54 protein-coding genes, 1 tRNA gene and 4 riboswitches (1 of these 59 running past the window's edge) are annotated in these 57671 nt (G+C 32.9%); of the genes, 16 read left to right on the top strand and 39 right to left on the bottom strand.

All coding sequences use genetic code 11. The features are described from left to right. The 9 genes from K337_RS0104605 to amrA form a co-directional block, all read right to left on the bottom strand. A protein-coding gene (locus K337_RS0104605) for an ABC transporter substrate-binding protein (protein WP_028855561.1) crosses the window boundary here: on the bottom strand, positions 1-326 show its beginning. Its footprint begins 739 nt before the window's first position; only the first 326 of its 1065 coding nucleotides appear in the window; it begins with the start codon at positions 324-326; its stop codon lies beyond the left edge, outside the window. A gap of 39 nt (positions 327-365) precedes the next feature. Next, on the bottom strand, positions 366-1136 hold the full coding sequence (locus tag K337_RS0104600) for an ABC transporter ATP-binding protein (protein WP_028855560.1): 771 nt from the start codon (positions 1134-1136) through the stop codon (positions 366-368). Then, positions 1130-2143, bottom strand: coding sequence for a FecCD family ABC transporter permease (locus K337_RS0104595; RefSeq protein WP_028855559.1), 1014 nt, complete (start codon positions 2141-2143; stop codon positions 1130-1132). Before K337_RS0104595 ends, K337_RS0104600 begins: the two co-directional genes overlap by 7 nt. A 2-nt stretch (positions 2144-2145) precedes the next feature. Next, positions 2146-3075 carry an ABC transporter substrate-binding protein gene (locus K337_RS17695; RefSeq protein WP_051251612.1) on the bottom strand — a complete coding sequence of 310 codons (930 nt, stop codon included), beginning with the start codon at positions 3073-3075 and terminating at the stop codon, positions 2146-2148. Next, the gene (locus K337_RS17690) at positions 3065-3910 is read right to left on the bottom strand and encodes a sirohydrochlorin cobaltochelatase (protein ID WP_051251611.1); all 846 of its coding nucleotides are present in this window, start codon (positions 3908-3910) and stop codon (positions 3065-3067) included. The genes K337_RS17695 and K337_RS17690 overlap by 11 nt, the downstream gene beginning before the upstream one ends. A gap of 117 nt (positions 3911-4027) precedes the next feature. Next, positions 4028-4208, bottom strand: a riboswitch (cobalamin riboswitch). A gap of 155 nt (positions 4209-4363) precedes the next feature. After that, positions 4364-4576, bottom strand: a complete 213-nt coding sequence (locus tag K337_RS0104580; RefSeq protein WP_028855558.1) for a CooT family nickel-binding protein — start codon at positions 4574-4576, stop codon at positions 4364-4366. 434 nt (positions 4577-5010) lie between these two features. Beyond that, positions 5011-5823, bottom strand: coding sequence for an AmmeMemoRadiSam system protein B (gene amrB / locus K337_RS17685; protein ID WP_051251610.1), 813 nt, complete (start codon positions 5821-5823; stop codon positions 5011-5013). Further along, positions 5792-6805 (bottom strand): AmmeMemoRadiSam system radical SAM enzyme, encoded by a 1014-nt coding sequence (gene amrS / locus K337_RS17680; RefSeq protein ID WP_051251609.1) that lies wholly within the window; start codon positions 6803-6805, stop codon positions 5792-5794. The genes amrB and amrS overlap by 32 nt, the downstream gene beginning before the upstream one ends. A 4-nt stretch (positions 6806-6809) precedes the next feature. Further along, positions 6810-7337: an AmmeMemoRadiSam system protein A gene (gene amrA, locus K337_RS0104565; protein ID WP_028855557.1), complete on the bottom strand. Its 528-nt coding sequence runs from the start codon at positions 7335-7337 to the stop codon at positions 6810-6812. A 434-nt stretch (positions 7338-7771) separates the two neighbouring features. Then, a riboswitch (Lysine riboswitch) is annotated at positions 7772-7953 on the top strand. A gap of 90 nt (positions 7954-8043) precedes the next feature. On the opposite strand from amrA, the gene kal reads away from it, so the two are divergent. From kal to K337_RS0104500, 12 genes are all read left to right on the top strand, one after another. Further along, entirely contained in the window at positions 8044-8415 is a 372-nt protein-coding gene (gene kal, locus K337_RS0104555; RefSeq protein ID WP_037029463.1) for a 3-aminobutyryl-CoA ammonia lyase, read from the top strand. Between the two features lie 86 nt (positions 8416-8501). Continuing rightward, positions 8502-9317 (top strand): 3-keto-5-aminohexanoate cleavage enzyme, encoded by an 816-nt coding sequence (kce, locus tag K337_RS0104550; RefSeq protein WP_028855555.1) that lies wholly within the window; start codon positions 8502-8504, stop codon positions 9315-9317. Between the two features lie 11 nt (positions 9318-9328). Next, on the top strand, positions 9329-10363 hold the full coding sequence (gene kdd / locus K337_RS0104545; protein ID WP_028855554.1) for an L-erythro-3,5-diaminohexanoate dehydrogenase: 1035 nt from the start codon (positions 9329-9331) through the stop codon (positions 10361-10363). Positions 10364-10393: 30 nt separating this feature from the next. Next, positions 10394-11647, top strand: coding sequence for a lysine 2,3-aminomutase (gene kamA, locus K337_RS0104540; RefSeq protein WP_156877363.1), 1254 nt, complete (start codon positions 10394-10396; stop codon positions 11645-11647). Next, positions 11637-12668 carry a lysine 5,6-aminomutase reactivase subunit KamB gene (gene kamB / locus K337_RS0104535; RefSeq protein WP_028855552.1) on the top strand — a complete coding sequence of 344 codons (1032 nt, stop codon included), beginning with the start codon at positions 11637-11639 and terminating at the stop codon, positions 12666-12668. The genes kamA and kamB overlap by 11 nt, the downstream gene beginning before the upstream one ends. Continuing rightward, on the top strand, positions 12665-14107 hold the full coding sequence (gene kamC / locus K337_RS0104530; protein ID WP_028855551.1) for a lysine 5,6-aminomutase reactivase ATPase KamC: 1443 nt from the start codon (positions 12665-12667) through the stop codon (positions 14105-14107). The genes kamB and kamC overlap by 4 nt, the downstream gene beginning before the upstream one ends. A gap of 63 nt (positions 14108-14170) precedes the next feature. Further along, complete coding sequence (kamD, locus tag K337_RS0104525; RefSeq protein WP_028855550.1) at positions 14171-15730, top strand: lysine 5,6-aminomutase subunit alpha; 1560 nt, start codon at positions 14171-14173, stop codon at positions 15728-15730. After that, the gene (kamE, locus tag K337_RS0104520; protein ID WP_028855549.1) at positions 15730-16518 is read left to right on the top strand and encodes a lysine 5,6-aminomutase subunit beta; all 789 of its coding nucleotides are present in this window, start codon (positions 15730-15732) and stop codon (positions 16516-16518) included. Before kamD ends, kamE begins: the two co-directional genes overlap by 1 nt. Before the next feature lie 205 nt (positions 16519-16723). Next, positions 16724-18115, top strand: coding sequence for a short-chain fatty acid transporter (locus K337_RS0104515; protein WP_051251608.1), 1392 nt, complete (start codon positions 16724-16726; stop codon positions 18113-18115). 38 nt (positions 18116-18153) lie between these two features. After that, positions 18154-18816 carry an acetate CoA-transferase subunit alpha gene (atoD, locus tag K337_RS0104510; protein WP_028855547.1) on the top strand — a complete coding sequence of 221 codons (663 nt, stop codon included), beginning with the start codon at positions 18154-18156 and terminating at the stop codon, positions 18814-18816. After that, the gene (locus K337_RS0104505; protein WP_037029461.1) at positions 18803-19468 is read left to right on the top strand and encodes a 3-oxoacid CoA-transferase subunit B; all 666 of its coding nucleotides are present in this window, start codon (positions 18803-18805) and stop codon (positions 19466-19468) included. The genes atoD and K337_RS0104505 overlap by 14 nt, the downstream gene beginning before the upstream one ends. Positions 19469-19525: 57 nt before the next feature. Next, a complete protein-coding gene (locus K337_RS0104500; RefSeq protein WP_037029164.1) occupies positions 19526-19936 on the top strand; it encodes a MaoC family dehydratase in 411 nt (136 codons plus the stop codon). 155 nt (positions 19937-20091) lie between these two features. Here the strand turns inward: K337_RS0104500 and K337_RS0104495 are convergent. From K337_RS0104495 to K337_RS0104470, 6 genes are all read right to left on the bottom strand, one after another. Continuing rightward, positions 20092-20167 (bottom strand) — tRNA-Thr (locus K337_RS0104495). Positions 20168-20190: 23 nt separating this feature from the next. Continuing rightward, complete coding sequence (locus K337_RS20355) at positions 20191-21147, bottom strand: peptidoglycan DD-metalloendopeptidase family protein (protein WP_028855544.1); 957 nt, start codon at positions 21145-21147, stop codon at positions 20191-20193. Beyond that, a complete protein-coding gene (rho, locus tag K337_RS0104485) occupies positions 21144-22391 on the bottom strand; it encodes a transcription termination factor Rho (RefSeq protein WP_037029163.1) in 1248 nt (415 codons plus the stop codon). Before rho ends, K337_RS20355 begins: the two co-directional genes overlap by 4 nt. Before the next feature lie 2 nt (positions 22392-22393). Beyond that, positions 22394-23404 (bottom strand): sodium:calcium antiporter, encoded by a 1011-nt coding sequence (locus K337_RS0104480; protein WP_028855542.1) that lies wholly within the window; start codon positions 23402-23404, stop codon positions 22394-22396. Positions 23405-23419: 15 nt separating this feature from the next. Beyond that, positions 23420-24748, bottom strand: a complete 1329-nt coding sequence (gene miaB / locus K337_RS0104475; RefSeq protein WP_028855541.1) for a tRNA (N6-isopentenyl adenosine(37)-C2)-methylthiotransferase MiaB — start codon at positions 24746-24748, stop codon at positions 23420-23422. Positions 24749-24858: 110 nt separating this feature from the next. After that, complete coding sequence (locus tag K337_RS0104470) at positions 24859-25512, bottom strand: N-glycosylase/DNA lyase (protein ID WP_028855540.1); 654 nt, start codon at positions 25510-25512, stop codon at positions 24859-24861. 232 nt (positions 25513-25744) lie between these two features. On the opposite strand from K337_RS0104470, the gene eam reads away from it, so the two are divergent. Together eam and K337_RS0104460 are read left to right on the top strand one after the other, a co-directional pair. After that, a complete protein-coding gene (eam, locus tag K337_RS0104465) occupies positions 25745-26998 on the top strand; it encodes a glutamate 2,3-aminomutase (RefSeq protein WP_245584868.1) in 1254 nt (417 codons plus the stop codon). Positions 26999-27086: 88 nt separating this feature from the next. After that, positions 27087-27184: riboswitch (purine riboswitch) on the top strand. Between the two features lie 60 nt (positions 27185-27244). Next, positions 27245-27820, top strand: coding sequence for a xanthine phosphoribosyltransferase (locus tag K337_RS0104460; RefSeq protein WP_028855538.1), 576 nt, complete (start codon positions 27245-27247; stop codon positions 27818-27820). 42 nt (positions 27821-27862) lie between these two features. On the opposite strand, the gene K337_RS0104455 is transcribed toward K337_RS0104460, so the two are convergent. The 17 genes from K337_RS0104455 to K337_RS0104370 all read right to left on the bottom strand — a co-directional run bounded on the left by K337_RS0104455 (position 27863) and on the right by K337_RS0104370 (position 46196). Continuing rightward, positions 27863-29098: a pyridoxal phosphate-dependent aminotransferase gene (locus K337_RS0104455; protein WP_245584867.1), complete on the bottom strand. Its 1236-nt coding sequence runs from the start codon at positions 29096-29098 to the stop codon at positions 27863-27865. Between the two features lie 14 nt (positions 29099-29112). Beyond that, positions 29113-29928 (bottom strand): shikimate dehydrogenase, encoded by an 816-nt coding sequence (gene aroE, locus K337_RS0104450; protein ID WP_028855536.1) that lies wholly within the window; start codon positions 29926-29928, stop codon positions 29113-29115. After that, positions 29918-30988, bottom strand: a complete 1071-nt coding sequence (locus K337_RS0104445) for a bifunctional chorismate mutase/prephenate dehydratase (protein WP_028855535.1) — start codon at positions 30986-30988, stop codon at positions 29918-29920. Before K337_RS0104445 ends, aroE begins: the two co-directional genes overlap by 11 nt. A gap of 10 nt (positions 30989-30998) precedes the next feature. Further along, on the bottom strand, positions 30999-32078 hold the full coding sequence (gene aroC / locus K337_RS0104440; RefSeq protein WP_028855534.1) for a chorismate synthase: 1080 nt from the start codon (positions 32076-32078) through the stop codon (positions 30999-31001). Between the two features lie 164 nt (positions 32079-32242). After that, a complete protein-coding gene (aroA, locus tag K337_RS0104435) occupies positions 32243-33517 on the bottom strand; it encodes a 3-phosphoshikimate 1-carboxyvinyltransferase (RefSeq protein ID WP_028855533.1) in 1275 nt (424 codons plus the stop codon). Between the two features lie 94 nt (positions 33518-33611). Next, the gene (aroB, locus tag K337_RS0104430) at positions 33612-34676 is read right to left on the bottom strand and encodes a 3-dehydroquinate synthase (protein ID WP_028855532.1); all 1065 of its coding nucleotides are present in this window, start codon (positions 34674-34676) and stop codon (positions 33612-33614) included. Beyond that, positions 34677-35522 (bottom strand): prephenate dehydrogenase, encoded by an 846-nt coding sequence (locus K337_RS0104425; protein WP_028855531.1) that lies wholly within the window; start codon positions 35520-35522, stop codon positions 34677-34679. It abuts the gene before it with no gap. Between the two features lie 140 nt (positions 35523-35662). Next, the gene (aroF, locus tag K337_RS0104420; protein ID WP_028855530.1) at positions 35663-36676 is read right to left on the bottom strand and encodes a 3-deoxy-7-phosphoheptulonate synthase; all 1014 of its coding nucleotides are present in this window, start codon (positions 36674-36676) and stop codon (positions 35663-35665) included. A gap of 324 nt (positions 36677-37000) precedes the next feature. Beyond that, positions 37001-37792: a tryptophan synthase subunit alpha gene (gene trpA, locus K337_RS0104415; RefSeq protein ID WP_028855529.1), complete on the bottom strand. Its 792-nt coding sequence runs from the start codon at positions 37790-37792 to the stop codon at positions 37001-37003. A gap of 4 nt (positions 37793-37796) precedes the next feature. Beyond that, positions 37797-38966 carry a tryptophan synthase subunit beta gene (gene trpB / locus K337_RS0104410; RefSeq protein ID WP_028855528.1) on the bottom strand — a complete coding sequence of 390 codons (1170 nt, stop codon included), beginning with the start codon at positions 38964-38966 and terminating at the stop codon, positions 37797-37799. Next, positions 38959-39588: a phosphoribosylanthranilate isomerase gene (locus tag K337_RS0104405; RefSeq protein WP_028855527.1), complete on the bottom strand. Its 630-nt coding sequence runs from the start codon at positions 39586-39588 to the stop codon at positions 38959-38961. Before K337_RS0104405 ends, trpB begins: the two co-directional genes overlap by 8 nt. Then, positions 39585-40364, bottom strand: coding sequence for an indole-3-glycerol phosphate synthase TrpC (gene trpC / locus K337_RS0104400; RefSeq protein WP_028855526.1), 780 nt, complete (start codon positions 40362-40364; stop codon positions 39585-39587). The genes K337_RS0104405 and trpC overlap by 4 nt, the downstream gene beginning before the upstream one ends. Before the next feature lie 14 nt (positions 40365-40378). Next, positions 40379-41389: an anthranilate phosphoribosyltransferase gene (gene trpD, locus K337_RS0104395; protein ID WP_028855525.1), complete on the bottom strand. Its 1011-nt coding sequence runs from the start codon at positions 41387-41389 to the stop codon at positions 40379-40381. Next, a complete protein-coding gene (locus K337_RS0104390) occupies positions 41386-41958 on the bottom strand; it encodes an anthranilate synthase component II (RefSeq protein ID WP_028855524.1) in 573 nt (190 codons plus the stop codon). The genes trpD and K337_RS0104390 overlap by 4 nt, the downstream gene beginning before the upstream one ends. A gap of 12 nt (positions 41959-41970) precedes the next feature. After that, positions 41971-43368 (bottom strand): anthranilate synthase component I, encoded by a 1398-nt coding sequence (trpE, locus tag K337_RS0104385; protein WP_028855523.1) that lies wholly within the window; start codon positions 43366-43368, stop codon positions 41971-41973. Positions 43369-43697: 329 nt separating this feature from the next. Next, positions 43698-44168: an ATP:cob(I)alamin adenosyltransferase gene (locus K337_RS0104375; protein ID WP_028855522.1), complete on the bottom strand. Its 471-nt coding sequence runs from the start codon at positions 44166-44168 to the stop codon at positions 43698-43700. Positions 44169-44222: 54 nt separating this feature from the next. Further along, positions 44223-46196 carry a TonB-dependent receptor gene (locus tag K337_RS0104370; RefSeq protein WP_028855521.1) on the bottom strand — a complete coding sequence of 658 codons (1974 nt, stop codon included), beginning with the start codon at positions 46194-46196 and terminating at the stop codon, positions 44223-44225. Between the two features lie 3 nt (positions 46197-46199). Continuing rightward, positions 46200-46393: riboswitch (cobalamin riboswitch) on the bottom strand. A 216-nt stretch (positions 46394-46609) separates the two neighbouring features. Here K337_RS0104370 and K337_RS0104365 point away from each other — a divergent pair. Continuing rightward, positions 46610-47629: a FecCD family ABC transporter permease gene (locus K337_RS0104365; RefSeq protein WP_051251606.1), complete on the top strand. Its 1020-nt coding sequence runs from the start codon at positions 46610-46612 to the stop codon at positions 47627-47629. 78 nt (positions 47630-47707) lie between these two features. Further along, on the top strand, positions 47708-48487 hold the full coding sequence (locus K337_RS0104360) for an ABC transporter ATP-binding protein (protein WP_028855519.1): 780 nt from the start codon (positions 47708-47710) through the stop codon (positions 48485-48487). Positions 48488-48576: 89 nt separating this feature from the next. Here the strand turns inward: K337_RS0104360 and K337_RS20150 are convergent, their stop codons facing one another. The 7 genes from K337_RS20150 to K337_RS0104325 are packed head-to-tail and all read right to left on the bottom strand — an operon-like array spanning position 48577 to position 57557. After that, positions 48577-49656 carry a hypothetical protein gene (locus tag K337_RS20150; protein WP_051251605.1) on the bottom strand — a complete coding sequence of 360 codons (1080 nt, stop codon included), beginning with the start codon at positions 49654-49656 and terminating at the stop codon, positions 48577-48579. Between the two features lie 19 nt (positions 49657-49675). Continuing rightward, positions 49676-51217 carry an exopolysaccharide Pel transporter PelG gene (pelG, locus tag K337_RS0104350; RefSeq protein WP_028855518.1) on the bottom strand — a complete coding sequence of 514 codons (1542 nt, stop codon included), beginning with the start codon at positions 51215-51217 and terminating at the stop codon, positions 49676-49678. A 1-nt stretch (position 51218) separates the two neighbouring features. After that, positions 51219-52634, bottom strand: coding sequence for a GT4 family glycosyltransferase PelF (gene pelF / locus K337_RS0104345; protein WP_028855517.1), 1416 nt, complete (start codon positions 52632-52634; stop codon positions 51219-51221). 4 nt (positions 52635-52638) lie between these two features. Further along, entirely contained in the window at positions 52639-53592 is a 954-nt protein-coding gene (locus K337_RS0104340) for a hypothetical protein (protein WP_028855516.1), read from the bottom strand. Positions 53593-53600: 8 nt separating this feature from the next. Beyond that, positions 53601-55430 (bottom strand): DUF2194 domain-containing protein, encoded by a 1830-nt coding sequence (locus tag K337_RS0104335; RefSeq protein WP_028855515.1) that lies wholly within the window; start codon positions 55428-55430, stop codon positions 53601-53603. Next, positions 55420-56637 (bottom strand): GAF domain-containing protein, encoded by a 1218-nt coding sequence (locus tag K337_RS0104330; protein WP_028855514.1) that lies wholly within the window; start codon positions 56635-56637, stop codon positions 55420-55422. The genes K337_RS0104335 and K337_RS0104330 overlap by 11 nt, the downstream gene beginning before the upstream one ends. A 2-nt stretch (positions 56638-56639) precedes the next feature. Next, positions 56640-57557, bottom strand: coding sequence for an endo alpha-1,4 polygalactosaminidase (locus K337_RS0104325; RefSeq protein ID WP_051251604.1), 918 nt, complete (start codon positions 57555-57557; stop codon positions 56640-56642). Positions 57558-57671: the final 114 nt, after the last annotated feature.

The raw sequence follows: 57671 nt of genomic DNA, 5'->3' as shown, positions 1-57671 counted from the left end.
GGTTTTAATTTTATTATTTTTTCATAGTTTAAGCTCTTTTGATTTTTACCTACTACATCTTCTACATTAAAATTACTCCAATACTCCCTATCTTGAGCTGTATTCATGTCAACAGCAATTACTTTATCTATCGCTCCACAAGCTCTAATCAACTCATTGTTATATCTTAGAGTCACTACTGCTCTTTCTACAGGCACTGAAATGTCTATCTGCCTTCCTACATTATCAGTTATAGTAACTAGCTTTCTACTATTTGCTACTGCTAATGTCCCCATAATAAAATTTAATATCATTACTAATAAAAATAACCTCTTTCTATTTTTCATCCTTCCCCCTATTTTATATTTTCGACTTATCCATAAAACTTAATAAACTATCTCAGTTGGAAGATAAGTGATAGATAGTTTCTGAGTGGATATATTCCTTGAAATTTCTGTCTCCACATTAAATACATCCCTAAAAAACTCCCTTGAAAAAACTTCTTCTGCACTTCCTTTATCCCAAAGTTTCCCATTTTTTAAAGCTATTATTTCATCACAGTAAAGGGAAGCTATGTTCATATCATGTACCGCTGCAACTACTGTAATCGATAGAGATTTTAATATCGCCATTATTTGAAGTTGATACCTTATGTCTAAATGATTGGTTGGCTCATCCAGTATTATAATATCAGCTTCTTGAGCTAAAGCCCTTGCAATTAAGGCTCTTTGACGCTCTCCCCCTGAAAGACTTAAAAAAGCCCTCTCTTTATATTCTTTCAGTCCCAGCTTTTCAATTGCTCCACTTACAATTTTTCTATCCTCTCCATTATAAGATCCTAAAAAACTTTTGTGTGGATACCGTCCCATAGTTACCATCTCAGATACGCTAAAATCAAATTCACTTCCTCCATGCTGAGATACCACTGCCATCTCCTTGGCTAGTTCCTTAGAACTAATCACCTTAAGGCATCGGCCTTTTAGATCTATTTTTCCTTCACCTTTTAGAGTTCTATATATATTTTTCAAAAGTGTCGATTTACCGCTGCCATTAGGTCCTACTATTCCTATAAACATTCCCTTTCCTACATCAAAGGATATATTTTCTATTAGATTTTTCTCTTCTATTTCATAGGATAAATTCTTTATCTTTAACATCTCTTCCCTCCAAAATTATATCCTCTTTTTATTATCCATAGAAAAAACGGTCCACCTAGAGCCGAAGTAAGAATTCCAATAGGCAGTTCCTCTGGGATAAAAATAATTCTTGAAACTGTGTCTGCTCCCATGATGAATATCCCACCAAAAATAACACTTAGAGGTATTAATTTTCTATGGGAAGCTCCTGTTACCCTTCTTGTTATATGAGGAATAATCATTCCAACAAATCCAATGGTTCCTGTTAATGCCACTACCGAGCTTGTCAAAAGTGAAGATAGGATAATTAAAAATAACTTCAGTTTTTCTGTTTCTATCCCTAAAATACGAGCCTCTTCCTCCCCTAATAAAAGTAGATCTAACTCTTTGGAGAGACAGAGTCCTATTATGACAGCTAAAATTAGAATAACTCCAGAAAATAATAGTTTATTCCACTGGGCACCACCTAAACTTCCAGTCATCCAAAACATGGCATTTCTCACTTTAGAATCATTTTTTACCCAATAGATAAGTAGATTTATTAGTGATGAAAATACTGCTGATACGGCTATCCCTGTGAGAACTAATCTTCCCGATGAATAATCTCCCCTTGTCAAACGGATCACTATAACAGTAGCTAAAAATGCTCCTAAGAACGCTCCTCCCTCCACAGAAAATCCACCTAAATTAAAAAACATCGCTGTAATGGCTCCTGCTGCTGAACCACTTGAGATACCTAATATATAGGGGTCAGACAAGGGGTTTTTTGTTACTGCCTGCATAAAAACCCCTACTAATGCAAGGGCGCCTCCTGTTATAAATCCTAATATTGCTCTGGGAAATCTGATTTTCCAAATAATAACTTCTATCCCCTTACTCCAGGTTCTTGTAAAGATCTCTAAGTTACTGGCTTTATTAAGGGCTACCTTCCATACAGTGGTAAATGGTATGTCTACTGCACCTAAGTTTACTGCTAAAGTAAATACCATTATTAATACAAGAGCATATATAAAAATCTTTTTTTTCATCTCTACATCTCCTGATAAAATCCATGAGCCAGGTGTTCAATAGCTTTTCCTATCCTTGGCCCCGGTGAAATTTCTGCTAAAGATACAACAACAAATTTATTTTCTTTTACAGCTTCCAGTTCCTTTGTAAATTCATTTTCCTTTAAAAAATCAATTTTTCCTTGGGCTTCATCATTGCCATAATCCACTATTATTACTACATTAGGATCCTTTTCCAAGATGCTTTCCCAGCTTACTGTAGCATAGTTCCCTTGAATATTTTCAAATATATTTTCACCTCCTGCTTTGGTGATGATATCATTTCCAAGGCCAGATCCTGCTACCACAAAAGGAGCTTCCTTTCCTGAATCATAGGCAAATACTCTTATTGTTTTTTTATCTCCTTTCAATTGCTTTGCTTTTTCCACTGTTTTTTTCAAAGAATCAACTATTTTCTCAGCTCTATCTTCTACATCAAATATTTTTCCAAGGGTGATATAATCTTCATAAACATCTTCTACTTTTGCTCCCTTTTCTAAAGATGAGATTATATATGGATTTACTCCATTTTCCATTAGTTCTTCTACTCCTGCAAGTCTTTTAGGATTCAACGATGAATGCCATCCGCTTACAAAATCAGGCTCAACAGAATAAAAAACTTCTTTAGATGGGTATCTCTCAGAAAGTATAGGCACTTTATTATAGGCCTCTTTTAATTCTGAAAGAATTTCATTATCTGCCCAGCATGTCCCGGCCATCTTGTCCTCTAATCCCAATGAAAGAAGAATTTCTGTCATAAAATGGGAAGTTGTCACTGCTCTTTTAGGAGATTCAGTAAAAGTAACCTCATATTTTTTATTTCCGTCACTAAAATTTACAGTAACAGGTGTATATGCATAAGATACCAAAGATAAACTCAAATATACTCCCGCAATAATATTTTTAATTTTCATTATTTTCCCCCTTTAAAATATTTTCTTTCTTTTTCTTTATATCTTCAACCTCAAACTTTATAAGGTCATCTATATGATCAATGAAAAGATCCTGTACCTCTCTTCTCTCTCCCATTCCTATCATAGAAACTTCTATTCCTATCCCCTTTTCTTCCAATGCCTCTTTCCAGTCTCCAGCTATATCTTCCTCTGCATGAACTCCTGCTACTACCATCAAAGGAACTAAAGTTGCCTCTTTTATCCCATTCATTTCCAGATCTTCCATAACTTCTTCTAATCCAGGGTACCCCTCTACTGTCCCTACAAAAATATGTTTATATCCTTTTTTCTGTATGGTATATTGGAGCATCCCATAGGCTGAAGCTGCATGATGATCCGTCCCATGACCTATTAAAACAATTGGTCTATCCGAATATTCTTTATTAAAAATATCAGCTACATCCATATAATCTTTTGTCTGAGTCAAGAGGCCAGAACCAATTTTAATCTCTTTAAACTCGCCTTTATATTCATCTACCTCTTGCTTCATACAGTCTGCTTCAATTCCATTTATTATATGAGTTGCTTGTACTATAATATGAGTAAATCCCTCTTCTTTCATTTTTTTTATTGCTTCATTTGGAGTTAATTTTCTGATCCCCTCCTCTTTGAATATTTTCTTTATTATCATCCTCGATGTATAAGCTTCCCTAATCTCAAACTCTTTAAACTCTTTTTCTATACGCTTGTTAATTGTTTCCAAAGAATTTTCTCTTGCTTTTTTTCTACTGGTCCCAAAATGAACCAACAAAATTCCCCTCTTTATTCTTCCTTCTTTTTTTTCTGCCAACACCATCTTCACAACTCCCCCAATTAATTTTATAATCTTCCAGGTAATAAAAAAACCCTGAGTAACCTCAGGGTAAAGATACGACAAAAAAAGTAGTATCTATACCCTCGTCCTCGCAAGTAATATAAAAAATAATTTAAGGCAGGTATCCTGGCTCAGTTTCATCCTACAAGCAACCTTCCCAGAGGTAATTCTCCAGTGGTATTTGCCTTCGTCAACTTTACAGTGGCGGGACCGCGGAGGCATCTAACCTCTCTTCCCTTTTAAACTCCATTAAAGAAGTACCTTAAAATAATTTATCATTCAGATGAACTATACTAGTTCTTTTTTCAAAAGTCAACATTTTTATTTTTTAATAAAATCTATACATTTTTTTATTCTAACAAATCTGCTTTAAAATTATTTAAACACAAAAAAACACGGATATCCCGTGTCTAATTAAAATATATATAAGTAGTTCTAGAAGTTAAGTGGTGCTAATCTATATGTTTCTCTGACTGCATTCCCTTCAATCACTAATTTTGAATTTGTCATCTCTATTACTTTTCCTGCTATTACTTTTTCCTTACCTTTGAAATTCTTTACAATAAATGCCCCGTTTTCTTTTTTAAAAGAAACCATATTTTCCATAACTACCTTTGTCTCATTTAAATTTTTAAAAAATAATTTCATTTCCATCCCTCCTGATATATCTTAAATAAATAATAATTTAATTTTATATACATATAATATATCATTATAACTTTAAAGTCAAGTATTATTTATTTAATTTATCATTATATATATTAAACATATCTTAAATATATGAAAGATGCGCTCTTCAGTTTTATTTTAAATCATTTTGTGTTTTTTACAAACTAAAAAAGTATAGGTTCATGCTTTTAATATATAAATAGATGTTGAACGATATATTAAAAGCATGTTTTTCTATTTGAATTGATCATTAATTTCTCCTTATTTAATATATTTTAGTACTCAACTAAAAAAAACGTGATGTTATATCCAAACAAGCTCAACCTAATTTTTTATAAATTTTATTTATTTTGTCCCCTAGATAATAAAAAAAGGTAAAAGGATAGACTCCTCTTACCTTTAAAATCAAATATTTACTTATATACTAAAAAAGTTATATAGTCTACAACCTCCTCCATGGGATAATTCTCCCCTGAATTCCCCCTCCTTAAAATTTCTACCTTAGGATCCCCTGCCACCAATTTACTATACTCTAAAAGAGTCATAATAGGTCCATATCCGCATATACTTAGATTATATTCTTCTACTGTCTCCTCCAGTCCTTGGCTATCTAGTTCCATTATCCTGTCTATGGCTAACTGATCTAATTTATATCCCAATTCTTTTTTTACATAGTGGGAAAAGTCAGAAGATGCTATCACCAGAATTTTTTTTCCTTGTTTTTTAGCAGTTTCATATATTTTTTCAGCCAGATATTTCGCATTTTTATAACTTTGAATCTTCATTGTTATAGGAACTATTTTAAATTTACTCTCTATAAAGTATTTTAAAAACGGCAGCATGACCTCTCCAGAATGTTCATATTTATGTGCATCTTCCGAATATGACAAATCCAATTCTTTTTCAAAATCAAGGTCTATCTCCAAGTCACCCATAGGAGAACCCCAGATTTTATTTGTATCTAGACTTATAGCCCCTCCATAACCTGTATGACTAGGATTTACTATAATTACAGTCTCAATGTCTTTTCCCTTTAAGGTATTAAAAAAATGAACTGCAGATGGTCCTGAAAATTCATAACCTGCATGGGGGACTATTCCTCCTAATATCTCACAATCTATTTTTTTAGGAGATTCTATTCTTAAAAAAAATTCAATCATCTCTTCAATTTCTTCTTTTTTAGAAGGGTAAAACTTACCCTTTACAAACTCCTCCCTTTTTTTCATAGCTCCCTCCCGTCTCCACGACCTTCTCTCCACACTTTTTACATCGGCCATCCTCACCTAATCCTAGCATTTCTACATTCCATCCATCCCTTTGAACAAGTAAATTTCCACAACTACAGACTGTATCTAAGTCTATCCCTGCATTCCCTATATATACATAGTTCAAGTATTTTTTAGCTACCTCATGAAATTCTAAAAGAAGTTTTTTTTCTGTCGCTGGAGTCTTCAGCTTATAACTAGGATAATATCCATTTATATGTAAAACAATATTTGATCCCAATTCATCCCTTACCCACTTAACCATCTCTATAAATGTCTCCCTATCATCATTTAGTTTAGGCACCAATAAAAACTCTATCTCTAGATGCTTATTCCTCCCAGTTATTACTTTCAAGGTGTTTTTAACTCCTTCTAAAGTCCCACCTAATTCAGAGTAAACTTCTTCTGTAAATCCTTTTAAATCTACACTAAACCCATCTATATATGGAGTTAATTCCAACAGAGGTTCCCTTTCTATAAATCCATTGGTTATCATCATAGTTTTTTTAGAGCAGCATTTCGCTAATTTTGCCACATCCAGCATAAATTCATACCAAACGGTAGGTTCGTTATAGGTAAATGCTACTCCAAATCCTTTAAAATTTCTCAATATATCCTCATAGGTATATTCCTTAGCTCGTATTCCTTTAAATTCCTTAGCTATCTCATAATTTTGACAATAAGCACAATTCATATTGCATCCTATACTTCCAATGGATAAAACCTCTTCTCCTGGATAAAAATGATAAAACGGCTTTTTTTCAATGGGGTCCATATTAAGAGCCGAAATCATCCCATAGTTTTTAGTCATCAGGGTTCCGCCGATATTCTGCCTTACACCACATCTGCCCACACTGCCATCCTCTAATATACACCTATGAGGGCATAGTTCACAGCCTATTTTTTTATCCTTTAACCTCTTATAAAATAAAGCTTCTTTCATCTTCTCACCTATACCTTTTCACAGTAAATTTTTTTATAACCAATCCGGGGTTACGGGTTATTCCAGCTTTATTCATAGCTACCTCTATCTGCTGCTCTACACTATCTATTCCCTCTAAATCCGGTAAAAGTACCCCTTGAGATCTTCCATCACTTATTAATATCCCGTATTTTTTAGGATCTAATTCTTTTATATCCTCTACCTCCTCCATAGGAGAGAGAACATCTACAGAAATTTCCAACCTCTCTAACTCATCTTTTTTTAATGCTTCAAATCTAGGGTCGTTAAAGGCAGCTGAGATGGCATTTCCTCTTATCTCCTCCAATAAATTTTCTCGATATGGTATCATGGTTCCTATACATCCCCTCAGAGCACCTTCCTTGTACAAGGTGACGAAACAAGGTTTTTTTTCCATCAATTCCTGGATCTCCTTATATTTATCTTCTTTCACCTCACTTTGTCCATCTAAACCTAATTTAGCTATAATAGTTTCTAAAGCTACTTCTACATATATACTCCTCGGTTTATACATATAACTACCTCCTAAAAAATATTTATTCCTTATTCTTTATTTGATAAATTCAATAAACTTCCTTTTTTATTAAATTTTTATTTTTTGATTTTCATAGATAATTATGATTAAAAAAAATTAATCAATTATATAACTTTATTATGATAACTATTCATTTGAAATATATTAGATAAAATAAAACTTCCTTAAAAAATAACAATATTATAATTAAATTTTTATTTTATCCTTGATACCTTTGGCTTTAAAAAAATAAGTTTATCAATTAACTAGGTAAATAGATAGGTAGTGTCAGAAAAAGACTTTCCCTTATACTTCCTCCCCACGAGGATAAAATTATTTTTTTCACTTGACTTTGTGTTCTTTATATAGTAAAAATGTATTGTAACGAATCTATGAATGAGTTTTCATTTTCTTAGATAGGTTACATAAATAAAATATATAATAGAGGAGCATTTATTGTGGTAACTTTTAACATCTTAAAGATCAAAGGATCTTCTGAAGTTAAAAGTGAAGGACTTAATTGCCGAAAGGTTGGATCTGCTAGAGCTAACCTTGGTTAATATGGGAAAATCCATCTTGACTGTCACAACTTTAGTTGTGGAGAGCTATTTCTTTTTAGTTCTTGGTAATTTTCTGTCTTAAATCATAGATAGGTGTTTTTTTTGATGCAAAAAATAAAAAGGGGGAATGAGTTGTGAAAGAAGTAATGATTAGATTGAGGATGAGTACCCACGATGCTCATTATGGGGGTAACTTAGTAGATGGTGCCAGAATGCTAGGTTTATTTGGAGATGTAGCTACCGAGCTCCTCATCAGACAAGATGGAGACGAGGGATTATTTAAAGCCTATGACAACGTTGAGTTTATGGCTCCAGTATATGCAGGAGATTTTATCGAGGCTGTCGGTTATATAGAAAAAGTCGGGAACACATCTAGAAGGATGGTTTTTGAAGCTAGAAAGGTTATCATTCCTAGAGTTGACATCAGTGATTCTGCTTGTGAAGTCTTAGAAGAACCAATTGTTGTTTGCAGAGCCACTGGAACTTGTGTAACACCTAAAGATAAACAAAGAAATTAAAAGCGTGACGCTTTACCCAGATAAGCGTAATTTAAATTTTTAAAGTTAATTTATGCTTTCTTAGAGAATAAAAAAGGGAGGCAATGATGGAAAAGTTAATCATAACAGCTGCCATATGTGGTGCTGAAGTTACTAAGGAACACAACCCTAACGTTCCTTATACTGTAGAAGAGATTGTAGAGCAAGCATACGGGGCATATATAGAGGGAGCCAGTATCATACATCTTCATGTGAGAGAAGATGACGGTACTCCTACCCAGTCAAAAGAAAGATTTAAACTATGTATAGACGCTATCAAGGAAAAATGTCCAGACGTTATTGTCCAACCATCTACCGGTGGAGCTGTGGGGATGACCAATGAAGAAAGATTACAGCCTACAGAATTACACCCTGAGATGGCAACATTAGACTGTGGGACTTTAAATTTTGGCGGAGACGAAGTTTTTACTAATACAGAAAATACCATCAAAGAATTTGGTGAAAAGATGATAGAAAGAAATGTCAAACCTGAATTGGAATGTTTTGACAAATCTATGATTGAAATGGCTGTTAGATTAAATAAAAAAGGATTCATCAAGTCTCCTATGCACTTTAGTTTTGTAATGGGAGTTAATGGAGGAATCGGAGGAGAGTTAAGAGACTTCTTATTCTTAAGAGACAGCTTACCTTGCGGATCTACTTATTCAGTTGCCGGTCTTGGACGATTTGAATTTTCATTGGCTACAGCAGCTATCATAAGTGGCGGTCATGTAAGAGTTGGTTTTGAGGATAACATCTATTTAGAAAAAGGTGTCTTGGCTGAATCTAATGGTGTCTTAGTAGCCAAAGTAGTAAGGATTGCCAAGGAGCTCGGAAGACAAATTGCAACACCAGCAGAAGCAAGAGTTATATTAGGATTATAAGGGGGAGCAAAATGATAAAAGGATGTCCATTTGGAACACACAGAGTAATAGAACCTATGGGAACTATGCCACAGGCTGCAGTAAAAATTGATAACACAATGAAGATTAAAAATAACGAGTTATTACTTGATGTAATGACATTAAATATTGATTCAGCGTCATTCACACAAATAAAAGATGCGTGCAATAAAGATATAGATAAGATGACTACTATGATCAATGAGATTGTAGGAGAGAGAGGAAAGATGCAAAACCCAGTAACTGGATCTGGGGGAATGTTGATCGGTGTTGTTAAAGAGATCGGTTCTGATTTTCCTGATAAAACTTTAAAAGTAGGAGATAAATTAGCTACCTTAGTTTCATTATCCCTTACACCATTAAAGATTGATAAGATTAACAATGTAAATGTATCTAACGACCAAGTTGATATAGATGGACAAGCTATTTTATTTGAAACCGGTATCTACTCTGTTTTACCTACAGATATCCCTGAAAAATTAGCTTTAGCTGCACTGGATGTAGCTGGTGCTCCTGCTCAAGTAGAAAGATTAGTTAAAGAAGGTGACACAGTTTGTATCATCGGCGGAGGTGGAAAATCTGGTGTTTTATGTGCTTATCAAGCCATGGTAAATGCTGGAGATTCTGGTAAAGTTATCGTAATTGAATACAGTGAAGAAAATGCAAAGAGAATATTAGATATGAAACTAGCTCACCATGTAATTATCGCAGACGCTACTAAACCTGTTGAAGTTTATGAAAAAGTAAAGGAGATTACAGGGGACGACGTATGTGACGTAGTTATTAATAATGTAAATGTAGCTAACACAGAGATGTCATCTATCCTTATTACAAAGGACGATGGGGTAGTTTATTTCTTCTCTATGGCAACATCATTTACAAAAGCAGCTTTAGGAGCTGAAGGTGTAGGAAAAGACGTACAAATGATCGTAGGAAATGGATACGCTAAGGGGCATGCTGACCTTACATTAGGTATCATACGTGAATCTAAAACTATCAGAAACTTATTTGAAAAATTATATGTATAAAAAATAAAAAGGGGGGGCAACAAAATTATGATGAATTTAAACTACGAAAGCAGAAGAAAAGAATTATTTCCAAATGTAAGTGATGAACAATGGAATGACTGGCAATGGCAAGTAAGAAATAGAATTGAAACTTTAGAAGATTTAAAAAAATATTTTGACCTATCACCAGAAGAGGAAGAGGGAGTAAAAACAGCTAACTCTATCCTTAGAATGGGAATCACTCCATATTATTTAACATTGATCGATCCAACAAATCCAAAATGTCCTGTAAGACAACAGGCAATACCTACAGCTGCTGAGGTACATAAGGCAGATGCTGACCTAGATGACCCTCTACATGAAGATGAGGATTCACCGGTTCCAGGACTTACTCATAGATACCCAGATAGAGTATTATTATTAGTTACAGATATGTGTTCTATGTATTGCAGACATTGCACTAGAAGAAGATTTGCAGGTCAAACAGACGCTGCTTTAGGAATGGAAAAAATAGATACAGCTATCGATTACATCGCTAAAACTCCTGTAATCAGAGATGTATTACTTTCTGGAGGAGACGCTCTACTTATTTCAGATGAAAAATTAGAGTATATCTTCAAAAGATTAAGAGCTATTCCACATGTTCAAATAGTAAGAATCGGGTCTAGAACTCCAGTTGTATTACCTCAAAGAATTACTCCTGAACTAGTAAATATGATGAAAAAATACCATCCAGTTTGGTTAAATACTCACTTCAATCATTCAGATGAGATCACATCTGCTTCTAAAGCTGCATGTGAATTGATGGCTGATGGAGGAATCCCATTAGGAAATCAATCTGTTTTACTTAGAGGAATAAATGACTGTACTCATATCATGAAAGAGTTAGTTCAAGACCTAGTAGCTATAAGAGTAAGACCTTACTATATCTATCAATGTGACCTTTCAGTAGGGTTAGAACACTTCAGAACTCCTGTATCTAAAGGAATTGAGATCATTGAAGGTCTTCGTGGACATACGTCTGGATACGCTATTCCAACATTTGTTGTAGACGCTCCTGGTGGTGGAGGTAAGACTCCTGTTATGCCGCAATATATTATCTCTCAAAGTCCAAAAAGAGTTGTTCTTAGAAACTTTGAAGGAGTTATCACAACATATACAGAGCCAAAACCATATGAAGATAAATGTGACTGCAAACACTGTCAAGAAGAGAGACAACACCTTGGAATAGCTAAACTATTAGATGGTAAACAACTAGCTATCGAGCCTAAGGTACTTGACAGACATATCAGAAATGAACACTAAGAAAATGATTACTTCCCTACTCCCCTATAATAGTATATCTATTATAGGGATGGAAAAAAACTCAGGGAAAACTACCACTTTAAATTATATATTAAAAAATTTAAAGGGAACTAAAGTTATCGGCCTCACTTCTATTGGACGTGATGGTGAAGACTGTGACAGAGTGACTAATACACATAAACCTAAAATCTATGTGGAAAAGGGCAGTATAGTTGCTACAGCTAAAAATTTACTTTGTAAATGTGATATAACAAAGGAAATTTTAGCTGCCACAGGTATCTCTACCCCTATGGGTGAAATAATAATTATGAGAGCTTTAAGCAATGGATTTGTAGATGTGGCTGGTCCCTCCTACAATTCCGCTCTCATAAAAGTAAGAGATCTTATGTTAGATTTTGGGTGTGACTTAGTCCTCATTGATGGTGCACTGAGTCGAAAAGGCAGTGCAGGAAATTTAGTTTCAGAGGCCTCTATATTGGCTACTGGAGCTAGTTTTTCCCCTGATCTTACAAAGGTAGTGGAAGAAAGCAGTCATAATGTAAAAATGTTACAGTTACCAAAATGTTCTGATAACATAGCAGATTTAACCAGAGAGATATTAAAAACAGGGAAGATTGGATTTGTAGATACCCAATCAAATATAGAGGTCTTAGACCTCCCTACTTCCCTTAATTCTCATAGGGAGATAGTCGATGCAGTCAAACCTAATCACAAATATTTAGTTTTAGGAGGTGCTGTATCCAAGGGATTGATAGAATCTATCATACAAAATAGAGAGTTGTTTAAAAGTTTTACGATCGTTATAGAAGATGGAACAAAAATTTTTATAGATTCTAATATGTATCATAAATTATCTATGATACCAGTCAAATTAGAGGTCCTAGACAGTATTAATCTCCTGTATTTGACCTGTAATCCCACATCCCCTTATGGATATTCATTTGAGAGTGAAAAATTTTGTGAACTATTAAAAACATCTATAGATATAGATGTTGTAGATGTTGTAGGAGGAGAACTATGAGATACCTTGATCTTAAAAACAGAGAAAAAATTGGGTTGGAATATCTCACAAATAATCTGACTACAATATCTCCATATGGTAACCAAAAGAAAAGAGATATTGTTCCCATAGAGGAAGCTGAGATTTTAGAAGAAATTTTCAATCATTTGGAATTTTTTATAGACAGGTGTCAGCAGAATAAAAGAGAGATCCAGAAGATAGAGCTTCTCCTTATGAAATTAAAAAATATATCCAATATAGTTTTTAATCTTCAAAAAGGAAAAATTTTAGATGAGGTTGAGTTATTCGAATTAAAGATAAATACTATGATCTTTATGGAGATTAAAAGTATCTCAAACGATATATTTTTAAAAGATTTTCACCTTGTTGATCTAAGTCCCATTGTAGATATTTTAGACCCGGGATCAAAAAAAATCCCTACCTTCCATATCTATAACGAATATTCAGAAAAATTAAAAACTATCAGAGATAAAAAATCAGAGATTGAAAAACTAATCTTTTCAACTACAGATAACGAATTACAGATAAGACTAAAGGAAGAAAGAAGAGAGATTGTTGTTCTAGAAAATTGTGAAGAATCTGAAGTCAAAATAGATATAAGCAAACAATTAGTCTCTTATACTTCCGATATCCTTATCGATATCGATAAAATTAAAGATATTGACTTTACCTTGGCTAAAGCAAAACTTGCTATAAAATATGGAGCTAACAGGCCTAAAATAGGTGAACACATCGAATTTATCGGGATGTTTAATCCAGAAATTTTAGAAACTTTAAAGGTTAAAAACCAAGAATTTCAAAAATTAGATATCCTATTAAAAAATGGTAATACTATCTTAACAGGAGCTAATATGGGAGGGAAAAGTGTTATTTTAAAAACCCTTACCCTTAATCTGATCCTGGCCCAAATGGGATTTTATGTTTTTTCAGATCATGCAACTATACCTATCTTAAAGTTTATACAGTTTTTATCCGACGATATTCAAGACGTTTCCAAAGGACTCAGTAGTTTTGGAGCTGAAATAATGAAACTCAGGGAGATTACAGGATGTCTTACAACTTATGACAAGGGATTTATTGCACTGGATGAATTTGCTCGGGGTACCAACCCAAGTGAAGGTAAAAAATTTGTAAAGGGATTATCCAACTATATGAAAAACTTTGATAGTTTTTCAATCATGGCAACTCACTATGATGGTGTAGTGGACGATTCGACTCCTCACTATCAGGTTGTCGGATTAAAGAATATAGATTTTGACAGTTTAAAAAGAAAGATTGATCTGAATAATCAGAATTCAATCTCTCTGATCCAAAAACATATGGATTATTCCATAGAAAAGATTCATTCTAACTTTGAAGTTCCAAAAGATGCACTCAATGTAGCAGCACTAATTGGAATCGATGAGAATTTAAAAGACATAATAAAAAATTTATACTAATCCCTCATCCTTCTAAAGGAGAGAGTATCTCAAGGGGGAAAGGGTAGCTTTGGAGGTAAAGATATGCAGGATTCAAAATTACACTTAGATTGGGATGTAGTGGCAGATGCTAGAAAATCAGCTAGAAATATCGCCATAGACGTACAAACTTATATAGATGACCACTCTACAGTATCGGTAGAGAGAACAATCTGTCGTTTACTTGGGATCGACGGGATCGACAAATTTGAAGTACCACTGCCAAACATAGTGGTAGAACATATTGAAAAAGAAGGAAACCTTACTTTAGGAGTTTCCCACTATATCGGAAATGCCATGGTAGAAACAGGCCTTTCTCCTCAAGAGATTGCTGAAAAGGTGTCTAACGGTGATTTAAATCTAGGAAAGATATCTACCCATGATGCTTTTGAAATAAAATTAGCTATAGATAAAATTGCTCGTGAAAATACAGATAAAATTGCAAACAACAGAAAGGATAGAGAATCTTATTTAGAAAGATTTGGAGATAAAACAGGGCCGCTTTTATACCTTATTGTGGCTACTGGAAATATATATGAAGATGTAACTCAAGCTGTAGCAGCTGCCAAGCAAGGGGCAGATATTATTGCCGTTATCAGAAGTACAGGTCAGAGTTTACTGGACTATGTACCTTTTGGAGCCAGCACAGAGGGCTTTGGTGGAACATTAGCTACTCAGGAAAACTTTAGAATAATGAGAAAAGCACTGGATGAAGTAGGAGAGGAATTAGGAAGATATATCAGACTCTGTAACTATTGCTCTGGTCTATGTATGCCTGAGATAGCTGCTATGGGAGCCTTTGAAAGACTTGATGTAATGTTAAACGATGCACTTTATGGAATTTTATTTAGAGATATCAATATGAAGAGAACATTTGTAGACCAATATTTCTCTAGAATAATAAATGGATTTGCAGGAGTAATCATTAATACTGGAGAAGATAACTACCTTACTACAGCAGATGCAATAGAGGAAGCTCATACTGTCCTCGCTTCTCAATTTATAAATGAACAATTTGCACTTCTTGCTAATTTGCCTGAAGAACAACAAGGATTAGGACATGCATTTGAGATCCACCCAGATACAGAAAATGGATTCTTACTCGAACTATCTCAAGCTCAAATGGCTAGAGAAATATTTCCAAAGGCACCATTAAAATATATGCCTCCTACAAAATTTATGACTGGAGATATCTTCAAAGGCCATGTACAGGATGCTCTATTTAATATGGTAACTATTATGACCGGACAAAGACTTCACCTTATGGGAATGATGACTGAGGCTATCCATACTCCATTTATGTCTGACAGGGCTCTAGCAATCGATAACGCTCAATATATCTTTAAAAATATGAAAGATTTTGGTTCTGAAATAACATTTAAAAAAGATGGAATGATTGTAAATCGTGCTAAGGAAGTTCTTGAAAAAGGTAGAGATTTAATCAAAGAGATTGAAACAACTGGAATGTTTGATACTCTTCAAAAAGGTAAATTTGCAGGTATAAAGAGACCTATTGATGGTGGAAAAGGATTAAACGGCGTATTTGTAAAGGATACTACATATTTTAATCCATTTATAGAATTGATGGTTGGAGGTGACAAGTAATGAGTGGAGGATTATATTCAACTGAAGATAAAAGTTTTGATACTACGTTAGACTTAAAAAAATTAAAACCTTATGGGGATACCATGAATGATGGAAAGGTACAGATTAGTTTGACTCTACCAGTTCCTGCCGATGAAAAAGGTGCTGAAGCAGCTAAAGAGTTAGCCAAAAAAATGGGAATATCTGAACCAGCGGTTTCTCATTATGGGGCATTAGACACTCACTTCTCATTCTATGTAGTATACGGATCATTGAATCACACTGTAGATTATGACGAGATCCATGTAGAAACAGTAGACATAGAAACTATGGATATGTATGGAGTACAAAACTTTATTAGTGAAAATATCAAAAGAGATGTAGTTATCGTAGGAGCTAGTACAGGAACTGACGCTCATACAGTAGGAATAGATGCTGTTATGAATATGAAGGGATATGCTGGTCACTATGGTCTGGAAAGATATAAAGGGATAGAAGCTTATAATTTAGGTTCTCAAGTAGAAAATGAGGAATTTATCAAAAAAGCAATTGAATTAAAAGCTGATGCACTATTAGTTTCTCAAACAGTTACTCAAAAAAATATCCATATTCAAAATTTGACTCACCTAGTGGAATTGATGGAAGCTGAGGGAATCAGAGATAAGGTTATCCTTATTGCTGGTGGTCCTAGAATCTCCCATGAACTAGCCAAAGAATTAGGTTATGATGCTGGTTTTGGTCCTGGAAAATATGCAGATGATGTAGCAACCTTTGTTGTAGAAGAGATGGTCAAAAGAGAGATGGTGTAATTAAAAACGTTTAACTACGAATTACGCTAATAAATTTAGCCAGAACTTTTTTAAAAAATAAAAAAATATAAAGATTAAGTAACAAGAATTTTTTCTTGTTACTTTTTTCCGGTAAGTTCTTCCTATCTTTTTTCATAAAACTTAGAGTTTTTCGTAGAAATTTGAAATCTTTTATTAATTTTTTAATTTAAAAGGAGTAGATTCTATGAATAAAACCGCAGCTAAAGAAACAACTATTAGACAAAAAAATATCTTTGAAAAATTTACAAATTTATGTGTAATATTAATACAAAAATATCTGCCTGATCCATTTATATTTTGTGCCATCTTAACATTTATAGTTTTTTTAATTGCAATCCCTATTACTAAACAATCTCCTATGTCTATTATCAATAACTGGACCAATGGATTTTGGAGTCTATTATCTTTTGCTATGCAGATGGCACTAGTGTTAGTTACAGGACATACTATGGCTAGTTCTCCATTCTTTAAAAGAACCTTATCGTTTATGGCCAGTAAATTAAAAAATCCATCTCAAGCTATAATAGGAGTTACTGTAGTTTCTGTCTTAGCCTCTTTTATAAATTGGGGATTTGGTCTTGTAATTGGGGCTATATTTGCTAAAGAAATTGCTAAAAAAGTCAAAGGTGTAGACTACAGGTTATTAATTGCTTCTGCATATACTGGATTTTTAGTTTGGCATGGAGGATTATCTGCTTCAATACCTCTAAAACTTGCGTCTGGCGGAGATTTAAAAGGTGCAACAGCAGGAGCTATTACAGAAGCAATCCCTACATCTATGACTATTTTTTCAACCACTAACCTGATTATATTAGTCGTACTTTTTATCACTTTACCCTTTGTTAATAGGGCTATGCATCCTAAAAAAGATGATGTCATAACGATAGATAACGATCTGCTTATAGAGGTTCCAGAAGAAAAACTAAATTTCGCTGATATGACTCCAGCAGAAAAAATAGAAAACAGTAAAACTGTTTCCTTACTTTTGGGAATAATGGGCTATACTTATATTGTTTCGTACTTTATGAAAAATGGGTTTGCATTAAACTTAAACATAGTTAATTTTGTGTTCTTATTTACAGCAATTCTTTTACACGGTACACCTCATAGATTTTTAAATGCAATCAAAGAAGCTTCCAAGGGTGCCGCAGGAATAATACTTCAATTTCCTTTTTACGCTGGAATAATGGGTATTATGGTTGGAAAAGGACCTGAAGGAATTTCTCTGGCAGGAGCTATGTCAAACATGTTTGTTAATATTTCCACTGAAACAACTTTCCCTTTCTTTACTTTTTTAAGTGCTGGGATTGTTAATTTCTTTGTCCCATCTGGTGGAGGTCAATGGGCAGTTCAGGCTCCGATAATGATGCCTGCCGGTGCTGCTCTTGGTATTCCAGCAGCAAAAACTGCCATGGCAATAGCCTGGGGAGATGCATGGACAAACATGATACAACCATTTTGGGCTCTTCCTGCTCTTGGTATTGCAGGCTTAGGTGCTAAAGATATAATGGGTTATTGTTTGGTAGTACTTATTTATTCCGGTGCTATAATTTCACTGGTTTTAATGTTTCTATAAATTTAATATCTTAAAATAAAAAAGGGGGAAACAAGTTTATGTCTAAGAAAATAATTGATGTTGCAGATGCAGTATCTAAAATAGAAGATGGAATGACCATCATGGTAGGAGGTTTTTTAGGTACTGGAACGCCTCATACTATCGTAGATGCTATTATAAAAAAAGGTGTAAAAAATCTGACTATCATATCTAACGATACAGGAATAAAAGATAGTGGTGTTGGAAGATTTATCTATAACAATATGGTTAAAAAAGTAATTACATCACACATTGGTACAAATCCAGAAACTGGTAGACAAATGAATGAAAAAGAGATCGAGGTCGAGTTAGTTCCTCAAGGAACTTTAGCTGAGAGAATAAGGTCTGGAGGTGCTGGTTTAGGAGGAGTTCTTACTCCTACTGGTCTTGGTACTATAGTTGCAGATGGAAAAGAAATAATAGAAGTCGATGGGAAACAATTTCTTTTAGAAAAACCTCTTAGAGCGGATATTGCTATCCTTTTAGGACACACTGTAGATACCAAAGGAAATATTATCTATGCAAATACTGCTAGAAATTTTAACCCTCTCATGGCTACAGCTGCTGATACAGTTATAGTAGAAGCTGAAAATATAGTAGAAGTGGGTACTATCAATCCAAACGAGGTTGTTACGCCTAGAATTTTTGTAGATCATATCGTAGGAAGTGATTATAATGGATAAAAAATTAATTAGAGAAATTATTGCTAAGAGAGTTGCACAAGAATTGAACGATGGAGATGTAGTTAACCTTGGTATAGGTCTTCCTACTGCAGTTGCTAACTATGTTCCAGAGAATATGGATGTTATATTTCAATCAGAAAATGGTCTCTTAGGAGTAGGTCCTGCTCCGAAAGAGGGAGAAGAGATTAAAGATCTAGTTAATGCAGGTGGAATGCCTATCACTACCTTAGATGGAGCAGTATTCTTTGACTCTGCTATGTCTTTTTCTGTAATCCGTGGGGGACATGTGGACATGACTGTACTAGGAGCATTGCAGGTAGATGAAAAAGGTAACCTTGCTAACTGGATAATTCCTGGAAAGATGGTTCCTGGAATGGGAGGAGCTATGGACCTTGTTGTAGGAGCTAAAAAAGTAATAGTTTCTATGGAACATACTGCAAAGGGTAAACCAAAAATCTTCCCTCTATGCACATTGCCCCTAACTGCTGCTAATCAGGTTAACTTGATTATCACAGAGATGGCAGTTATCGAGGTAACTTCTAATGGCTTACTACTAAAAGAGATCGGACCACATAATACTGTAGAAGATGTAATAGCTAATACACCTGCAAAACTGATCTTAGCAGATAATATAAAAGTAATGGAATTATAAATATATCATGCTTTCTTTCTATAGGAGAGAAAGCGGCTTTTAATAGGAGGTTTAAATATGATAAAATCATTAAAAATCGGAGATTCTTATAGTTTTAATAAGATAGTAGAAGCTATAGATGTAGAAAAATTTGCAGAGGTAAGTACAGACCATAACCCGGTTCATTTAGATGAGGAGTATGCTAAAACTACTATGTTTAAAAAAAGAATAGCCCATGGAATGTTAGGGGTATCTTATATTTCATCTATTTTAGGAACAAAATTTCCCGGTGAAGGAACTATATATTTAGGACAGACTGTTAAATTTTTAGCTCCTGTTTATTTAGGAGATACTTTAGAAGTTAAAGCTGAAATCGTTGACCTTAAAGAGGGACGAAACGACAGAGCTACCCTAAGAACTACCTGCACAAACCAAGAGGGTAAGATGGTAATCGATGGAGAGGCCAGTGTAATGCTTCCAAAGGCGTAAAAGCAACGTGACCATTACATCCAGACAAGCATAATTATGTTTACTGGTGTAATTTTCTATACTATTAAAAATCGAGGGTTAATTCCCTCGATTTTTTTATTTTGTTAGCAAAACAAAAAGAGCAGAACGCGAGTTCTGCTCTGAAATTTATTTATTGGTGCCACCTGCCGGAGTCGAACCGGCTACCTCTACCTTACCATGGTACTGCTCTACCTAGTGAGCTAAGGCGGCAAAATGCTACCATTAGGCAGCGATTATTTAAAATATTTCATTGGATTTACAGGAGTCCCGTATTTTCTTATCTCATAGTGAAGATGTGGACCTGTTACCCGTCCTGTTTTCCCACTTTCTGCAATAAGCTGACCTCTATTTACCCTCTGACCTTTTTTTACTTTTATCTTATTTAGATGCGCGTATCTAGTTTCATAGCCTTTAGAGTGCTTAACAATAACTATCTTACCATATCCACTCATCCACCCTGCATACGTAACAGTTCCGTTTTCCGAAGCTTTTACATCTACATAATGAGCTCTTAAATCTACTCCCATATGACCTATCCATCTTTTTAATACAGGATGGAATCTTCTACCATAGGGACTTGTCACACCTTTCCATGCTACTGGCCAATATACATCGAAACCTTTCTTGGTTCTTGTAATTCTAGCTAGATCTACTTTTGGGTTATTTATTATTAACATTTGATTCAAACGAACTGTACTCGACGTTAAATTATTGGTAGTTTTTAATTCACTTACAGTTTTTCCAAACTTTGAAGCTATTTTCGAGAGTGAATCTCCCTTAGCTACCTTGTAAGTTATGGAATTCCCTCTAGTGATTTTAAGTTTCTCTCCAATTTTTAAATACTTTCCCATATTAGGATTGTTGTATTTTAAGACAGTCTGTGACTGCCCAAATTTATTGGCAATTCCACCTAGTGTATCTCCAGATTGTACTTTATAATATGTTATTTCTGCTCTCTTTTTTGATTCTTTTTGTGTTTCTTCACTTACAATAGTATATTGTTTTTCATATACTTTAAAGTCCGAACTAAGTAGCTGATAACCACCGTTATCTGCTTCTGATTCAGTGTAATAATCTGTAAAATCACTTAAATTAACAACTTCTTTTTCTAATTTTTTGATAGTATTATATGCTAAAAACATATTAAATACCAATAAAATTATGAGAAGCTTTTTCATTTTTTTATTCAATTTTTCGCTTCTCCTTTCGAATAATAGTTTAATAAATCTTCGTTAGTTTTTGTTTTTCTTATAGTATCTATTAGTTGTTTAGAACCCTCAGCTGAACTGAGTTTACTGAGATATCTACGAATTTTCCAAATTGTTGAGAGTTTATCATCTTCAATCAATAACTCCTCTTTTCTTGTTCCTGACCTTTTTATATCTATCGCTGGATATATTCTTAATTCAGCTAAAGTTCTGTCTAGATGGATATCCATATTTCCAGTACCTTTAAATTCCTCAAAAATAACATCATCCATCCGGCTTCCAGTATCTACCAAAGCTGTAGCTAAAATGGTCAAACTTCCACCACCACGAATGTTTCTTGCTGATCCAAAAAATTTCTTTGGGTAATATAGAGCTGTTGGATCTATTCCACCAGATATAAGTTTACCACTAGATGGTATCACAATATTATAGGCTCTTGCAAGTCTTGTTATTGAATCCATCAATATTACAATATCCTTCCCATCCTCTAATATTCTTTTGGCTTTATCTAAAACCATCTCGGTTACTTTAATATGGTTTTTAGGATCTTCATCAAAGGTAGATGAAAAGACTTTAGCACCACAAACTGTTTCCTTTATATCTGTTACTTCTTCAGGTCTTTCATCTATGAGTAATATCCATACTTCTAAACCTTTGTTATTCTTTATTATACTGTTAGCTATATTACTTATTAACATTGTTTTACCGGCTTTAGGAGGTGCTACAATAAGACCTCTCTGTCCTTTTCCAAGTGGTGCAATCAGATCAATAATCCTTCCTGATACATCTCCCTGTCCACCTAAAACGATCTTTTCATCTGGATATGCAGGTGTCAACTCATCAAAAGGTACACGATTTTCTGCTTTTTCTAAGTTATCTCCATTTATTAAAAGTATCTTTCTCATGGCATAGTTTTTTTCTGTTCCTACCGGTACTCTGGCTTCGCCTAAAACTATATCACCATTTCTAACTTTAAATTTTCTTATCTGTGTAGAAGATATATATACATCTTTTTGCACATTGGTTTCACGTAGAAAACCATATCCATCAGCAAATACTTCAATCTTACCCCAAGCTATAGTATGTCCTTCACTTGATCTTACATATTCACCTATCTTTTCAATCAATTCCAATTTTTTATAATCATAAGATTTATCTATATTTAATTTTTTAGCTATCTCCCTTAATTCCGAAAGGAGTAACCCGCTTAAATCTACCAAATTCATCATCACCTTTTTATATATAGTATATACATCGCTACAAAATAAACCAATCCAATAATATATGTATCATATCTTCTTTTTTTCTTTTCAAACATAACACCCATCATAAATACTAAAAGTATCAACATAGAAAATATAGCCGTCATCTTGTGAAATCCACCCAATGATTGATATATATTGTTATCTCTTAGAAATAGGTCTGTAATAAATATAATCATTATATTAAATATATTACTTCCCAATAAATTTCCAGCAGCCATATCATATGACTTTAATTTAATCGCTTCAATACTTACGGTTAATTCCGGTAAAGATGTTGCAAGAGCTATTAATATAAGCCCTACAAAAGATTCTCCCAGTTCAATTCCAAAGAATGGTGTACTGGCAATTTTATCTCCTACAAAACTGAGGCCTGTTCCTAAAACAACTACAAAAAATGCATTTATCATAAATCCTTTTTTTGCCTGGGGAAGTGTAATTCCACCCTCTTCTATCTCATGAAACTCCTTTACCTCTTCCTCTAATTTTTCACTAAATTCATCATTTTGCTGATGTTCATAGATATAGATAGATTTCATAGCTATAAAATAAACTCCTAAGATCATCAATGAAAATAAACTGATATTCATTATTCCTTCTGTTGGGAATAAAAATCCCAGTAAAAATATCAATGTTAAAATTATAGCCCAAAACCCAGCCATAAAGTTTTTACTGCTTACCTTAGATGAAAAAGAAGTAGACCTTAAGACAAATATATCAACTATAAATACTACAAATATATTAAACAGATTACTTCCAAATATATTTGATATTGCCATTTGAGGATTTCCCATGAGAGTAGCACTAATACTTGTAACCATCTCTGGCAGGGAAGTTACTGCCGCTAACATAACTATTCCTATCCAGGATTTCTCTATCCCCATCAAGTCTCCTATGGTATCCCCATATAAACTTAATTTTTTTCCAACTACTATTATAAATCCTGCTAATACTGCAAAGATTAATATGTACAACATCTTATCACCTCTATTTTATGCTAACTCTCCGTACAAAGTCCATGTTTTTGCTGTTACAATTTTAACATCTACAAAGGTTCCCTTTAAAGAACTATCACCTTCAAAGATAACTACTTTATTTGCACTTATCCTTCCTGTCATCTTTTTCTCGTTTCTATGACTGGTACCTTCTACTAAAACTTTTACAGTTTTACCTATATAACTCAAACTACATTCCTTTGCATTCTCATTTTGAACATCCATCAGTCTTTGTAATCTTGATTTTTTTATTTCCTCTGAAATCTGCCCTTCCATAGTTGCTGCTGGAGTCCCCTCTCTTATGGAATACATAAACATATAGGCATTTTCATACTTAACCTGTTTAATTAAATCCATAGTATCTAAAAAATCTTCCTCTGTCTCTCCAGGAAACCCTACTATGATGTCTGTAGTAAGTGAGATATCTGGTAATGCGGTCTTTATCCTGTCTACTAAGTTCAAATAATCTTCCTTGCTATACTTTCTATTCATGGCTTTCAACATCTTAGTCGATCCTGATTGAACTGGCAGATGCATATTTCTAGCTATTTTTTCTGGATTTTTAGCAGCTACTTCTAAAACATCTAAAGTTAGGTCCTTTGGATGAGGTGATACATATCTAATCCAGTATTCTCCCTCTATTTTACAAATTTCGTCTAATAATTTAGCAAAATTAATTTCATGGTTGTTCTCAAAATCTTTTCCATAAGAATTTACATTTTGTCCTAATAACAAGATATCCTTATACCCTTTTTCCACATATTTTCTAACATCATTTACTATATCTTCCATAGGAACCGATCTTTCACGACCTCTTACATACGGAACTATACAATATGTACAAAAATTATTACAACCATAGTTTATAGCTACAGAAGCTGAAATTCCATCTCCAAAGTTAGCATCTATCCTAGGAGGTAACTCATCTTCTTTATCAGTTAATACTGCATGCACTACCTCTCCCTTTAGTATTTTTTCCATGATTTCTGGTAATTTTGCTATGTTTTGATTACCAATAACTATATCCACATGGGGTGCTCTTTCTAGTATGTGTTCCTTTTCTTCTTGAGCTACACAACCTGTTACTCCTATTATCATCTTAGTCTTTCTAGCATTTTTTATAGTTTTTAAATTCCCTAGTTTTCCCTCTATTCTACCTGCTGCTCCACCTCTTACAGTACATGTATTTAAAAATACAGCATCTGTATTGTGAATGTCATCAGTCATTTCATATCCATTTCCCTCTAATAACTTTTTCATCTTAGCTGTCTCATTAACATTCATTTGACAACCATATGTTATAATTGTAGCTTTTTTCTTTGTCATTTATCTTCCTCCATCTAGCGTTTCTTACATACAATTTAAGCACTTAATATTGTATCACAATACTTTACTTTACTCAATTATACAGAAGCTTTTAAATTAATTTTTTTTCATCATTTAAATACTTCTCCAGCTTCTAAATACCACAGCAATAGATCAAAATGATCCATAGGAATCTCTATCTCCCGGCAGTATTTTTCAATTTTTTTCTCTATCTCTAAATACTTTTTAGGAGTTATAGTTTTAGGAATTTCATCTATCACTTCTAACCTCATTATATTTTTCAATATATGCCTGTCTAAGATCGCTATTTCATCCCCAAATCCTATGTTTCTCAGGAAATGACTGGCTTCTTTATATCCTATTCCCTTAATATTTTTTACCAGCCAAATTCTTTTTTCAAATACATCTCCCATCTTATCGACCAACGTTTTAGTGATTATTCTTCCCTCTTCATCTTTCATAAATTCACGAAGGATAACCAGGTTTTTTGCTTTGGTATTTTTAAATCTTACTACATTTAGATACGGTATCAAATCATCCTCTATCCCAGTCCAAAAAACACCAGCATTCCGCATCCCATCTATTGCTTTTTCCGCTCCTCTAGCCTTAGACTGGGGTGTTAAAATACAGAAAGCAAGCTCCACATGTACATCTTCATTATTTCCATTAAACCAGATTGACTTATATCCGTCTATCCTAGCTTCAATTAAAGGTTTTATTCTTTTATACACTTCCCTTATCTCCATTAAATATTCAGTATTCATCTATAATTCCTCCCATTAATTGCTATAAATCAAAATCACTTATATTAATTTTCTTCTTTTTTCGAATTTTTCCTTTTTAATCTTTTATACTATTAGTTTTATCAATAAAAATATATAAAATATCAATAAATAAATATATCTACCATTTATTTCATTTATTAAAATTTGACACACTATAACTATATGCGTATAATGTAATGTACATAATATAAAATTTTAGGAGGCTGATATTTTGACTGGTAGAGAAATTTCCCTAGATAGGGCTAAAGAACTTAAAGGTACTATAAACGATTATTTAATAGCAAGAGAGGATATACCAACTGGTATGACTAAAGGCGTAAGGAAACAATTTGAAGTTTCAAAAGCGATCCTTTTAAAGCATTTTGGTGCTACTGAAAAGGAATGGAATGATTTTAAATGGCAACTTTCAAATAGAATTACTGACGTTAAAACTTTAAGTCTTATCTTAGATTTGACTGAAGAAGAAAAAAAAGAAATTCAAAGTGTAGGAGATAAATATAGATGGGCAATTTCACCATACTATGCTTGTCTATTAGATCCAAAGGATAAATATGATCCTATTAGATTACTTAGTATTCCTGCATCTATTGAATTAGATAATAATTCTGGAGATGCTGATCCCATGGGAGAGGAACATACTAACCCTGCTGGAAGTATTACTAGAAGATATCCAGACAGACTTATCATAAATACAACTAATGAATGTGCAATGTATTGTAGACATTGTCAAAGAAGAAGAAATATCGGTGAGAGTGACAATGCTACCCACGATAAAGATCTTTTAGAATCAATTGAATACATCAGAAATAACCCTGAGGTTAGAGATGTTTTACTTACTGGAGGAGATGTTTTAGCACTATCTGATTCTAGATTAGAGTGGATCTTAGCTGAACTTAGAACTATTCCCCATGTAGAAATTATCAGATTAGGTAGTAGAACACCTGTTACTATGCCACAAAGAATCACAGATGAGCTAGTTAATATGATAAGCAAATATCACCCTATCTATTTAAACACACATTTCAACCATCCAAAGGAGATTACTCCTGAAGCTAAAGCTGCATGTGAGAAATTAGCGAACAATGGAGTTCCTTTAGGAAACCAGGCTGTTCTATTAAATGGTATAAATAATAATAAATTTGTAATGAGACTTATGAATCAAGAGTTATTAAAGATCAGATGTAGACCTTATTATATCTTCCATGCAAAACATGTTCAAGGAACTGAACACTTCAATACATCTATCGACGATGGATTAGAAATCATGGAATACCTAAGAGGATTCACTTCTGGAATGGCTATTCCAACTTATATTGTTAACGCACCAAAAGGACAAGGTAAAACACCTTTAATGCCTCAATATATGTTATCTCGTGGAACTGATTATGTTATGATCAGAACTTGGGAAGGTAAAGTAATCAAGTATGAAAACCATCCTACAAAAAATATCAAAGAGATCTATTAATTAGAATTCTTATTATTAGCTGACCTAGGTCAGCTAATTTTTTTATCCTTTATTTTCCAAATCCTTGTTTTTTTGAGAATCTTGTGGTAATATAGATAAAATCAATTCTCATATATTTTCTTAATAAGGAAGAAAGTTTCTACTAGCTGCCGTAAATAGCTAACTATGAGTGTAATTTTAAGATCAATATTTTCTTAATAATTTCACTCGATATGAGGTGTTTAAAACATTTTTGGAGGTTTAATTATGAAAATATTACACGATACTATATTAAAAGATGGATTAGCATTATCAGACTCAATCTTAAAGGTTGATTCATTTGTTAATCATCAAATAGATCCTAAACTTATGAATCAAGTCGGGAAAGAATTTGTTAAAAGATTTGAAGGTAAAAAGATAGATAAGGTTTTAACTATCGAAGCTTCTGGAATAGCTCCTGCTATGATAACGGCTTTAGAGCTAGATGTTCCTATGGTATTTGCTAAAAAACACAAACCCATTACTATGGACAAATTTTACTCTACCACTGTATATTCTTTTACAAAGGAAACTAATTACAATTTAACTGTTTCTAAAGAATTTATAAAGGAAGGAGAAAATATCCTCCTAATTGACGATTTTTTATCAGCTGGAAATGCTATCCTAGGTCTTAGAGATATTGTAAACCAAGGTGGAGCAACTGTTGTAGGAGTAGGGATTGTTATTGAAAAAGGATTTAAAGAGGGAAGAAAAAATCTTCTAAAAGAAGGATTTCATCTAGAATCACTAGCTATAGTTGAAAAAATGGAAAAAGGTAAGATTACATTAAACGAAATTAAATAATAAAGTTCTCAGTACTGGTGTCAGTACTGAGAACTTCTTTTTTTAACCTATAATTTTTTTAATTTTTTTAGCCAATCCTTCTAATTTTTTACTGGGACTTCCGCATATTGCAATCCTTATCCCATGAGCTACCTGAATTGGATATATATTTTCCCGGTTCAGTTTTTCCAAACTTTCACTAATTTTTTTATCCTCAATCTTTAACGTAATGAAAAACCCTTCTTTATATGGATAAACTTCTAAACCAGCTTCATAAGCTTCCTCTAAAAATATCTTAGATCTTTTCTCCAATAGTTTTACATAACTATCTCTTTCCTTTGTTAATTTATCTCTTAAGATTTCGTCACTTTGAATAGTTGAAAATAATTTCATTCCACCCTTGGGAACATTTGACCATATCCCACGACATGTAAACTCATTAGCTCTCATATACTCATCTACATTTTTCTCTTCATTTGAGATAAATACACTTCCCCCTACACGAAGTCCATATTTAGTAAGTGTTTTAGAGCAGCTAAATGAGAATACAACCAAATTTTTAGGAGATAGATCTGTAAAACGCTCCATATATTTACGGCTTTCCTCATATCCTTTTACAGCATAGTCTATATAAGCAATATCGTTTAAAAGGATATAGTTTCCATCTTCAGATAGATCATTCATAACTTCTACAATACTCTCCCATTCAGATCCACTCATAGAATAACCTGTAGGATTATGACATGGATCATTTATTATAGCCAACACTTTCCCCTGAGATTTCATTATCTCAGATGATTTTTTTCTAAAACTCTCAATATTAAACTCATCTTTTTCATTGAATAATTCATAGGTTTCTATTTTTAAATCATGTTCCTTTGCCATTATCTTATAGGGTCCCCAACCGATATTTGGAATAAGCAGCGTTTCTTCCGGGTCCAATATATTTTTTAGGGTAGAACTCACAGATCCAGATCCCCCAGGTGTAGCTATAGCTCCTACACTGAATTTCTCTTCATGTTTCCCTAATACCCACGACTTTATTTCTCTCAGATAGTCATTGTTTCCAATAAATGATTCTGCATAGGGCGCTATGTCCATCTTATCCAAATTTTTATATACTTCACTTACAGAATCAAAAATGGTAAATTTACCATTTTCATCACAAAGAGCTCCTATTGTTACATCTATTACATTATCTTCTCCATACTTAACTTTAGCATCACTGGCTTTTTTTACCATTGTAAATACCGTATCTATAATATTTTTATCTTTCGACCTTTTGGCTAATATTCCCATTTTCTCCCCCTTTTTTATTTCTTATAGATTAATTCCTTTATTTTTTCATAGATTTCTTGTATGTCGTCTTCCGACATATCTCTTTCCTGCCAGATTTCCTCTGCTTTTACAGCCTGTCCTACCAGCATCAGTAGACCGTTTTCATCTATTTTAAATCCCTCTAAGAACTTAGTTTTCTGAGGGTTATAGATAAGGTCTATCCCTGCCTGGTATTCTTTTTTTTCCTCTTCATCCAATATACTGCATTCTATATTGGGATACATTCCACAGGGGGTGCAATTAACTATTAAATTCTTGTCAGATATAGACTGTAGTTCATTGTAAGAAATAATATTTAAATTTTGAAAACTTTTAAAATTTATCCTGGCTTTTTCTGTATCTCTGGTAACCAAATAATTTTCTCCACCTAGATCTTCTAAACATTTAATAACAGCTCTGGCTGAACCTCCAGCGCCACAGATAAAGTTTTTTTTATTTTTTATTTCTAATTTTAACTTAGTTATTATCATCTTGAATCCATAGTAATCTGTATTGTACCCGATTAACTTACCGCCCTTAGAAATGACAGTATTAACTGCTCCTATTTGTTCAGCTTCTTCAGATACTTCATCTAAATATTTTATAATATCTGTTTTATAGGGGATAGTTATATTTATACCAGATAGTTCCTCAGATTTTAATTTTTTCACTACTTCTAAGATATTATTTCGTGGCACCTCTATCAATGAATATTCTCCAGCTATCTGAAATCTTTCAAAGATCATATTATGAATTATAGGTGAGTAACTATGTCCTAATTTCTTTCCTATTAAAGCATATTTATTTTTCATAACTGCCAATCACCTCAAAATATTTACTTTTTTTCTCAATCTTTTCTATAGCAGGTTTCAAAGTCTCATAGTTCCCTTCTAATTCCACAAAAAAGATATATTCCCAGGGAGAATCTTTAAGAGGTCTTGATTTTATACTTAACATATTGATACCATATTTGCTGAATTTTCCTAAAACGTCAGATAGATCCCCTGATTTATTATATGTAGAAAATGCTGCCATGATCCTGTTATGATCTTTATTTACAATCAATTGATTTCCAATAACCATAAATTTAGTTGTATTATCTTCATGGGTATTGATGTTCTTTGCCAATATATCCAAATTATAGATCTTAGCCGTTTCAGCACTTCCTATAGCACCTTTAGTTATATCTTCCATTTCACTCACATATTTTGCACTTATAGCTGTATTGTAATATGGTATTTCCTTATAACCTCTTCCCTTTAAAAAAGTCTGGGATTGCTTAAATCCTTGAATATGGGAATATATCTCCTTTATATTGCTTAATTTTGACCCCTTTATTCCCAATAAATTATGATCTATTTTTAACTCTATAATATCTATTATGTAGGCATTATATTTTTTTATAAGATCAAAGTTATCGGTGATATCCCCTGTATATGAGTTCTCAATAGGGAGTACTCCTACCTCTATCTCCTTATTTTTTAATGCTGTAAATACATCTTCAAAATTTTGATAGGAGTTTAAAACTTCGTCTTTATATTTAGTTTTTAATGCCAAATAACTAAATGATCCTGGTATCCCCTGGTATCCTACCACCTTATCTAACCCTAAGATAGATTTTTGAAAACTTCTGGATATCTTCATATTACTTTCTAAAAATTCAACATAATATTTTTTTAATTTTTCATCTGTAACCCTCTCGGAATTTTCCTTAATCACTACTTTTTCTCTATCTCTATCTAATACTTCCGTCCCCGTGCTCTGCTTATATTTTGCAATTCCTTCTACTACTTTCATTCTTTTTACAAATAATTCTGCCATCTCTTGGTCTATTTTATCTATCTCAATCCTCAATTGATCTAATTTTTTCATTTTCACCATCCTAAGATACCACCCAAAAATCCAAGATTCCTATGGCTGCCATTGCTTCTACTACCACTAAAGCTCTAGGAACTATACATGGATCGTGTCTTCCTACAATCTTAAATTCTGTTTCCTCATTAGTTTTCATATTTATAGTTTCTTGAGCCTTTGATATAGAAGGAGTTGGTTTTATAGCCACTTTAAAGTTTATAGGCATTCCATTGGTAATCCCACCTAAAACTCCTCCATTATTATTAGTTTTAGTTTTTACCCTATCACCGTCTATATAGATATCATCATTAGCTTCACTTCCAAATAGATCAGTTATTCCAAATCCCGCTCCAAATTCTACACCTTTTACAGCGGGGATAGAATACATCAACCCGGCCAACTGACTTTCAATTGAATTAAAAAATGGGTTCCCTACTCCAGGTTCCATACCTATAATAGAGCACTCTATTACCCCTCCTAGAGAATCACATTCACTCTTTGCACGAAGGATCTTTTCACGACTTAGTTTTTCTAAATTTTCATCTAAAAATGGAAGTTGCTTCTCAGCTAATTTTTTAAAAACTTCTATATTTAGATCACTTTCAGAAAAATCCCTGTCTTGGAGATTTTTTATACTCTTTATATGGGTTCCTATATAAATTCCTTTATCCATCAATATTTGCTTTGCTACTGCACCTGCAAATACAATTGGAGCCGTTAATCTCCCTGAAAAATGGCCTCCTCCACGGTAATCATTATACCCATCATACCTTTTGTATCCAGTATAGTCAGCATGTGCTGGTCTGGCTATATCCTTTATCTTACTGTAATCCCTTGATTGCTGGTCCCTATTTCTAATCAGTATACTAAGAGGTGCTCCTGTAGTATATCCATTAAAGTATCCACTTAAAATTTCAAAAGTATCCGCTTCTTTCCTGGCAGTTGTAAGTTCATTCTTACCTGTGGCACGTCTTTGCATCTCTAACTTTATTGCATCTAGATCTAACTCCACCCCTGCTGGTAACCCATCAATAGTAATTCCTATTCCTACACCGTGAGATTCCCCAAACAACGATAATTTTATATTTTTTCCCCAAGTTGAACCCATTTTATCTCACCTTTCCTTTTATGGTTTTCTCACATTTAAGATTAGAAAAAAGATTGCTAAAGCAACCTTTCTTCTATTTATTCAGTTAAAATCTTTTTTTATCCCTATTCTATAGATAAAGAAATCCAATTAATCTCTTTAATCTATATTAGAGTTTTTTATTTTTATTCCTCTATTATTTGTATCTTCCCACTTAATTTTTCAAAATCTTTCCAAAAATTTGGATATGATTTCTTTACTGAATTTGCTCCTGTAAGGATAATAGGTTCATCACATCTGCTGCTGGCTACTGCCAGTGCCATGGCAACCCTGTGATCGTTCCAGGCATCTACTTCTACTCCACCTTTTAGATTTTTCACCCCTTCTATGATCATTCCATTTTCAGTTTCTGCTATATTAGCTCCTAATTTATTAAGTTCTGTTGTCATAGAAGTTATCCTATCAGATTCTTTTATCCTCAACCTTCCAGCATTAATTATCCTAGTCGTTCCCTCACTTAAGCTGGCTAAGACTGTTACTATAGGCCCTAAATCCGGACATTGACTCAAGTCAATTGTAGAACCTATCGATTGTTTCCCTGCTATACTTATTATATCTTTATCTATTCTTAGGTCGCCACCCATATCTTTCAATATTTTTATTATTTCTCTATCCCCTTGCAATGAATCAGGATTCATTCCAAGACAATTGATACCATCATTTAAAAATCCAGCTACCAGCCAAAAAGCTACCTGGGAAAAATCTCCCTCGACCCTATAATCATGTGCTTTATAACCTTGGTTTCCAGGAACAACAAATCTTTCATAATTTTCATTGATTATTTTAACGCCGAACCTGTCTAAAATATCTAAAGTTAGGTCTATATATCCTTTAGATTCTAAATTAGTAGTTATAATTATTTCAGAATCACCATCTAATTTTGGTAATGTATAGAGGAGTCCGGTTATAAATTGTGAGCTTATATCTCCCCTTACCTCAAATTTTCCTGGTTTTAGTTTCCCATCAATAGTTAATGGAAGTTCTTCTACACCTCGACTATATTCTATTCCCTGTTTATCAAAAATCTCATGGAATACATTAAGTGGTCTGGTAGTTAATCTTCCCTCTCCTACAAATGTTACTTCCCCATCTGCTAACAGAGATATAGGTATCATAAACCTGATTGTAGATCCTGATTCCCCGCAATTTATAGTACTATTTACCCTCTTTAGATTTTTAGATCCTGTAATAACTTCATAATCTTCAAACACTTCTATATCTACACCTAAATCTTTCATAGCCTGAGTTGTTACCGTTATATCGTTTGAAAAATTAAGATTCGTTATCACACTTTTTCCCTCTGCTAATGAACCTGCAATTATAGCTCGATGTGCTAGACTTTTAGATGGTGGTATCACCACATCTCCTTTTAATTCATTTGGAATTATTCTAACCTTCATTTCTACCCTCCTACCCTGCAAAATTACTGTTTATAAAAGCAACATGACGTTGCATCCAATTAGTTATAACCCAAGTTTTTATAAACTTTATTTTTTATTTAAGCAATTTATTGCCGATCTCTTCCTCTGCTACCTTCTTTACCTCTACCTTACCTATTTCAGATAAGAATATAAAATTTAATATCCCCGATATATTTTTCTTATCGCTTTTCATGATTTCTATGAGATCTCCTAAATTAACTTTATCCTCTATAGGAAGTTCATATTTTTTTAAAATTTCCTTTATTTTTTTCGATTCACCTGTTTTTGTTATTCCTAATTTTTCTCCTAATATGGTTATCTCATACATTCCTATAGAAATTGCCTCTCCGTGGGTGTATTTTGTATAATCATAATATTTTTCAATAGCATGACCCAGAGTATGACCAAAGTTTAATATCATACGTAGCCCAAGATCCAGTTCATCTACCTCTACTATTTTTGCCTTTATTTCACAACACCTTTTGATAATCTTTTCTATATCTTCCATAGAACTCTTTAAATCTTCCTTCTCCAACAGATAGTTAAAAAATTCATTGTCATAGATGGCACCATATTTTATTACCTCAGCCATTCCACTCCTTACTTCCCTTTCATCCAGGGTTTTTAGGAGTTCTGGATCGATAATTACCATCTTAGGCTGGTAAAAACTTCCGACTAAGTTTTTACCTCTAGTCGTATCCACAGCAACTTTTCCTCCTACACTGCTATCTACCTGAGCTAACAGTGTTGTTGGTATCTGGATAAAATCCATACCCCTGTATATTGTAGATGCTGCAAACCCTGCTAAATCTCCTACAACTCCACCACCAAAAGCTATCAGCAGATCTCCTCTTTTTATTCCTGAATCGATTATTTTTTCATATACCTTTGTTAGGGTATCGAAGTTTTTATTTTCTTCCCCTGCATCAAAGACTACCTTGGATGGTACATAACCTGAGTTTTCTAAGTTTTTTAATAACATATCTCCGTAGAGGCTGTCTACATTTGTATCGGTCACTACAACTATTTTTTTCTTTTTATAGAATTTTGATATATATTTTCCTACCTCTTCAAATATTCCCCTTTCTATAAAAATATCATAGGATTTCTCATCTAAATTTATGTGTAATTTTTCCATTTAAGATATCTCCTTTCTCCTTACGGTAGATTTCCTGAACTCTTCTTTGAGGGATTCACTATCTCCTTCTTTTAAAGAATTTTTTATTATATCTAAACTTTCCTCAAATCTTTCTATTTTTTTTATGAGGTTATCCTTGTTTCCCATGAACAACTTATCCCATAGTTCTTCATTTATCATGGCTATACGAGTAAGGTCACGATATGAATCTCCTATAAATACATTAGTATCAAAGTTTTTTTCGTCTGAATTAACTAAAGCGACTGCTATTGCATGAGTTAATTGACTGGTAAAAGATATTATTTCATCATGTTTTCTAGGAGTTATCCGAGAAACCCTCTTAAATCCCATCTCATATGCCAATTTTTCTATAAGGTCTAAATTATTATTATTATTCAAGGGATGAGGGGTTATTATAAAGTTGGCTCCATTAAATATCTCTTCACTAGAGTTCCATACCCCTTTTACTTCCCTTCCTGCCATAGGATGAGCTCCTACAAAATCTATACCTGATGGAAGATTTCCTATTATTCTATCTATCATATCACCCTTCACTCCTACTGCATCTGTAATAACTGCATTAGGTTTAAAGTTATCAATATTTCTTTCTATAAATTCTTCTACTAAGTTGGGATAGAGACAAATTACTACTAAATCACTTTCAGATAGAGGGTTTTTAGATTCCATAAATCCCCTATCTATTATCCCTTCAGATTCTGCATAGGAGAGAGCTTTTTCATCTAGATCTATCCCATAAATGGTGTCAAATTCATCTCTCAAGGTCTTAGCATAACACCCACCTATAAGCCCTAATCCTACTATACTTAATGTTTTTTTTTGTTTCATATTTTTCTCCCTTTTATTCTCTCTTACCTATTGCTTTCTCCCACTCGTCTAGGGATAGAATTTTTTCTTGGTTTTAATTGAAGTTTATAGTCGTTGAGCTCCAGCGGTACTGTTTCTACAATGACGATTGTGACTAAGTTTTACATCTTTTTCCCAACTACCTCTAATATCTTACTTACATCTCTTACTAAATCTTCAAATTGCTCTGGTCTAAGTGATTGTGCCCCATCACATAGTGCATTTTCAGGATCATTGTGTACCTCTATCATCAGTCCGTCTGCTCCTACTGCTGCTGCTGCCATAGCCAACTTTTTTACCATCCATCTTTTCCCTGTAGCATGACTTGGATCTACAATTACTGGCAGGTGACTTAATTTTTTTACTGCTAATACTGCACTTAGATCCAATGTATTTCTTGTGTATTTTTCATATGTTCTAATTCCTCTTTCACATAGGATTACTTTTTCATTTCCTCCTGCCATTATATATTCAGCAGACATCAACCATTCTTCGATGGTAGCTGATAACCCTCTTTTTAATAAAATAGGTTTATCTATCTTTCCAAGTGCTTTTAACAGGTCAAAGTTTTGCATATTTCTAGCTCCTACTTGGATTATATCTACCTCTTCAGCAAATTTTTCCACTAGATCTACCGACATAATTTCAGTTACTATTGGCATTCCAGTTTCTTTTCTCGCTTCCTTTAATAATTCTAATCCCTCTAATTCCATTCCTTGGAAAGCATATGGAGAAGTTCTTGGCTTGTATGCTCCACCACGTAAAATTTGAGCTCCTGATTTCTTTACTGACCTTGCTACTTCTAAAATTTGATCCCTTGACTCTACTGAACAAGGTCCAGACATAATTGTGAAATTCCCTCTACCAATTTTTATTCCATTTACATCGATTATTGTACATTCCTCTTGCATCTTTCTATTAGCTTTCTTAAACGGTTCTTGTATTCTCGTCACCTTTTCTACTCCTTCTAATGCTTCCATATCTCTTATACTTAATTTTGATGTATCCCCTATTATCCCTAGAATCCCATATTCCTTTCCTGATATACCCTTTATCTCCATCCCAAGGTTTTCAAATACTTCTACAATGTGGTTCACTTGATCATCTGTGGCACCTTTTTTTAGTTTAATTATCATCATTTTCCTCCTAATGTATCTAGATTTTTAGATTATCTTATAAAATAAAAAAACCTGTTCCAAATAGAACAGGTTCACAATTTTTCTAATAAAAAGACCTATATTTAAAATATAGGTCTACAATTAAAAAATTTATTTTGACAAATTGTCTTAAGTTTAATAAACCTGTTGGTTATGAAATTTGATTGCTTTTCAATTCATACCAATATCTAAAGCCTTTCATTACCATCTGATTTACCTCCCTAAAATTTATTTGATATAATAGTACTCCTATTGCATCTCTTTGTCAAACATTTTTTATTTATTTTTATTATAAATCTAGATCTATACCCTTCTGTCATTTCTAGCGCCTTTTAATTCCCTGACTTTTCCCTCTATTACTTTTGAATCACCATTAGTTTCATGAGCTAATTTCACAATAGCTGATCCGACTATAGCTCCATCTGCTATCCTATGTATCTTTTCTACATGTTCCCTACTAGATATGCCAAAACCAACTGCTAAAGGTAAATCTGTCTCTATCCTCACTTCTTCCAGGAAACTTTTTAAATCTACATCAAAACTCTCCCTGACTCCAGTTACACCAAAAGATGATATACAGTAGACAAATCCACCCCCTCCCTGATTAATTATTTCTCCCAATCTCTCCTTGGAATTAGGAGCAACTAATGGTATTAAATCTACCCCGCTCCCTTCTATTAGTTCTCTAATTTCGCCCCTTTCCTCCAAGGGAAGGTCAGGTATTATAAGCCCATCTACCCCAGCTTCCTGGCATTTTTTTATAAAGTTTTCTATACCGTGGCTCAAGATAGTATTGAAATAGATTAAAAATACCAAGGGAATCTCTGTTTTTTCCCTGACATTTTTAACAACTTCAAGTACTTTGAATAACCTGGTTCCATTCTCTAGAGCTCTTTTCCCGGCTGCCTGGATAACAGGCCCATCAGCTATAGGATCCGAATATGGTATTCCAAGTTCTACTATGTCAGCTCCTCCCCTTTCCATAGCATAGATAAGCTCTTCTGTCTGATCTAAGCCGGGATCTCCAGCTGTTATATATGTAATCAATGCTTTATTTCCTCCTAACTCTTTAAACTTTTTCTCTATCCTGTTCATAGTTTTATTCCCCTCCTAAATATTCAGCTACTGTATGGATGTCTTTATCCCCACGTCCCGATATATTTATTACTAATATCTGGTCTTTTTCCATCTTAGGAGCTAATTTCGCTGCATAAGCTATGGCATGGGAGCTTTCAAGAGCCGGCATTATTCCCTCCTGCCTGGTTAGCAGTTTAAAGCCTTCCAGTGCTTCATCATCTGTCACCGATTCATATTTCACCCTTTTTATATCGTGTAGATGGGCATGTTCCGGCCCTACTCCTGGATAGTCCAATCCAGCTGATATAGAGTGTGCTGGTGTTATATTTCCATCCTCATCACATAGCATATAAGTTTTCATCCCATGTATCACTCCTACGCTCCCGCAAAATGCTGCTGCATGCTGCCCTGTTCCTATCCCATACCCGGCTGCTTCCACCCCATAGAGTGCTACCTTTTCATCTTTTATAAAATCGTAAAACATACCCATGGCATTGGACCCACCACCTACACAGGCAATTATTGCATCTGGTAACCTACCTTCAGCTTTTATTATCTGTGATTTGGTTTCCTCTCCTATTACCTTTTGAAAATCTCTTACCATAGTTGGATATGGATGAGGTCCGACTACCGATCCAATCACATAAAATGTATCCTCTACCCTCTGAACCCATTTTCTTATAGCTTCATTGGTTGCATCTTTCAAGGTTCCTGTTCCAGATGATACACCTGTCACCTTAGCTCCCAATAATTCCATCTTAAAAACATTTATCTTCTGTCTTTCCATATCTTCTACACCCATGAAAACTTCACATTCCATCCCAAACAGTGCTGCTCCTGTAGCTGTTGCTACCCCATGCTGCCCTGCTCCCGTTTCAGCGATAACTTTCTTTTTCCCCATCCTTTTTGCCAGCAAGATCTGCCCCAATACATTGTTTATCTTATGAGCCCCAGTGTGGTTCAAATCTTCTCTTTTTAAATATATTTTTGCCCCGCCTAGTTTTTCACTCATCTTTTCAGCATAAAATAATGGTGTTTCACGCCCTACATATTCCTTTAGATAATATCTGTATTCTTTCATAAATTCCGGGTCATTTTTTGCCTCTTTATAGGCTATCTCTAAATTTTTCAATGGATTCATCAGTGTTTCAGCTACATACTGACCTCCAAATTCCCCAAACTTTCTATCCATCTTCTCCACCCCTTCTTATTTTTTTTATAATTTCTTTTATTTTCCCTTCATCTTTAAATCCATCTATTTCTACACCTGAACTCAAATCTATAATATAAGGCTCTACCTTTTCTACAGCTTCTAATATATTTTTAGGAGTTATCCCACCAGCCAGAGCTATCTTGTATTTTTTACTGACTCCTTCAATCAAATCCCAATTAAAAACCTTCCCACTTCCACCTCTAACATTTTTATTATAGGCATCTAAAAGACAAATATCTGTATATTTTTTGTATTCTATAAGTCTTTTTTCTATACCTCTATCCCTTACTGAAAATGCTTTCCAGATCTCATATCGATCTCTAAAACAATCACAATATTCTGTTGTTTCCTCTCCGTGAAATTGAAGTATATCCAAGCCACAATATTTTGCCACCTTTTCTACATCTTCACTTTTTTCATCTACAAATACTCCTACAGTTTTTATCCTTCTATCCAGTCTATCTATTAATTCTTTAACCTTCTCTTTAGTAACTTTTCTCTTACTATTAGCAAAAACAAACCCTACATAATCAGGTAAATTTTTATTCACCATCTCTATATCTTCCACTCTTTGTAATCCACATATTTTTATTTTTGTCATATTTTTCCCCTTGCTGTATCCTTAAATTTTCCTACTAATCCGCCTATATCATCACACCTCATAAAGACTTCTCCAATCAACACTCCGTCTATCTCGGCTGCAATTAATCTTTTTATATCCAACTCATCTTTTATCCCGCTCTCAGACACTATAACCCTATCTTTTGGAATTAATTTTGCTAACTCTATCGTTGTATTTAGGTCCACTTCAAATGTTTTTAAATTCCTATTATTTATCCCTATTATCTCAGCACCTGCCCTCAAGGCTGTCTCAACTTCCTCCTTTGTATGTACCTCTACCAGAGCATCCATCCCCAAACTTTCAGCTGTTTTTATAAATTTTTTCAATATCTTTTCATCTAAAATCACTGTTATTAAAAGTATTGCTGAAGCTCCTAATATTTTCGCTTCATATATTTGAACCTCGTCTACTATAAAATCTTTCCTCAGAGCAGGTATTTCTACTTCTAATGTTATTTTTTTTAAATATTCTGGACTTCCCAGGAAGAAACTTTCCTCTGTCAGTACAGATACTGCATCTACACATTCTTCATATTCTACAGCTAATTCCAGCGGGTCAAAATTTTCTTTTATCAGACCCTTAGATGGAGATGCTCTTTTTACTTCCCCAATTATAGATAACCCTTCTTTTTTTAGTGCATTTATAAAACTAGATCTGGATCTTGTGTTTTCAGCCTTTTCTTTCAATAACTTTATATCCAAATTTAATTCTTTCAACCTCATCTTCTTTTTTTCTACTATGTTGTCTAAGATCATATCTCACCTTCTTTTTATTTATTAGTCACTTCTATCAATTCATCTAATTTACTAAGGGCTTTCCCGCTTTCAATTATCTCCCTGGCCATCTGTACTCCCTCTTTAATAGAAGATACTTTTTTTCCGACATAGAGAGCTGCTCCACTGTTTAGGATCAATATATCTTTTTTTGCTCCTGTAATACTGCCCTTAAATATTCCCCTTATTATCTCTCCATTCTCTTTCGGAGTTCCCCCTTTTAATTCTTCTTTAGATCTTCTTTTTATTTCAAAATCCTCTGGTTTTATATAATAGGTGTTGATTTTTCCATCTTTTAATTCACTTACTTTAGTTTTATCGGTTACTGTTATTTCGTCCATTCCATCCACCCCATGAACAACCAATACATGTTCAGTTCCTATTTTTTTCATAGCTTCTGCCATAAGTTCGGTCAAATTTTCATGGAATACTCCCAATACCTGCCCATTGGCTCTAGCAGGATTTGTAAGGGGTCCCAGCATATTGAATATGGTTCTAAATCCCAGCTCTTTTCTGACTGAACCTGCATATTTCATAGAGCTATGAAAGACAGGAGCATATAAAAATCCAATATCTATCTTTTCTACACACTCTTTTACCTTTTTTGAACTTATATCTATATTTATTCCCAAAGTTTCCAGTACATCTGCACTTCCACATTGGCTGGATACCGATCTGTTACCATGTTTTACCACTGACACTCCTCCAGCAGCTAATACAAAAGCTGATGCTGTAGAAATATTATATGTATTTACACCATCTCCTCCTGTTCCACAGGTATCCACAGTATATCGATCTCCAAAATCTATCGGTACCGCTTTTTCCCTCATAACCTTAGCTCCACCACTTATCTCCTCCGAAGTTTCCCCCTTTACCCTCAGAGCCGTTAAAAAGCTGGTTATATGAATTTCACTTACTCTCCCTTCCATTATTTCTGTCATTGCATAGTTCATCTGGGATTCTGTAAGATTTTCACCTCTGATTAATTTTTCCATAATCTTAATCATATATGTCCTCCTACAACAAAATTTTCAATCATTTTCATTCCTTCAGGTGTATAGATAGATTCAGGATGAAATTGTAATCCTATAACTTCATATTTTTTATGTCTCACAGCCATTATCTCACCGTCATTAGTTCTCGCTATTATCTTCAGCTCTTCATTTAATGTTTCTTCTAGAATAGCCAATGAGTGATACCTTGCTACCTGTGTGTTTTGGGTTATTTCGTTGAATATCCCATCTTCTGAATGAACTATTTTAGATGATTTCCCATGAAATATCTCCTTGGCATAAGATACTGTTCCACCAAATGCCTCTCCTATAGCTTGATGCCCTAAACATATGCCCATGATAGGGTATTTTTTATACAACTTTTTTATAAGTTCTATACATATTCCTGCTTCCTTAGGAGTTTTAGGTCCTGGAGATATAACTATCTTATCTGGATTGAGCTTCTCTATCTCCTTTACACTTATCTCATTATTTCTGAAAACTCTTATATCTTTTTCAAACCTTCCTAAATACTGATATAGATTATATGTAAATGAATCGTAATTATCTATTAAAATTATCATTAATTCCTCCTATTATCGATTAATTGCCGTTACCAAAGCTCTTATTTTGTTCTTACATTCCTCATATTCATTTTCTGGAACAGAGTCTCCTGTAATACCTGCTCCTGCCTGTAAATATATCTTTTCATCTTTTATAACCATAGTCCTAATAGCTATACAGGTATCCATATTTCCCCCATAGGAAAAATATCCCACTGCTCCTCCATATATTCCCCTTCTACTTTTTTCTAATTCCTCTATTATTTCCATAGCTCTTACCTTTGGAGCTCCTGATAATGTTCCCGCCGGCAGGATGGAGGATAGTACAGAAAAGTTTGTTTCTTCTTCTTTTTTCTTCCCTTCAACTAATGAAACCAGATGCATCACATGGGAATAATTTTGCACCTTCATAAATTGAGTTACTTCTACACTGTCTATCTTAGAAACTTTTCCCACATCATTTCGAGCTAGATCCACCAACATTACATGTTCTGCCACCTCTTTTTCATCATTTATTAGATCGGTCGCCAAAATTCTATCCTCTTCTAAATTTTCTCCTCTTCTCCTTGTTCCTGCTATGGGACAGGTATATATTTTATTTTCTTTCACTTCTACTAACATCTCAGGGGAACTCCCGGCTATCTGATAATCACCAAAATTTATATAAAATAAATATGGCGATGGGTTTGTAATCCTCAATTTTCTATATAGATCAAATGGTTTTTCCTTTGTCTCCATCTCCCACCTCTGTGACAAAACCACCTGAAATATATCCCCTTCATAGATATATTTTTGTGCTTTTTCTACATTTTCCATAAACTCTTCCTTTGTGGTATTTCCTTTTAACTCTCCTTCAGCTTCCATCTTTTTTTTAGATTCTAATTTCATATCTAGGTTATTTTCTAATATTTTTTCTATCTCCAGAAATTTAATGTCTGTTCTTAATCCTCCCTCTCTATCCGGTGTCTCTATCACCGTGAATATAAGATTTTGATGAAAATGATCAAATACAATCCCTTCTTTGAAAAACATCAAATCTGAATCTGGAGTCCCAATATTATCCAGGTTTTCATCCAATAATTCTTCATATTCCCTGACTGTATCATATCCTATAGTTCCATAGGCTCCTCCGATATACACACTTTCATCATCCTCTAAGGAATATTCTTTTATATGTCCCTCTACAATTTCCATAAACTTTTTTCCATCTTTTTTTATCTTTTCACCATCTAACTCATATTCATCCCCAAAACTTTTCAATCTTCTAAATGGATTTTTAGCTATAAATGAATATCTACCTTTTTCATTGTCCCTGCTTTCTAGGAGCAACCCCACCCTGTCTCCTACGTACTTTTTAAAAATAGTCACCGGTGTTTCTGTGTCTCCCGCTATTATTTTTGTATAAACTTTCATCTGCTTTTTCTTCTCCACCTTACCCCTCCTTTTTTACTTTTCATCTAATTCATCTATAAATTTATAAAAAAAAAGCCCACTCATTATGAATAGGCTTTCCCTTAGAAAAATATAACAAAAAAACCTGCTCATAGTGAACAGGCCGTTAATTTTAAAAAATTAAATTTTATATATAAAAATTAATAGATCGATTTATTACCTAAACCTGGTCCACGTGTCAAAGCTATTTTATTTGTTGAATTATCACTTTTCCACCACCAAGTAAATCTAATCATCTCTATCTCCTCTTTAAATTTTATTACAATCACTATATAATTTTATTTTTATTTTGTCAAACTTTTTTATTTTTAATCCTCATAAACTTTTATCTCTTCTACACCTAATCTATGATTTATATATTTTGAAAGGGTAAATAGATAACTCGATAATTTATTTAAATAATCAAAAATCACACTATCTATATCTATTCCTGTAGCACTGCAATAAGTCACTTGTCTAAATAATCTCCTGTTTACTGCTCTGGCAATATGAATTTCCGCTCCTAACAGACTTCCTCCCTGAAGGATAAATCCGGTGAATCCTCCTACTATTTTTCTATATTCCTCTTCTTTTGTTTCTAAAAAATCAACCTTTTCCCTTTTTATTTTAGTTTCATTGTTTAGAGAATAACTCACCATAAAATTATTTCTTTGAATTTCAATTATCTCTTCCACTACTTCTGGCAGATCGATTTTAGCTATAGCTGCTGCTTTTCCCAGATGGCAATTTAATTCATCTATAACGCCCTTGGCTTCTATTACATAATTTATTTTTAACATTTTCTCCCTCCAACAGATAAAACCTCAGAAAATAAATTTCTGAGGTTTTTTTTCTTACATAGTATATCTGAATCCTACATAGTATTGTCTTTCCGGTGCTGGATAGTAATAACCATATGAATCCACATATTCATTGTATTCTTCATCAGTTAAGTTTTTGATTCCCCCATAGATATCAAATGAATCATTTATCTTATATGATAGGTTGAAATCTAAAGTAGTGTATGCCTCTACTTTATCTTTTTCATTTTTTTCATCATAAAAACTATATGAACTACCTACGTAATTTAACAATAGGTTAGATTTTAACTTTTCTGTAAAATCATATTTAGCCCCTATAGAAAATTTATTTTCTGGTACTCCTGGAGTTTTATTTCCCTTATTTTCTCCACCATCAATCTCTGACTGTAAGTATGAATAAGATGTAGTTAAAGTTAAGTTTTTCATGAATTTCCTTTCTGCTAACAACTCAAACCCTATCTTTTTATTGTCTTCATCATAGTTACTATTAATCTTTTTACTAGAATTGTAATATATCTCATCTTTTATTATCTTATGGAATACAGATGCACTTACAAAGGTCTCGGCAATATAATCCTTTACTCCGATCTCAAAATTTTCTCCAGTCTGAGGTTTTAAATCTGGGTTATAAACCCCATATGTCACAAGCTCATCTGTTGTAGGGGTTCTAAAATCAGTTCCATAACTGATAAAAGTCGAACCTGTTTCTGAATATTTATAGTTTAATGCTAGATCATATACAGTTGTGTTATATTTTTTATCTTCGTAATTTGAATAATCAAACTTTGTATACTGCTGTCTGATTCCCCCTGTAAAATCAAGGTCATCTGTAAGACTGTAAGTATCTGATATAAATCCACCTATACTTTCTTTTTTGACTTTTCCTTCTCTAGAAAAAGGTTTTGTTGTAATAGTTGGCCAATTTGAATAATCACTCTCCAACCCATTGCTTTTATTATCTAAATCACCATTTAATAAATCAAACCCAGCAATAAATTTATTTCTGTCTGTGTTATATTTTACCTTGAAATCATTTGAAATATTTTCTGTTTTAGCATCACTATTACTATATGTTGATGTAGAACCATAAGTCATATAAGAATTGTAATTTTTAGTATAATAAGTTGTATTATTTATTATCTCTAAATTGTCCTTCTTATAATTATACCCCAGGTTAAATCTATGAGATTCATTTTTCCCCCAATCATCTGGTGAACTAGCTTGTGTCCTGTCATCATCTGTTTGATCTTTTGATAACGATCCAGGAAATCCCATATGATCCTTATGATAGTCATATTTTAAAGTTAAAGCATTGGCATCGTTTATCTGATATTTTGTTCCTACCATGACATCTTGTGATCTTAAATATCCATTTTCCCTATACCCATCTGTCGTTTTTCCTGTAACATTTCCAAAAATTTTAAATTTATCCACTGTGGTATTAAATCCAAGATTACCATTATAATTCTCATATGATCCACCTTCTACTTGAAGGGTCAAGCTGTCTTTTCCTTTACCATTTTTAGTGATGATATTTATAGCTCCTCCTACAGTATTATCTCCATAGACTACAGATGCTCCACTTGGGATTATCTCTATCTTTTCTACTGTCTCAATAGGGATGCTGTATAGGTTAAAACTCGACATATCGATAGGATTCATCTTTACCCCATCTACAATAATAGCTGTATTCATTTGAGTGTTGGCTCCCTGCCCTCTGATATCTATTACTCCTGTTTTCCCCGTCCCCTCACTTACTTTTACTCCGGGAACTGATTTTACAGCTTCTACTACATTTTTAGCTCCGCTTTCTTTAATATCCTGTGCAGTAACTATGGTGATATTTTTAGGTGTATCTCTTATCGTATTCTCAAACCCGTCTCCGGATATCGTTGTTTCCTCTAATCTTATTACTCCACTATCCTCAAAAAACTGCTCCTCATTTAAATCCTCGGCATAAACTGTACACGCCAAAATTAGGGCTAAAACCCCTGCTCTTTTTATCATCTCTTTCTCCCCTTTTCCAGATTAGGTATCCTGACTTAGTTTCCTCCTACTCCCATCCCTTCCCAGGTAATCATACCCAGTGGTTATGATGGTTTCGTCCACTTCTACAGTAGTGAAGGCTGTACTAGATTCGCACTAGTTTCCCTATTTTAATTCTCTTCGTCCTTAGTTTACAAATTATAAAAAAAAATGTCAAGATATTACAACTTTATTAAAAAAAATTAATTATAGTTTTCTAGTATTTTCCACACATTCCGTACTATTTGTTAATTACTGGTTAAATTGTAGTTAAAATTCACTAAAAGAAGGTGAAGAGTTAGGAATAAGAGATTATTAAAAAGAATTTCTAGACATTTTTATGAATCTATCTTAGTATTAATGTAATATTATAAATTAAAAAAGGAGTCCCTCCCATGAAATTAAAAACTTTTCTTATCTTTCTATCTTTAGGAATTTTAACTATAATTTTCGCTTTATCCAGCGGAGTAATAAAGATAAACCCCTTGATTACACTAAAAATTCTCACTAATTCCATTACAAACCACAACGTGTTTGATGCAACTTGGAATCCAAATTTAGAAACAATCTTATTAAAACTGCGGTTACCTCGTATATTTTTAGCATTCTTAGTAGGCGGAGGGTTATCCTTGGTCGGTGTTCTCATGCAGGCCCTTACCAAAAATTCCCTTGCTGACCCATATATCTTAGGAGTTTCCAGTGGGGCTTCAACAGGTGCAGTTTTATCCCTTATCATAGGTTTTAACATCGGTGGTTTAGGTACTCCATTTATGGCATTTTTAGGAGCTGTTACAGCTGCTGTCTTGGTTTTCAGAATCGCTAATATAGGCGGAAATTATAGTTCTACCAAACTGGTTCTTACAGGAATTGCTATCTCCTCCATGTTTTCATCTATCACTACTTTTATAACTTTCTCTGCCCAAAATGGAGATCTGTATACAGCGTTATTTTGGATTGTTGGTAGTTTAAGTGGAGCCAAATGGTCGTCTATCTATCTTTTGACCACTTTACTCGTGATTGTCTTTGGAATAACTATGTTTTTTAATCGTGAATTGGATATCTTACTTTTAGGAGAGGAAAGTTCTAAGATTTTAGGTGTCAATACCAATAAGATAAGAATTATAATTATACTTACATCTACTCTGTTGACAGGAATCTTAGTTTCCATAAGTGGTGTAATAGGATTTATCGGTCTTATTATTCCTCATATTTCAAGAAAATTAACAAGTTCTAAACATAGAGTTCTTATACCAGTATCTATATTTCTAGGTGGATTTTTTCTCACTCTGGCCGACACCTTTTCCAGGGTAGTAATGGCTCCCAATGAACTTCCAGTAGGGATTGTCACATCGTTTTTAGGAGCACCATTCTTTCTATGGATCATGAAAAAAAGTATCTATAATTTTAATAAATAAGCAACGTGACGTTGCATCCAGATAAAAAATCCAAAATTTGTATAATTCGTGACAAAAAAATTAAAAAAGGAGGATAGATTGAAATTAAAAATTGAAAATTTAAGTTTTGAGATAGATAGCGCAAAAATTTTAAATGATATAAATTTTAATATTAAAAAAGGAGAATTTGTCGGGGTTATAGGGCCCAACGGATGTGGTAAATCTACCCTATTAAAAAATATATATAATATACTCACTCCTACTAGCGGTAGTATATTCATCGATAACACACCTATAGATAATTTTTCTTCCAAGGAATTAGCTAAGAAAATATCTACCCTTACACAACATTCTGGAGGAGACTTTGATTTTTCCATCATCGATATTGTTCTCATGGGGAGATATGCCCACTCTTCCATGTTTTCCTCTACATCCAAAACAGATCTAAAGATAGCCAAAGAAGCTTTGGATAAAGTCGGGTTATCTCACTTTGAAAACAGAAGTTTTCTCAGCCTTTCTGGAGGAGAACAGCAGAGGGTTATGATTGCCAGAGCCATTGCAGGGGACAATGATTTCTTTATCCTGGATGAACCTACCAATCACTTAGATATAAAATATCAATTAGAGATAATGGATATTATGAAATCTTTGGATATAACTATGTTTTCTGCAATCCATGATATGAATATTGCAGCTACATATTGTGACAAACTCATCCTTTTGAAGGAAGGAAATATTGCAGATATTGGCACTCCTACTGAAGTTTTGTCCAAAGAAAACTTTAAAGAAGTCTTCGGTGTAGAAGTCTATCTGTCTACTAATCCATACACAGATAAACTCTCTATTAATTATATCCCAAAATGTTTTTCTGCTAAATAGAAAAAGTGTTACCTTGTCTTTTGCAGGTATAATTTCCTAAACTAAAAAAGGGTTGTGAATTCACAACCCTTTTTATCTATCCAATAATTTTATTTTTCACCTATATATACTTTCTTTCTATTAAAACCTTCTTTGTCTAATCCTTCTTCATTGTATCCATATTTATCATATCCACGACGATTATACCCAAGGTTGTTGTAGCCTTGTCGATCATACCCCTTACTATCATAGCCGTTTTCATCATATCCTCCTACATATATATCAGGACTAGGAATAAAAACCACCGGTCTCTTTATTTTACTGTAAAATTCATCAAAAGTTCTGCCTTTTTTATCATATAAGCCTTTCGTATACCTGTTGTTTTTTTCATCATTCCATCCATATTTATCGTAATGATTCCTGTCATAACCATTTTTATCATATCCTTTTCTATTATAACCTTTTCTATTAGAGCCACCTTGGTCATAACCATACTTGTTATATCCTTCCCGATCATAACCTTCTTTGTCATAACCGTACTTATCATATCCTATTTTGTCATAACCTTCTTTACTATATCCAGCTTTATTATATCCAGCTTCTGTGTACCCATAAATACTGTAACCATCTGCATCGTAGGCCGTTTTAGTCACTTTATTTAATTCTTCTCTAGACCATCCTTTTTTATTATATTTTGTCCCTGTTTCTCTATTTATTCCATCTATCGTATATCCTTTTTCATCATATTCTGTCTTTGTTTTTTTGTTTACTCCAAAATATGACCACCCATATTCATCATACAGTGTTTTTGTCTTTTTATTTTCATATTCCCTAGACCAACCGTATTTATCATATTTAGTTCCAGTCTCTTTATTTACCCCTTTTCCACTCCATCCTTCATCATTCCATCCATCTTGTCTATACCCACTTTTATCATATCCTTCTCGATTATATCTCCCTTTATTATACCCTTCCTTATCATAACTTTCTACGTCATAACCGTACTTGTCATATCCTTCCCGGTCATATCCTTCATCACTGTATCCGCTTATATTATAGCCTTCCTTATCTATATATCCCATAGAATGCCAATTTCGTTTAGTATTCCCATTAAATCCTGTCTTGTCATAACTACTACAACCTGCCATAAATATTATTCCACTTATAACTATCGCTATTTTATATTTCATAAGGTCTCACTTCCAAAATTTATTTTAAAATCTGATAACTAAAGATTATCAATAAAAAAAACGACACTGATAAACCTATTTTAAGGTATCTTTCTTTCCATCTTAAACTAACTCCATGATTCATTTTACCAATTATTTTTGATAGTGATCGGCCTCTATGTTTTAATGCAAAATTTTGAGAATAAAAAGTTGTATAATTCAACCCATCTATAATTTTATCAAAAAGCTGTAGAGCATATAATACTGATATTACAGACCCCAAGAAAAAACCAAACCCTATATATTTCTCTCCAAAATTTATAAAAATTAGAGTGAAAGATGTATTTAAAAAACAAAATAAACCTGTGACTTTTAGTGCACTTTTTAAAGCATTGAAGTAAAAGAAAATAGAAATTAATATTATTATATATATATTAGCTATTGCACCTAAAGAAACTATTTTAAATATCTCTACCAACTCTGCAGGTACTCCATAATAAATAATAAAATATCTAGAAAATAAAAGTGCTGTTATTGTAATAAAAATTTGTATTTGTAGAGCATAAAATACCTCTTTATACAACTTTCTACGCATTTTTTTTCTCTCTTTTTCTATGTCATCTAAAGTTCCATTTTTTAAAGTAAGTGCATAATATTTTTGATATATATCAAAAAACCTTGTCTCTATAAATACTACGAAAAATACAATACTGGGGATTGTCAGTAAGAATGAATAAAATATAGCATTTTCATAGTGTAAAGTTATTCTGAATCCATACCCTATATTAACAGCCCACGGTGAAAACCAATTTATAATTATATGAGACCAAGTACCTAAAATATAAAATAAACCTGTAAATAATAAACTCGAATAGTTTTTTAAATATCCTAAGAATTCGTACTCTCCTCCCTCTCCTTCTTTGAATATACTGAAAAAATAGTTTGTCAACATATGTAGTGAAAATAAGACCCCTATAAAAAATGAAGTCAGCATATTTCCCGCTAATCTATGTTCAGAAAACATAATTGGATATTTAGTAGTGATGAAGAATACCAACACAGATAAAATGGTTGAATAAAAATATATTTTTGATATATATACATAATCTTTTAATATACTTATATAAGTTGTAATGGTCCACAATAGTGATAAAGTTATTAGTATCCCTATTGACAGGTATTTATAATATAACGGTAGCTCTTTCATCCCGAAAAATATCACTCCTAAAACCAGCGACAATATTATTATTATTTTACTGATCCCTATAAATGATGGTCTCACTTTCTTATATTCTTTTTCATAAAATCTATCAGATATATACCTCGTTACAAAAAATTGAAATGGAAAACTTATTAACTGGGAAAAAATAAATATATATACCAACGTTGTTATAAATAATAACTGTTCCGAAGAATTATTAAAAATTAAATTTGATACTAAAATCAAGATATTTATAGATAATACCATTGCTATAAATGGCCCTACCGATATAAAAGTAGAAAATGTTAGTGCTTTTATATACCCTGAAAAAGAATCATCATCATAAAATAATTTCCTTAACTCAAAACCTATTCCAGCCATATTAACCCCACCCTTCTTCATATAGTTTAGTATATTTATTTAAAAATTGATCTGCCCTGTAATATTTATTTACTATTTCACAGCCTCTCTCTCCCAATAATTTTAATCTAGATTCATTTCTATAGAGAGCCGTAATCTCTGCTGCCATTGCTGTATAAGATGTCGGTGGCACTATCACCCCTGCACATCCGACATCTTTATGACCAGTCAATACACCTCGACAGTCTCCTACATCTGTAGCTATGATAGGTATCTTAACTGACATAGCTTCTAACATAGATAAGGGCTGTCCCTCTGATATAGATGAAAGTAAAAAAATATCTAGCCTTCCTAAATAATCTGTCACATCTACTTTCCCTGTAAAAATTATCTGAGAATTTAATTTAAAATCATCTATTAGCTCTTTGCACTCTTCATAGTAATCCGGATCTTCTTCATAGGGACCTATAAGATATAATTCTGCATTTTTTATAGTATTTGTAACAATTTTAAAAGCTTTTATCATCATCTTTACGTCTTTTATAGGAACAATCCTCAAAATCGAACCTACAACAAATTTTTTAGTCTCTTCCTTCTCTATCTTAGAAAAATAATCTACATCTACTCCGTTTGAAATTACAAAAGTTTTCTCTTTGGGTGCTCCAAATAATATTTGCAGATCGCTGTTATATTTAAAAAGAGATATGATCTTATCAGAATATTTATATGCAATTTTTGATAAAAAGTAAAAATAATCTATCCATATCTTTTTAAAATCATCTCCTACCCAATGAGATTTAATTATATCTTCCTCCCTCTCCCTTGCATATATTCCATGTTCTGTTAAATAATATGGCTTATCATATTTAATCTTAGCCAATACACCTAATACTCCTGCATATCCCGTTGAAACTGAATGATATAGATCAGCTTCTGGGATTTCATTCTGCAAAACATTCATTAAAAACATAAAAACTGATTTATAGGACCAGTAGAAGTTATTAAATTCTTTTTCCGTATATTCGTTTTTATACTTAGAACAGATCTTATTCCAGAAAAAATCGCTTGTTGTGAAATCAAAAACACTGCTTTTTTCCTTACTACTGATAAGTTCCAATGCTTTTTTTGTGTCATCGGATAATTCCATATTTATAAACCTAGATATTATGTCTTCCTCTCTCTCATCATATTTCATAAACTTTTTTTTATCTACCCTATGTTCATATATATCCGCAAGATATATAGTCTTAACTTCCAACAAATTTAAAGGCAGTTCATATCTTACTTTAGCATCCTCTTTTTCACTTGGTAGAATAGATAATATCTTAAAATCTTTTTCTGGATGCCCATCTATCAATTGCTGGATCCAACTAGACACCCCTCCAACTACATAGGGGTAACTTCCTTCTGCTATTATGCATATCACCTGTCTCTTCATTTTTTTACCCCTCTATTCCGCATATTTTAAATATATTTTCCACTTCTTTTGACATCATAATTTTTTCTGATTCATACTTGCGTTTAATAGCTTTTAATTCCATTAAATTCTTGCTCTCATAGTATAACTTTGTCAAAATTATATATATTTCAAAATTATTTTCTTTTTCTTTTGATAGCTTTTTACACTCTTTCTCTACCTGATCATATCTTTCTGTAACTAAATACATATTTAAAAGCTTTTTATAATTTTTTAATCTCTTATCTTCCTTTACTCTTTCCTCTAAAGTTTTTATATATAGATCCCTATGCAGGCTTAAAATATCTCCTTCTAATATCTCACTTTTTAAATAATTTTCATAAAAATCAATCAAATCATCAAAATCTTTTTCTTTTTTTTCCCTTTTATACCTTTTTTTACACTTCCTCAATTCTTTATCAAATCTTTCCGATAACTGATTAAACTCAATTGCTGAATAATGGACTACTTCTATATCCTTATCAACCAATCCCTTCTTTAGCATTCTTACCCGAATCTTTATATCTTCTGGTTTAAATTTTATTATAAAATCTTTTTTTTCCTTCCTTCCTTCCACATCCATAGTATCTACAGCACTTATTAATTTTAATTCCTTACTAATATCTACCTCTTTTAAAAAATTTTTCTCATCTAAATATTTTTCAAAATCAAAAACTTCATCAACTATATTAAAATCTTTTTCTTTTGAAAAAATTAAATTTATTAAATAGAGAAATATTCCTGCAAAGGGGACTGCAACAGCTAATCTATTATAGATGAAAGCATCCCTTTTATTGTATTGATGATAAAAAAATAAAACAAGAGCTACCAAGCCATGGAGAATTAAAAAGTTTAAAAAATTTAAATTTTCTAAGTAAAAGGTCATATATGTTATCTGTGCTTCAAATACTGTCAATAATAATATTATTAATTTATACATCTTCTCACCTACTTTAATATAATAGATATTTTATTTTTATCTGCTTCCAATAAATAAAGAGTACTATGTTCATCATAACTGATTAAATGAACTGCTCCTCCCAATACTTCTTTTACCTCATTATCTCTTAACCTGAAATAGTGATATGTTTTCCCTGGAAATTTTTCGAAATAAACATCTATACTCCCTTTCTTTTTGAATATATGAACTTTAAGTTCATCCAGTTTAAGAACTTCTCTATAACCATCATAAGCTGTCTGAGCCCTTAAAAAACCAAATTTTTCATTGACATTTTCAAAATATAGAGACAACTCTTTTTTTAAAACTTTCCAGTCTTTTCCTTCTCCTCTCTGTTCATCTAAGATATCATCTGGATGAATAAAATGGTGAAATATTCCATAGAGGGCTATCCCGTTATAAACATTAAGCATCATAACATCATTATAGAGAAATCCTGAACTAAACCTTGGAAAGTTATATAAACTTGGTTGATCTTTATCCCAGCCTATATGAGTGATCAAAACACCTTTTTCCTCTGTCCCACTATAGATCCCAGAAAGTACTTCCAGAGAAGGCAGGTTTTCTTTCACCACTTTCTTCCCTGTAACTCCTAACATATTTGACGGCGGTACGTATACTTTGGCTTCTAATCCACTATACATTCCTTTTAAATTTTCCCTTATCCTTACAATACTTTCAGCCATATCCTCCTCTGTTTCCCAGTCTTTATAGTTATAATTATGATTTAATTCCTCACTCAATCCCAATGGCTGATGGTTATATCCATGAATACCTACCTCTCCATTCAAGGTAAGTAATTCCCTCCCAAAATATATCTTATCCTGTATATTAAGCTCATTAAATGGAGTAAATTTTTCCTTCTTATTAATATCTTCATAGGTTCCAATGATATAGCCTGTATATATCAAATTATTATCAATAGCCAGTTTCTTCATGTCCGGCCACCATATTTCCCGGAAAAAATTCCGTGTATTCATCTTATACTGGGAATAGATTAATTCATTTTTCCCACTGGGTAATGGAGCTGGGAAATCATCTATATCTACCACCTTGGTATTTACAATATTTTGTAAAAAAATACTATTTCCATAGGAGATCAACTGTATTAAAATCCCATTAACAGATCTGTCTACAAAAAATGTTGCATTGGAATAAATTACCTTCCCCTCTCCTACCTTTCTCTGAAAAATTATTGGGTAACCTTCAAAAGTTTCAGCTATTATATCAACATCTTTATTTAAGCTGACATCCAGAAGAGAGTTGGTTATACTCTCCGCCTCTTCCCCTATTATTTTTGTTTCATATATTCCAGGGAAGATATTTTTTTTAAATTTAAGCCCAGATCCAATAGTAAACCCTTTTAACTTTTCAATCCCTGCAAGATCATTGAAAGGGTTAAAATAGGAATTCATTAAAATAATTAAATTTCCTCCATCGGCTACATAATCTTTTATCTCTTCATATATATCTTTTTCTAGATATTTATAGTCATCAGTAGATATAATTATACTTTCATACCTATAGACCTCTCCTTTTTTTAATTTACTCAGATAATTTAGATCATAGGATACCTTTGCATATTTAAAAACTTCTTTTATATTGAGAGCCATCTCCCTTTGAGAGTCTGAATTTATATGAGATATCAAGACCAGATGTTTTAATTCTCCATTGGGGATATCTTTTGAATCTGAATATGTTACTTCTTTATATTTATATCCCTGTTTTATATCCACCATCTCATTTAGTTCATTTACCCTAAAAAATTGTAAACTCAACCCCAGAACAAGTATCAGCCCTACTAAATATTTAATCTTCATGATACTCCTCCAAAATACCTAGATTTTTCTCTAACATTTTAGATTTTAATAATTCTATATTTTTTAACTGAGTTGCAGGAAAGATGATATATAAGAGTTTTTTATCCTCTGAATAACCTGCCTTATCTACACTCCTTATATTCAATTCTATCTCTTTTAAGTCTTCTACCAATACTTTAAATTTAATAAGTACATAGGATAATTCAAACATATCTCCTCTTTTTTCCTCCTCATCCACTCTTTTTTTAAAGAATTTTTCTCTCATGATCAAAGTTTTTTCATAGTATATTTCATCCTTTATTTTTTCACTATAAGATATGGCGTTAGAGATAGATTTACTGGTCCAAGATACTAATATTTCAAAAAGTTTCTCTGTATAGGTAGTATAGGTTTCATAGGATAACCTTTCAATATTTAATATACCTATCACCTCCCCATTATTTAAAATAGGTGCATAGAATACAGGAACGTCCAAGTCCTCACCGTCTCTTTTCCCATATTTTTTTTCCTTTATTACCTTTTCAAAATTTGGATATTTAGATATTTCTATAGAACTTGGTAATTTTCTATTCTCTCCTACTGCTACTTTTAATCTCATATAGTTTTTTGAGTGATCAACATCATAAAGAGATAAAACTTCTGCATTTATATATGTTTTAAAAACTCCTATTAGATTTGTAAGAACCTCCTCTATATCTAAAATATCCAAGGTATTCGCTATCCCGTGGAGGGCTATAATACTTTCTTCCGATTTTATAATCTGGCCTTTCATACGATTATTTAAATATACCAACTTAGTGTTGTTATCATATAAACTCTTATAGTTTTTATGTATGAGGGAAATTTCCTGATTCAGGTCTTTTGTTTTTTCATTTTGATTATCCTTTATCCTTCCTAATATAAAAGATAAGATATAGAACATCAAAAGGAATTTATAGTATTTAAAATCATAAAAAAACACTACAAGGTCATGACCTAAATTTGAGTAAACATACATATACACCATAGTTGCCATTGTTGCACTTAATACTCCTAAATGTACACCATACCTATAAGCCATTATTCCTGTTAAAATTAATAGTGGATGTATGTTTAACTCTAAAAATTGTTCCTGATATCCCAATATATTCCTGAATAAAGCAACTATTAGAGTAAAATAAAAAATGTTTTCTAAAAAAAATATAGTATTTTTTCTTCTTCTTTCCATAATTACTCCTCCTTCTCAAAACTTTCATAGGTATCTATTGTATCTAAAAAAACACCATCAAAACCTGTATCTATAAATTTACTTAACATCTCATTCACTATTTTCCCCCATTCTTTCGACCAGTATCTAACGATATAGTTACCTTTCCAATTTTCATTTTCATGGGAGATCCAATTAGGCAGTTTTCTATCCCATCCTTCTTTCCAATAACCTCTATAATCTTCTGCTTCTCCAATACTAAAATAACCAATAACCAGTCTTTTTCCTCCCTGGGGTTTTTCCCTTAATTTTTCTATATCTTTCATAGTTAATTTAATATCGTTAAAATACATATCTATTATAATCACATCATATTTTGTCTGAGATAGTGCGTCTATATACTCTTTCTTATATTTGAAATTCATGGGGTTCAATAGGTATAAGAAGTTTTTAGCTTGAGAAAGGCTCATTATATTATTTTTATTTTCAAAACAGACATCTTCTAATATTCCTGCTGCTTCTCTTTCATTTGGGCAGTAGTTTAAAAATTCATCATCTTCTGCCAAACCTCTACTTCTCCACCTTCCATAGCTGCTATTTGTATAATTTACAGTCATTACCACTTTGTTTAAGCTTTTCAATATCCTTAATTTTTTTAAAAGACTTCTTTTATCTTCATAGGGTGTCCTGCTCCCATATTTAGGATAACCATAAAATAACGATTCCTGAGTTATTCCATCTATAGCTCCTAAGAGTTCTTTGTCTACCTTATCCTTTTCCTGAAAAAAAATATCCGTCCCATTCTGTGAGATCATTATAAAGTTTTCTGGACTTCTATCCCTTATCTTTAATATCAATTTCTTCATCTCTGCTTTTTCATCTATCCCCAGTAAATTAACTCCCATCATTATAAAACTAATCAATAATATTATTTTTTTCATAATAAACCACCTTTTTAGATTATGCCTCTCTGGATGCAACGTCATGTTGCTTTTTTATTCCTTGATTAATTAATATCTTCAAAAAAAACATCATTTTTCCTTTTATTACATTTT

The sequence above is a fragment of the Psychrilyobacter atlanticus DSM 19335 genome (genome assembly GCF_000426625.1).
In the GTDB taxonomy this organism is placed as follows: domain Bacteria; phylum Fusobacteriota; class Fusobacteriia; order Fusobacteriales; family Fusobacteriaceae; genus Psychrilyobacter; species Psychrilyobacter atlanticus.
The sequence above is the reverse complement of the archived record's forward strand: the minus strand, read 5'-3'. Positions and strand labels throughout refer to the sequence as shown.

Bases quoted from the DNA above. Each gene is read 5' to 3' on its own strand.
- K337_RS0104600 (WP_028855560.1), bottom strand. From the start codon at position 1,136: ATGTTAAAGATAAAGAATTTATCCTATGAAATAGAAGAGAAAAATCTA.
- K337_RS0104595 (WP_028855559.1), bottom strand. From the start codon at position 2,143: ATGAAAAAAAAGATTTTTATATATGCTCTTGTATTAATAATGGTATTT.
- K337_RS17695 (WP_051251612.1), bottom strand. From the start codon at position 3,075: ATGAAAATTAAAAATATTATTGCGGGAGTATATTTGAGTTTATCTTTG.
- K337_RS17690 (WP_051251611.1), bottom strand. From the start codon at position 3,910: ATGGTGTTGGCAGAAAAAAAAGAAGGAAGAATAAAGAGGGGAATTTTG.
- K337_RS0104580 (WP_028855558.1), bottom strand. From the start codon at position 4,576: ATGAAATTATTTTTTAAAAATTTAAATGAGACAAAGGTAGTTATGGAA.
- amrB (WP_051251610.1), bottom strand. From the start codon at position 5,823: ATGAAAAAAAGGGAGGAGTTTGTAAAGGGTAAGTTTTACCCTTCTAAA.
- amrS (WP_051251609.1), bottom strand. From the start codon at position 6,805: ATGAAAGAAGCTTTATTTTATAAGAGGTTAAAGGATAAAAAAATAGGC.
- amrA (WP_028855557.1), bottom strand. From the start codon at position 7,337: ATGTATAAACCGAGGAGTATATATGTAGAAGTAGCTTTAGAAACTATT.
- kal (WP_037029463.1), top strand. From the start codon at position 8,044: ATGATTAGATTGAGGATGAGTACCCACGATGCTCATTATGGGGGTAAC.
- kce (WP_028855555.1), top strand. From the start codon at position 8,502: ATGGAAAAGTTAATCATAACAGCTGCCATATGTGGTGCTGAAGTTACT.
- kdd (WP_028855554.1), top strand. From the start codon at position 9,329: ATGATAAAAGGATGTCCATTTGGAACACACAGAGTAATAGAACCTATG.
- kamA (WP_156877363.1), top strand. From the start codon at position 10,394: ATGAATTTAAACTACGAAAGCAGAAGAAAAGAATTATTTCCAAATGTA.
- kamB (WP_028855552.1), top strand. From the start codon at position 11,637: ATGAACACTAAGAAAATGATTACTTCCCTACTCCCCTATAATAGTATA.
- kamC (WP_028855551.1), top strand. From the start codon at position 12,665: ATGAGATACCTTGATCTTAAAAACAGAGAAAAAATTGGGTTGGAATAT.
- kamD (WP_028855550.1), top strand. From the start codon at position 14,171: ATGCAGGATTCAAAATTACACTTAGATTGGGATGTAGTGGCAGATGCT.
- kamE (WP_028855549.1), top strand. From the start codon at position 15,730: ATGAGTGGAGGATTATATTCAACTGAAGATAAAAGTTTTGATACTACG.
- K337_RS0104515 (WP_051251608.1), top strand. From the start codon at position 16,724: ATGAATAAAACCGCAGCTAAAGAAACAACTATTAGACAAAAAAATATC.
- atoD (WP_028855547.1), top strand. From the start codon at position 18,154: ATGTCTAAGAAAATAATTGATGTTGCAGATGCAGTATCTAAAATAGAA.
- K337_RS0104500 (WP_037029164.1), top strand. From the start codon at position 19,526: ATGATAAAATCATTAAAAATCGGAGATTCTTATAGTTTTAATAAGATA.
- rho (WP_037029163.1), bottom strand. From the start codon at position 22,391: ATGAATTTGGTAGATTTAAGCGGGTTACTCCTTTCGGAATTAAGGGAG.
- K337_RS0104480 (WP_028855542.1), bottom strand. From the start codon at position 23,404: ATGTTGTACATATTAATCTTTGCAGTATTAGCAGGATTTATAATAGTA.
- miaB (WP_028855541.1), bottom strand. From the start codon at position 24,748: ATGACAAAGAAAAAAGCTACAATTATAACATATGGTTGTCAAATGAAT.
- K337_RS0104470 (WP_028855540.1), bottom strand. From the start codon at position 25,512: ATGAATACTGAATATTTAATGGAGATAAGGGAAGTGTATAAAAGAATA.
- K337_RS0104460 (WP_028855538.1), top strand. From the start codon at position 27,245: ATGAAAATATTACACGATACTATATTAAAAGATGGATTAGCATTATCA.
- K337_RS0104455 (WP_245584867.1), bottom strand. From the start codon at position 29,098: ATGGGAATATTAGCCAAAAGGTCGAAAGATAAAAATATTATAGATACG.
- aroE (WP_028855536.1), bottom strand. From the start codon at position 29,928: ATGAAAAATAAATATGCTTTAATAGGAAAGAAATTAGGACATAGTTAC.
- K337_RS0104445 (WP_028855535.1), bottom strand. From the start codon at position 30,988: ATGAAAAAATTAGATCAATTGAGGATTGAGATAGATAAAATAGACCAA.
- aroC (WP_028855534.1), bottom strand. From the start codon at position 32,078: ATGGGTTCAACTTGGGGAAAAAATATAAAATTATCGTTGTTTGGGGAA.
- aroA (WP_028855533.1), bottom strand. From the start codon at position 33,517: ATGAAGGTTAGAATAATTCCAAATGAATTAAAAGGAGATGTGGTGATA.
- aroB (WP_028855532.1), bottom strand. From the start codon at position 34,676: ATGGAAAAATTACACATAAATTTAGATGAGAAATCCTATGATATTTTT.
- K337_RS0104425 (WP_028855531.1), bottom strand. From the start codon at position 35,522: ATGAAACAAAAAAAAACATTAAGTATAGTAGGATTAGGGCTTATAGGT.
- aroF (WP_028855530.1), bottom strand. From the start codon at position 36,676: ATGATAATTAAACTAAAAAAAGGTGCCACAGATGATCAAGTGAACCAC.
- trpA (WP_028855529.1), bottom strand. From the start codon at position 37,792: ATGAACAGGATAGAGAAAAAGTTTAAAGAGTTAGGAGGAAATAAAGCA.
- trpB (WP_028855528.1), bottom strand. From the start codon at position 38,966: ATGGATAGAAAGTTTGGGGAATTTGGAGGTCAGTATGTAGCTGAAACA.
- K337_RS0104405 (WP_028855527.1), bottom strand. From the start codon at position 39,588: ATGACAAAAATAAAAATATGTGGATTACAAAGAGTGGAAGATATAGAG.
- trpC (WP_028855526.1), bottom strand. From the start codon at position 40,364: ATGATCTTAGACAACATAGTAGAAAAAAAGAAGATGAGGTTGAAAGAA.
- trpD (WP_028855525.1), bottom strand. From the start codon at position 41,389: ATGATTAAGATTATGGAAAAATTAATCAGAGGTGAAAATCTTACAGAA.
- K337_RS0104390 (WP_028855524.1), bottom strand. From the start codon at position 41,958: ATGATAATTTTAATAGATAATTACGATTCATTTACATATAATCTATAT.
- K337_RS0104375 (WP_028855522.1), bottom strand. From the start codon at position 44,168: ATGTTAAAAATAAATTATGTAATAGAAGCCAAGGGCGTTATAGATGAA.
- K337_RS0104370 (WP_028855521.1), bottom strand. From the start codon at position 46,196: ATGATAAAAAGAGCAGGGGTTTTAGCCCTAATTTTGGCGTGTACAGTT.
- K337_RS0104365 (WP_051251606.1), top strand. From the start codon at position 46,610: ATGAAATTAAAAACTTTTCTTATCTTTCTATCTTTAGGAATTTTAACT.
- K337_RS20150 (WP_051251605.1), bottom strand. From the start codon at position 49,656: ATGAAATATAAAATAGCGATAGTTATAAGTGGAATAATATTTATGGCA.
- pelG (WP_028855518.1), bottom strand. From the start codon at position 51,217: ATGGCTGGAATAGGTTTTGAGTTAAGGAAATTATTTTATGATGATGAT.
- pelF (WP_028855517.1), bottom strand. From the start codon at position 52,634: ATGAAGAGACAGGTGATATGCATAATAGCAGAAGGAAGTTACCCCTAT.
- K337_RS0104340 (WP_028855516.1), bottom strand. From the start codon at position 53,592: ATGTATAAATTAATAATATTATTATTGACAGTATTTGAAGCACAGATA.
- K337_RS0104335 (WP_028855515.1), bottom strand. From the start codon at position 55,430: ATGAAGATTAAATATTTAGTAGGGCTGATACTTGTTCTGGGGTTGAGT.
- K337_RS0104330 (WP_028855514.1), bottom strand. From the start codon at position 56,637: ATGGAAAGAAGAAGAAAAAATACTATATTTTTTTTAGAAAACATTTTT.
- K337_RS0104325 (WP_051251604.1), bottom strand. From the start codon at position 57,557: ATGAAAAAAATAATATTATTGATTAGTTTTATAATGATGGGAGTTAAT.